The organism is Actinomadura physcomitrii (assembly GCF_008923205.2).
Taxonomy (GTDB): domain Bacteria; phylum Actinomycetota; class Actinomycetes; order Streptosporangiales; family Streptosporangiaceae; genus Spirillospora; species Spirillospora physcomitrii.
Genome location: NZ_WBMS02000006.1, coordinates 1 through 57671 on the forward strand (window position 1 = coordinate 1; position 57671 = coordinate 57671).

The 57671-nt window shown below is 73.7% G+C and carries 50 protein-coding genes and 1 riboswitch (1 of these 51 running past the window's edge); of the genes, 28 read left to right on the forward strand and 22 right to left on the reverse strand.

What is annotated here, in order from left to right:
* Positions 1-112 precede the first annotated feature (112 nt).
* From F8568_RS09180 to F8568_RS09195, 4 genes are all read right to left on the reverse strand, one after another.
* On the reverse strand, positions 113-1513 hold the full coding sequence (locus F8568_RS09180) for a class II fumarate hydratase (protein ID WP_151593091.1): 1401 nt from the start codon (positions 1511-1513) through the stop codon (positions 113-115).
* A gap of 186 nt (positions 1514-1699) precedes the next feature.
* Positions 1700-2974, reverse strand: coding sequence for a serine/threonine-protein kinase (locus F8568_RS09185; RefSeq protein WP_151593092.1), 1275 nt, complete (start codon positions 2972-2974; stop codon positions 1700-1702).
* 140 nt (positions 2975-3114) lie between these two features.
* A complete protein-coding gene (locus tag F8568_RS09190; protein ID WP_151593093.1) occupies positions 3115-4755 on the reverse strand; it encodes a fumarate hydratase in 1641 nt (546 codons plus the stop codon).
* A gap of 1 nt (position 4756) precedes the next feature.
* Complete coding sequence (locus F8568_RS09195; protein ID WP_151593094.1) at positions 4757-5680, reverse strand: DMT family transporter; 924 nt, start codon at positions 5678-5680, stop codon at positions 4757-4759.
* A gap of 113 nt (positions 5681-5793) precedes the next feature.
* On the opposite strand from F8568_RS09195, the gene pdxR reads away from it, so the two are divergent.
* Both pdxR and F8568_RS09205 read left to right on the forward strand, forming a co-directional pair.
* Positions 5794-7227, forward strand: coding sequence for a MocR-like pyridoxine biosynthesis transcription factor PdxR (pdxR, locus tag F8568_RS09200; RefSeq protein ID WP_151593095.1), 1434 nt, complete (start codon positions 5794-5796; stop codon positions 7225-7227).
* A gap of 29 nt (positions 7228-7256) precedes the next feature.
* Entirely contained in the window at positions 7257-7487 is a 231-nt protein-coding gene (locus F8568_RS09205) for a hypothetical protein (protein WP_151593096.1), read from the forward strand.
* 50 nt (positions 7488-7537) lie between these two features.
* Here the strand turns inward: F8568_RS09205 and F8568_RS09210 are convergent, their stop codons facing one another.
* The 3 genes from F8568_RS09210 to F8568_RS09220 all read right to left on the reverse strand — a co-directional run bounded on the left by F8568_RS09210 (position 7538) and on the right by F8568_RS09220 (position 10612).
* Positions 7538-8767: an MFS transporter gene (locus F8568_RS09210; protein WP_202124727.1), complete on the reverse strand. Its 1230-nt coding sequence runs from the start codon at positions 8765-8767 to the stop codon at positions 7538-7540.
* 97 nt (positions 8768-8864) lie between these two features.
* Entirely contained in the window at positions 8865-9662 is a 798-nt protein-coding gene (locus F8568_RS09215; protein ID WP_151593097.1) for an ABC transporter permease, read from the reverse strand.
* Positions 9659-10612 carry an ABC transporter ATP-binding protein gene (locus F8568_RS09220; protein WP_202124728.1) on the reverse strand — a complete coding sequence of 318 codons (954 nt, stop codon included), beginning with the start codon at positions 10610-10612 and terminating at the stop codon, positions 9659-9661. The genes F8568_RS09215 and F8568_RS09220 overlap by 4 nt, the downstream gene beginning before the upstream one ends.
* Positions 10613-10695: 83 nt before the next feature.
* Here F8568_RS09220 and F8568_RS09225 point away from each other — a divergent pair, with 83 nt between their 5' ends.
* Positions 10696-11295 carry a DUF1707 SHOCT-like domain-containing protein gene (locus F8568_RS09225; protein WP_328600791.1) on the forward strand — a complete coding sequence of 200 codons (600 nt, stop codon included), beginning with the start codon at positions 10696-10698 and terminating at the stop codon, positions 11293-11295.
* 35 nt (positions 11296-11330) lie between these two features.
* On the opposite strand, the gene glpX is transcribed toward F8568_RS09225, so the two are convergent.
* Entirely contained in the window at positions 11331-12365 is a 1035-nt protein-coding gene (glpX, locus tag F8568_RS09230; protein ID WP_151593098.1) for a class II fructose-bisphosphatase, read from the reverse strand.
* 179 nt (positions 12366-12544) lie between these two features.
* Here glpX and F8568_RS09235 point away from each other — a divergent pair, with 179 nt between their 5' ends.
* Both F8568_RS09235 and F8568_RS47910 read left to right on the forward strand, forming a co-directional pair.
* A complete protein-coding gene (locus tag F8568_RS09235) occupies positions 12545-13210 on the forward strand; it encodes a TetR/AcrR family transcriptional regulator (protein WP_151593099.1) in 666 nt (221 codons plus the stop codon).
* Between the two features lie 20 nt (positions 13211-13230).
* Positions 13231-14064, forward strand: a complete 834-nt coding sequence (locus F8568_RS47910) for a DUF4245 domain-containing protein (RefSeq protein WP_151593100.1) — start codon at positions 13231-13233, stop codon at positions 14062-14064.
* A 41-nt stretch (positions 14065-14105) separates the two neighbouring features.
* On the opposite strand, the gene F8568_RS49440 is transcribed toward F8568_RS47910, so the two are convergent.
* The gene (locus F8568_RS49440; protein ID WP_328600792.1) at positions 14106-14342 is read right to left on the reverse strand and encodes an exodeoxyribonuclease VII small subunit; all 237 of its coding nucleotides are present in this window, start codon (positions 14340-14342) and stop codon (positions 14106-14108) included.
* 10 nt (positions 14343-14352) lie between these two features.
* A complete protein-coding gene (xseA, locus tag F8568_RS09250) occupies positions 14353-15567 on the reverse strand; it encodes an exodeoxyribonuclease VII large subunit (RefSeq protein ID WP_151593102.1) in 1215 nt (404 codons plus the stop codon).
* A gap of 118 nt (positions 15568-15685) precedes the next feature.
* Here xseA and F8568_RS09255 point away from each other — a divergent pair, with 118 nt between their 5' ends.
* Positions 15686-16111, forward strand: a complete 426-nt coding sequence (locus tag F8568_RS09255; protein ID WP_328600793.1) for a MarR family winged helix-turn-helix transcriptional regulator — start codon at positions 15686-15688, stop codon at positions 16109-16111.
* Positions 16112-16570: 459 nt separating this feature from the next.
* Here F8568_RS09255 and F8568_RS09260 read toward each other — a convergent pair whose 3' ends face one another.
* The gene (locus F8568_RS09260) at positions 16571-17374 is read right to left on the reverse strand and encodes a hypothetical protein (protein WP_160573553.1); all 804 of its coding nucleotides are present in this window, start codon (positions 17372-17374) and stop codon (positions 16571-16573) included.
* 244 nt (positions 17375-17618) lie between these two features.
* Here F8568_RS09260 and F8568_RS09265 point away from each other — a divergent pair, with 244 nt between their 5' ends.
* Complete coding sequence (locus tag F8568_RS09265) at positions 17619-18584, forward strand: 4-hydroxy-3-methylbut-2-enyl diphosphate reductase (RefSeq protein ID WP_151593104.1); 966 nt, start codon at positions 17619-17621, stop codon at positions 18582-18584.
* A 123-nt stretch (positions 18585-18707) separates the two neighbouring features.
* On the opposite strand, the gene F8568_RS09270 is transcribed toward F8568_RS09265, so the two are convergent.
* Both F8568_RS09270 and F8568_RS09275 read right to left on the reverse strand, forming a co-directional pair.
* Positions 18708-19256 (reverse strand): DUF6542 domain-containing protein, encoded by a 549-nt coding sequence (locus tag F8568_RS09270; protein ID WP_328600794.1) that lies wholly within the window; start codon positions 19254-19256, stop codon positions 18708-18710.
* Between the two features lie 56 nt (positions 19257-19312).
* A complete protein-coding gene (locus tag F8568_RS09275) occupies positions 19313-20662 on the reverse strand; it encodes a DNA recombination protein RmuC (RefSeq protein ID WP_151593105.1) in 1350 nt (449 codons plus the stop codon).
* A 187-nt stretch (positions 20663-20849) separates the two neighbouring features.
* Here F8568_RS09275 and ychF point away from each other — a divergent pair, with 187 nt between their 5' ends.
* From ychF to F8568_RS09315, 8 genes are all read left to right on the forward strand, one after another.
* Positions 20850-21941, forward strand: coding sequence for a redox-regulated ATPase YchF (gene ychF, locus F8568_RS09280; protein WP_151593106.1), 1092 nt, complete (start codon positions 20850-20852; stop codon positions 21939-21941).
* A gap of 484 nt (positions 21942-22425) precedes the next feature.
* Positions 22426-23469: a conjugal transfer protein gene (locus F8568_RS09285; protein ID WP_151593107.1), complete on the forward strand. Its 1044-nt coding sequence runs from the start codon at positions 22426-22428 to the stop codon at positions 23467-23469.
* Between the two features lie 45 nt (positions 23470-23514).
* A complete protein-coding gene (locus F8568_RS09290) occupies positions 23515-23805 on the forward strand; it encodes a hypothetical protein (RefSeq protein WP_151593108.1) in 291 nt (96 codons plus the stop codon).
* A gap of 54 nt (positions 23806-23859) precedes the next feature.
* A complete protein-coding gene (locus F8568_RS09295) occupies positions 23860-26952 on the forward strand; it encodes a TcpE family conjugal transfer membrane protein (protein ID WP_151593109.1) in 3093 nt (1030 codons plus the stop codon).
* Positions 26953-27112: 160 nt separating this feature from the next.
* Positions 27113-29602: an ATP-binding protein gene (locus F8568_RS09300; protein ID WP_151593110.1), complete on the forward strand. Its 2490-nt coding sequence runs from the start codon at positions 27113-27115 to the stop codon at positions 29600-29602.
* Positions 29599-32103: a type IV secretion system protein gene (locus F8568_RS09305; RefSeq protein ID WP_151593111.1), complete on the forward strand. Its 2505-nt coding sequence runs from the start codon at positions 29599-29601 to the stop codon at positions 32101-32103. Before F8568_RS09300 ends, F8568_RS09305 begins: the two co-directional genes overlap by 4 nt.
* The gene (locus F8568_RS09310; protein WP_151593112.1) at positions 32103-32741 is read left to right on the forward strand and encodes a hypothetical protein; all 639 of its coding nucleotides are present in this window, start codon (positions 32103-32105) and stop codon (positions 32739-32741) included. Before F8568_RS09305 ends, F8568_RS09310 begins: the two co-directional genes overlap by 1 nt.
* The gene (locus F8568_RS09315) at positions 32738-33802 is read left to right on the forward strand and encodes a bifunctional lytic transglycosylase/C40 family peptidase (protein WP_151593113.1); all 1065 of its coding nucleotides are present in this window, start codon (positions 32738-32740) and stop codon (positions 33800-33802) included. Before F8568_RS09310 ends, F8568_RS09315 begins: the two co-directional genes overlap by 4 nt.
* Before the next feature lie 64 nt (positions 33803-33866).
* Here the strand turns inward: F8568_RS09315 and F8568_RS09320 are convergent, their stop codons facing one another.
* Together F8568_RS09320 and F8568_RS09325 are read right to left on the reverse strand one after the other, a co-directional pair.
* Positions 33867-34292 carry a ribonuclease domain-containing protein gene (locus F8568_RS09320; RefSeq protein ID WP_151593114.1) on the reverse strand — a complete coding sequence of 142 codons (426 nt, stop codon included), beginning with the start codon at positions 34290-34292 and terminating at the stop codon, positions 33867-33869.
* A 106-nt stretch (positions 34293-34398) separates the two neighbouring features.
* Positions 34399-34923, reverse strand: coding sequence for a MarR family winged helix-turn-helix transcriptional regulator (locus F8568_RS09325; RefSeq protein ID WP_151593115.1), 525 nt, complete (start codon positions 34921-34923; stop codon positions 34399-34401).
* 60 nt (positions 34924-34983) lie between these two features.
* On the opposite strand from F8568_RS09325, the gene F8568_RS09330 reads away from it, so the two are divergent.
* From F8568_RS09330 to F8568_RS09340, 3 genes are read left to right on the forward strand one after another with little or no spacing between them, the layout of a single operon-like run.
* Entirely contained in the window at positions 34984-36270 is a 1287-nt protein-coding gene (locus F8568_RS09330) for an amidohydrolase family protein (RefSeq protein WP_151593116.1), read from the forward strand.
* Positions 36271-36310: 40 nt separating this feature from the next.
* Positions 36311-37087 carry a Mut7-C RNAse domain-containing protein gene (locus tag F8568_RS09335; protein ID WP_328600795.1) on the forward strand — a complete coding sequence of 259 codons (777 nt, stop codon included), beginning with the start codon at positions 36311-36313 and terminating at the stop codon, positions 37085-37087.
* Between the two features lie 34 nt (positions 37088-37121).
* Positions 37122-37490, forward strand: a complete 369-nt coding sequence (locus F8568_RS09340; protein WP_328600796.1) for a (deoxy)nucleoside triphosphate pyrophosphohydrolase — start codon at positions 37122-37124, stop codon at positions 37488-37490.
* Positions 37491-37499: 9 nt separating this feature from the next.
* On the opposite strand, the gene F8568_RS09345 is transcribed toward F8568_RS09340, so the two are convergent.
* Positions 37500-38528 carry a C40 family peptidase gene (locus tag F8568_RS09345; RefSeq protein WP_151593117.1) on the reverse strand — a complete coding sequence of 343 codons (1029 nt, stop codon included), beginning with the start codon at positions 38526-38528 and terminating at the stop codon, positions 37500-37502.
* Between the two features lie 7 nt (positions 38529-38535).
* A riboswitch (cyclic di-AMP (ydaO/yuaA leader) is annotated at positions 38536-38679 on the reverse strand.
* A gap of 190 nt (positions 38680-38869) precedes the next feature.
* Here F8568_RS09345 and typA point away from each other — a divergent pair.
* Positions 38870-40723 (forward strand): translational GTPase TypA, encoded by a 1854-nt coding sequence (gene typA, locus F8568_RS09350; protein WP_151593118.1) that lies wholly within the window; start codon positions 38870-38872, stop codon positions 40721-40723.
* 76 nt (positions 40724-40799) lie between these two features.
* Here typA and F8568_RS09355 read toward each other — a convergent pair whose 3' ends face one another.
* The 6 genes from F8568_RS09355 to F8568_RS46650 form a co-directional block, all read right to left on the reverse strand.
* Complete coding sequence (locus F8568_RS09355; RefSeq protein ID WP_151593119.1) at positions 40800-41969, reverse strand: FHA domain-containing protein; 1170 nt, start codon at positions 41967-41969, stop codon at positions 40800-40802.
* Complete coding sequence (locus F8568_RS09360) at positions 41957-42715, reverse strand: 4Fe-4S single cluster domain-containing protein (RefSeq protein ID WP_328600797.1); 759 nt, start codon at positions 42713-42715, stop codon at positions 41957-41959. Before F8568_RS09360 ends, F8568_RS09355 begins: the two co-directional genes overlap by 13 nt.
* A complete protein-coding gene (locus F8568_RS09365; protein WP_151593120.1) occupies positions 42712-44625 on the reverse strand; it encodes an AAA family ATPase in 1914 nt (637 codons plus the stop codon). Before F8568_RS09365 ends, F8568_RS09360 begins: the two co-directional genes overlap by 4 nt.
* A gap of 94 nt (positions 44626-44719) precedes the next feature.
* Complete coding sequence (locus tag F8568_RS09370) at positions 44720-45844, reverse strand: response regulator receiver protein (protein WP_151593121.1); 1125 nt, start codon at positions 45842-45844, stop codon at positions 44720-44722.
* Positions 45841-48240, reverse strand: a complete 2400-nt coding sequence (locus tag F8568_RS09375) for a protein kinase domain-containing protein (protein ID WP_151593122.1) — start codon at positions 48238-48240, stop codon at positions 45841-45843. Before F8568_RS09375 ends, F8568_RS09370 begins: the two co-directional genes overlap by 4 nt.
* Positions 48241-48251: 11 nt before the next feature.
* Positions 48252-48749 (reverse strand): DUF4282 domain-containing protein, encoded by a 498-nt coding sequence (locus tag F8568_RS46650; RefSeq protein ID WP_202124730.1) that lies wholly within the window; start codon positions 48747-48749, stop codon positions 48252-48254.
* 542 nt (positions 48750-49291) lie between these two features.
* Here F8568_RS46650 and F8568_RS09385 point away from each other — a divergent pair.
* The 9 genes in view from F8568_RS09385 to F8568_RS09425 are tightly spaced (at most 53 nt apart) and all read left to right on the forward strand, a layout consistent with a single transcriptional unit that may run on beyond the window.
* Complete coding sequence (locus F8568_RS09385; protein ID WP_151593123.1) at positions 49292-50239, forward strand: hypothetical protein; 948 nt, start codon at positions 49292-49294, stop codon at positions 50237-50239.
* A 53-nt stretch (positions 50240-50292) separates the two neighbouring features.
* On the forward strand, positions 50293-51009 hold the full coding sequence (gene cpaB, locus F8568_RS09390; protein WP_151593124.1) for a Flp pilus assembly protein CpaB: 717 nt from the start codon (positions 50293-50295) through the stop codon (positions 51007-51009).
* A gap of 8 nt (positions 51010-51017) precedes the next feature.
* Positions 51018-52571, forward strand: a complete 1554-nt coding sequence (locus F8568_RS09395; RefSeq protein ID WP_328600798.1) for an AAA family ATPase — start codon at positions 51018-51020, stop codon at positions 52569-52571.
* A 4-nt stretch (positions 52572-52575) separates the two neighbouring features.
* On the forward strand, positions 52576-52959 hold the full coding sequence (locus tag F8568_RS09400) for a TadE/TadG family type IV pilus assembly protein (protein ID WP_151593125.1): 384 nt from the start codon (positions 52576-52578) through the stop codon (positions 52957-52959).
* 4 nt (positions 52960-52963) lie between these two features.
* Positions 52964-54283 carry a CpaF family protein gene (locus tag F8568_RS09405; RefSeq protein ID WP_151593126.1) on the forward strand — a complete coding sequence of 440 codons (1320 nt, stop codon included), beginning with the start codon at positions 52964-52966 and terminating at the stop codon, positions 54281-54283.
* A complete protein-coding gene (locus tag F8568_RS09410) occupies positions 54280-55203 on the forward strand; it encodes a type II secretion system F family protein (RefSeq protein WP_151593127.1) in 924 nt (307 codons plus the stop codon). The genes F8568_RS09405 and F8568_RS09410 overlap by 4 nt, the downstream gene beginning before the upstream one ends.
* A gap of 9 nt (positions 55204-55212) precedes the next feature.
* Positions 55213-56112, forward strand: a complete 900-nt coding sequence (locus F8568_RS09415) for a type II secretion system F family protein (protein ID WP_151593128.1) — start codon at positions 55213-55215, stop codon at positions 56110-56112.
* Positions 56093-57328: a sensor histidine kinase gene (locus tag F8568_RS50250; RefSeq protein ID WP_151593129.1), complete on the forward strand. Its 1236-nt coding sequence runs from the start codon at positions 56093-56095 to the stop codon at positions 57326-57328. The genes F8568_RS09415 and F8568_RS50250 overlap by 20 nt, the downstream gene beginning before the upstream one ends.
* A protein-coding gene (locus F8568_RS09425; RefSeq protein ID WP_151593130.1) for a response regulator crosses the window boundary here: on the forward strand, positions 57329-57671 show its beginning. It continues 347 nt past the right edge of the window; only the first 343 of its 690 coding nucleotides appear in the window; the start codon lies at positions 57329-57331; the stop codon falls past the right edge of the window.

The following is a 57671-nucleotide window of genomic DNA, read 5'->3' on the forward strand; positions in this document are numbered from 1 at the left end:
CCCCCTCTCTCCGTCTCCGCGCGGCCACGGCGCCCTCTCGCGGGCGAACCCGCCGCACCCCTCCCCGCGCCGCCGCGCGGAACCGCGGCGGCTCCAGGGGCCGCTGAAGCGCTCAGCCGCGGTTCGCGTTCGTCATGCCGAGGACGTCGAGCGCCGCGTCGAGCTGCTCCTCGGTGAGCCTGCCGTCCTTCACATAACCGCGCTCGATGACGACCTCCCGGATCGTCCTGCGCTCCGCGAGGGCCTGCTTGGCGACCTTCGCCGCCTCCTCATAGCCGATGTAGCGGTTCAGCGGCGTCACGATCGACGGGGACGACTCGGCGTACTCGCGCATCCGGTCCGCGTCGGCCTCGATACCGTCCACGCAGCGGTCCGCCAGCAGCCGCGACACGTTCGCCAGCAGGGTGATCGACTCCAGCACGTTGCGCGCCAGCATCGGCAGCATCACGTTCAGCTCGAAGCTGCCCGCCGCGCCGCCGAACGCGATCGCCGCGTCGTTCCCGATCACCTGCGCGGCCACCTGCGTCACCGCCTCGGGGATCACCGGGTTCACCTTGCCCGGCATGATCGACGACCCGGGCTGCAGGTCCGGCAGCCGGATCTCGGCGAGCCCCGCCCGCGGCCCCGACCCCATCCAGCGCAGATCGTTGGCGATCTTGTTGAGGCTCACCGCGACCGTGCGCAGCGCGCCGCTCGCCTCGACCAGGCCGTCCCGCGCGCCCTGCGCCTCGAAGTGGTCGCGGGCCTCGGTCAGCGGCAGCCCGGTCGCCCGCGCGATCTCCGCGATGACGCGCGGCGCGAACCCCTCCGGCGTGTTGATCCCGGTGCCGACCGCGGTGCCGCCGAGCGGCAGCTCCGCCAGCCGCGGCAGCACCGCCTCCAGCCGCTCCACACCGTGCCCGACCTGTGCGGCGAACCCGCCGAACTCCTGGCCCAGCGTCACCGGCGTCGCGTCCATCAGGTGCGTGCGGCCCGACTTCACGACCGTCGCGAACTCCTCGGCCTTGCGGGCCAGCGCGTCCCGCAGGTGCCGCAGCGCGGGGATCAGCTCGTTCACGACCGCGCCCGTCGCCGCGATGTGGATCGACGACGGGAACACGTCGTTGGACGACTGGGAGGCGTTCACATGGTCGTTCGGGTGCACGGGCCGGCCGAGCCGCTCCTGCGCGAGCGTCGCCACGACCTCGTTGGCGTTCATGTTCGACGACGTCCCGGACCCGGTCTGGAACACATCGATCGGGAACTGGTCGTTCCACCGGCCGTCCGCCACCTCGCGGGCCGCCTCGGCGATCGCCTCCGCGACGTCCTCGTCCAGCACGCCCAGTTCGGCGTTGACCACCGCGGCCGCCGCCTTGATCCGGCCCAGCGCGGCGATGTGCGCGGCCTCCAGGCCCCGCCCCGAGATCGGGAAGTTCTCCACGGCCCGCTGCGTCTGGGCCCGCCACTTCGCCGCCGCCGGCACCCGGACCTCGCCCATGGAATCGTGCTCGACCCGGAATTCCTGCTCCGCCATGAAGCCCGCCTCTCTGCGGGGGCGACCCCTCACGCACCCCCGTAAGAACGCCGCACGCCCTGGCTCCGCTCGGTCATGCGGCCTCCGTGGGGGACGTCCCCAGGGAGCCCCCCGCGCAACCGTCACCCTTGACCTTCATGGCAGCGGCGCGGGGCGCCCGCGCATTCCCGCGCGGGCGCGGCCCGATCAGCCTCCGGAGCCCTTCGTCACCGTGTAGCTGACGCGCTCACCGGGCTTGCCCAGCGGTTTCTCCCGCCCGTTCACCCACACGTCGCAGGCGGACGCGTCGTAGATCACGGCGTTGATGTGCTCCTCGCCGTACTGGCGCGCCTCGCCCTTGCCGAGCGTCTCGTCGCTCAGCACCCGCATCGCGGTGCCGGGCACCGACACGAAGATCTTGCAGGAGCCGTTGCGGGCCCGCACGACCAGCGTGCTGCTCGCGACGCCGGCCGGCGGGGCGGCCTCGCCGGGCCGTCCGGTGGGGATGGCGGCGTGCGCGGTCGGGGACGGCCCCGGGCTCTCCCGCATCATCCCGACGATCAGTGCGGTCGCGCCGATCCCGCAGGACGCCACCGTAGCGCCGATCAGCGCGATCACCGCCATCAGCCGGTAGCGGGGCGTGGCCTGCCGGCGCCCGGCGCGCGGCCCGGCCATGGCGCGCTCCAGCCGGTCCACCGCGCGGGCGTGGCTGAGCCGCCGGGTCGGGTTCTTCTCCAGCAGCCCGGTGATCACCGGGGCGAGCGCGCCGGCGTTCTGCGGCGCCGGCGTCGACTCGTTCGCCAGCGCGCTCAGCGTCGCCATCACGTTGTCGCGCTCGAACGGCGGGCGGCCCTCCAGCGCGGCGTACAGCGTCGCGCCGAGCGACCACAGGTCCGAGCGGGGGGTGGCCTTCTCGCCGGCGGCGACCTCCGGGGCGACGTACGCGGGGGAGCCCATGAAATGCCCGGTCTTGGTCAGGCTCGCCGACCCCGACGAGAACGCCAGCCCGAAGTCGGTGAGCACGACCCGGTCGCCGTCCAGCAGCACGTTGCTCGGCTTGAGGTCGCGGTGCACGATCCCGGCCTTGTGCGCGGTGTTGAGCGCGTCCAGCAGCCGCCGGCCGATGTGCGCGACGCGCTCGGGCGGCAGCGGGCCGTCGCGCTCGATGAGCTGCTCGAGGTTCGGCGCCTCGATCAGCTCCATCACGATCCACGGCCGGCCCTGCTCGGTGACGACGTCGTAGACCTCGACGATGGAGTGGGTGCGCAGCTGCGCGGGCGCGCGCGCCTCGCGGAGGGTACGGCGGAAGAAGACCACCCGGTCGTCCTGGGAAAGGTCCTCGGGGAGCCTCAGCTCCTTGATCGCCACCGCGCGATCGAGGAGCTCGTCATGGCCTCGCCACACGGTGCCGTTGGCACCCTGACCTATTTCCGAGACCAGCCGGTAGCGCGTCGCAAGCACGAGGCGCTCTGACTGTGACATGGCGGAAAAGATACCGGAGTGGCCGCGCGGTCACCGGGGAGACGTCTGCACCAAGTTGGATTTAGCCCCAATATGTGACCTGCCGCCCCGAAACGCCCCGGATTCGGGCCCCCGGGACCCGAATCCGAGGCGTCCGAGGCTCAGCGACGACCGATCGTAAGGACGGGGCCGGTGCTGTCGGCGAAGAAGTCGCCGCCCTTGTCGTCCACGACGATGAAGGCCGGGAAGTCCTCGACCTCGATCTTCCAGACGGCCTCCATGCCGAGCTCCGGGTACTCCAGGACCTCGACCTTCTTGATGCAGTCCTGCGCGAGCCGCGCCGCCGGGCCGCCGATCGAGCCGAGGTAGAACCCGCCGTGCTCCTTGCACGCGTCGGTGACCTGCTTGGACCGGTTGCCCTTCGCCAGCATCACCAGGGAGCCGCCCGCCGCCTGGAACTGCTCGACGTAGGAGTCCATGCGGCCGGCGGTCGTCGGGCCGAACGAGCCCGACGCGTAGCCCTCCGGCGTCTTCGCCGGGCCCGCGTAGTAGACCGCGTGGTCGCGCAGGTACGCCGGCATCGGCTCGCCCGCGTCCAGCCGCTCCTTGATCTTGGCGTGCGCGATGTCGCGCGCCACGACGAGCGGGCCGGTCAGCGACAGCCGCGTCTTCACCGGGTACCTGGTCAGCTCGGCCCGGATCTCGTCCATCGGACGGTTCAGGTCGATCTTCACGACCTCGTCGTCCAAATGCTCGTCGGTGGTGTCGGGCAGGTACTGCGCCGGGTCGGTCTCCAGCCGCTCCAGGAACACGCCCTCCGCGGTGATCTTGGCGAGGGCCTGCCGGTCCGCGCTGCACGACACCGCGATCGCCACCGGGCAGGACGCGCCGTGCCGCGGCAGCCGGATCACCCGCACGTCGTGGCAGAAGTACTTGCCGCCGAACTGCGCGCCGATGCCGAGCTTCTGCGTCAGCTCGAACACCTGCAGCTCCAGCTCCAGGTCGCGGAAGCCGTTGCCGAGCGGCGAGCCCTGCGTCGGCATCGTGTCCAGGTAGTGCGCCGACGCGTACTTGGCGGTCTTCAGCGCGTACTCGGCGGACGTGCCGCCGACCACGATCGCCAGGTGGTACGGCGGGCAGGCCGCGGTCCCCAGCGAGCGGATCTTCTCCTCTAGGAAGGACATCATCCGCTTCGGGTTAAGGACGGCCTTGGTCTCCTGGTACAGGAACGACTTGTTCGCGCTGCCGCCGCCCTTGGCCATGAACAGGAACTTGTAGGCATCGCCCGGCGCCGCGTACAGCTCGACCTGCGCGGGCAGGTTGCTGCCGGTGTTCTTCTCGTCCCACATCGTCAGCGGCGCCATCTGCGAGTAGCGCAGGTTCAGCTTCGTGTACGCGTCGTACACGCCGCGCGAGATGTGCTCCTCGTCGTCGCCGTCGGTCAGGACGTGCTGGCCGCGCTTGCCCATGACGATCGCGGTGCCGGTGTCCTGGCACATCGGCAGCACCCCGCCGGACGCGATGCCCGCGTTCTTCAGCAGGTCCAGCGCCACGAACCGGTCGTTGGGGGACGCCTCCGGGTCGTCGAGGATCCGGCGCAGCTGCGCCAGGTGCGCGGGCCGCAGCAGGTGCGCGATGTCGCGCATCGCGGTCTCGGTGAGCAGCCGGAGCGCCTCCGGCTCGACCTGCAGGAACGTCCGGCCGTTCGCCTCGAACGTGGAGACCCCGTCGGAGGTCAGCAGCCGGTAGTCGGTCTCGTCGGGGCCGAGCGGCAGCAGGTCGGTGTAGGAGAACTCAGGCATCTCAGGCAGATCCTCGCGCGATTCCGATGGGGGCCGCCTCACAGGGTACGACCCGGCGCCGCAGCCCGAGGACGACCCCCGCCGCCACCAGCGCCGCCCCCGCGAGGTCCGCCGGGCCGGGCCGTCCGAGCCCGAGCACCACCGTCGTGACCACCGCGCTGACCGGGATCATCCCGGCGAACAGCCCCGCCCGGTCCGCGCCGAGCCGGCCGAGCGCCCCGTACCAGAGCAGGAACGCGACCACGGTGACGACCACCGACAGGTACGCCAGCCCCGCGAACTCGGCGGCGGTCGGCGCCCGCAGCACGGCCGTCCCGCCGGTGACCAGCCCGACCGCCAGCAGCATCGGCGCGGCGATCGCCGCCGAGTACGCCGACACCCGCACCGGCCCGAGCACCGGCAGCAGCGGGACGGCCAGCAGCGAGAAGCACACCTCCCCGGCGAGCGCGCCCAGCGACAGCAGCAGCCCCCGCACGCTGCCCCCGCCGAGCCCGCTGGCCAGCGCCGCCCCGGCGGCGACCACGCACGCCGAGGCGACCACCGCCGGCGCGGGCCGGCGGCCCTCCAGCAGCGGCCCGACCACCGCCAGCACGATCGGCACCGTCGCGATCACCGTGCCGATCGTCGCCGGGCTCGTGTCCCGGGTCGCCGCGACGATGCAGACGTTGAACGCGACGAGGCCCGTCCCCGCCAGCGCCGCCAGCAGCGCCCACTCCCGCGCCCGCGGTTGCCGGGCCGGTCCGCCGCGCCACCGCGCCACCGCCAGCAGGATCACCGCGGCCACCGCGTACCGGACGGCCTGGCCGCCGAAGACCGGGTAGTCCGCGATCGTCGCGGAGACCGCGGTCAGCGTGCCGACGAGGAACATCGCGGTCCCGGCGGCGGCGCTGCCGCGCCCGCCGGGGAACGAGGAGATCAGCTTCATGGCTCGAACGCTACGAGCCCGTTGGACCTGAACACAGCGCCAATCCGGACCATCGATCTTGGACCAATACGGGACAAGTGACGGATGAACGCCCGGTCGACGCTGAGTGTCATGTGACCGACCTCCATCTCCCACTCGACCGCGGGGCCGGACGGCTGGCCGCGCAGATCGCCGCGGGCTTCCGCGCGGCGGTGCGGGCCGGGCGGCTGACCGCGGGCACCCGGCTCCCCTCCAGCCGCGACCTCGCCCGCGACCTCGAGGTGTCCCGCGGCGTCGTCGTGGCCGCCTACGAGCAGCTGACCGCCGAAGGGTTCCTCATCGCCCGCCGCGGCGACGGCACCCGCATCGCCCCCCTCGCCCGCCCCGACGAACCCGCCGCCACGTCCCCCGCCGCCGACCCCGCCCGCCCCGCGCTCCCCTCCTGCGACCTCCCGCCCGACCCCGGACTCCCCTACGACCTGTGGCCCGGCCGGCCGGACCTTTCGGCCTTCCCCCGCGAACGCTGGGTCGCCGCCACCCGCGCCGCGCTGCGCACGCTCCCCAGCGACGAGCTCACCTACCCCGACCCCGGCGGCGTCCGCCCGCTGCGCACCGAACTGGCCGGCTACCTCGGCCGCGTCCGCGCCGCCGTCGCCGACCCCGGCCGCGTCGTGATCATGAACGGGGTGGCGCACGGGCTGTCGGCCCTGATCCGGGTGCTGCAGGCCGACGGCCACCGGGTCCTCGCCGTCGAGGACCCGACCAGCAGCCGGCAGCTGCCGATGCTGGAGACGTCCGGAATCCGGCTCGCCCGCGTCCCCGTGGACGCCGACGGCGTGGACGTCGCCGCCCTCGCCCGGAGCAACGCCCGCGCCGTCCTCGTCACGCCCGCCCACCAGTACCCGACCGGCGTCGTGCTCTCCCCGTCCCGCCGCGCCGAACTGATCGCGTGGGCGCGCGATGTCGGCGGCGTGATCCTCGAGGACGACTACGACGCCGAGTTCCGCTACGACCGCGAACCCGTCGGCTGCCTCCAGGGCGTCGACCCCGACCGCGTCGTGCTGCTCGGCTCGGTCAGCAAGTCCCTCGCGCCCGCGCTGCGCCTCGGCTGGGCCGTCGCGCCCGCCGCCATCGCGACGCGGCTCCGCGAGCACCGCGGCCACACCGACCTCGGCGCGCCCGTCATCGAGCAGTACGCCCTCGCCGAGTTCCTCCGCACCGGCGGCTACGACCGGCATCTGCGCACGATGCGGCGCCGCTACCGGTCCCGCCGCGACGTCCTCGCCGACGCGCTCGCCACCTACCTGCCCGGCGCGACGGTTCGCGGCGTCTCAGCGGGCATCCACCTCTTTGTGGAACTCCCGCCCGGAACCGACGAGACCGCGGTCCTCGACCGCGCCGCACGCTCCGGGGTGTCGGCCGCCGGCGCCCGCGAGATGTGGTCCGCCGAACGCGCCGCCGACGCACCCCCCGCCCTCGTCCTGGGATATGCCCGAATTGCCGAAAGTCGCCTGGTCAAGGCGGCCCAACTGCTCGGCAAAGCGATTACCGAGGAGACGGACGGGTAGGACCCACGTCCCCGGTGTAGGAGGTACGGATGAGTCTGGAAGAGGCCGCACGGCAGCTCAAGATGGCCGGTCACGATGCGCAGGTCGCCTTCGACTGCATCGGCCTGGGCGACCTCGAACGCGCACAGGAGCACGCCGTCACCCTGCGCGCCGCCGCCGACGCCGCCGAGGTGGCACTGAGCCGGGCGCTGGAGGACCTGACACCGGAACAAGCCCAAGCCGCAGGCGAGAAGGCCGTAACGGCCTTGGAAAACGTCTAGAGATCCCCCGAGACCCGGGCCCCGCCGTGAGGTTGGGGCCCGGGTTCGGGTTAGGCGAGGGGGCGTTCCATGGCGGGGGTGGTGGGGTCGGCGGACTTGGCCGGTTTCGGGTCGAAGCCCTTGGCGGTCGCGAAGACGACCAGGATCAGCGCGGTCGGGACGATGAACGCCAGCCGCAGCCCGTGGTCGTGGCTGACCGGCGCGATCGCGCCGACGACGGCGGCGCCGAGGACGAAGCCGACGTAGTTGAAGATGTTCACGCGGGCGACCGCGACGCCGAGGCCGGTCGGGTCGACGCGTCCGGCGGCGGAGAAGGAGACCGGCGCGATCACGCTGAGGCCGAGGCCCGCGACCGCGAACGCGGCGATCGCCACGGCCGCGTTCGGTGCCGCGACCACGCCGACCATGCCGATGATGCCGACCAGCCCGCCGAGCCGCACCACCTGGACGGGGCCCGAGCGGCGGACGCCGAGGTCGGCGACCGCGCGGCTGATCACCATCGTGATCTGGTAGGCGACGTAGCCGAGCGGCGCGACCCAGTCGCTGGCGGACAGCTCGTCGTCCAGGTACTTGGCGCCGTAGCTGGAGATGGCCGAGTCGGCCAGGTAGGCGACCGCCATCGCCGCGCCGACGATGAGGATAGGGCGCCACGGGACGCTGCGCTCGGCGGCCTTCAGCTCCTCGGCGGACGGCCCGTCGCCCTCCTCTTCGCGCCGGTACAGCCGCGGCCCGGTGGCGAGGGACGCCACGACGCCGACGGCGGCGGCGATGCCGAAGCCGCTGAGGAGCGAGAGGTCCATCTTGTTGCTCGCCGACGCCCACAGGCCGCCGAGGATCCCGGCGACGGACCACACCGCGTAGAAGCCGGTGATCAGGCTGACGCCGTACCGGCGTTCCACCGCGATGGCCTGCGCGTTCATCGAGGCGTCCACCGCGCCGACGAACAGGCCGAACAGCGCGACGGCGCCGTACAGGGCGAGGTCGTCGTCGCCGGTGGCGCCGATCAGCACGATGGTGACGGCCACGGCGGGCTGGGCGGCGCGCAGCACGAGGCCGCTGCCGAACCGCTTGAACAGCGCGCCCGAGATGACGCTGCCGACGCCGGCGATCAGCGGCACCATCAGCAGGACGAGGGAGAGCGTCCCGTCGCTGAGGTGGTGGGCCTTCTGCATCTTCGGGACCTGCGTCACCAGGGAGGCGAAGCACAGTCCCTGGACGGCGAAAGCGGCGTAGGCGGAGACGCGCGCGCGGCGGTCCCGCTCGGTGATGCCCTCGCTCATGCGGTCCGACCTCTCTGCCCGACGCAATGTGAAGAAAGTTCGCGTCAGCGTAGAGACAGGGTACGCGCCGGGTCAATCGTCCAGGAAGACGCCGGAATCAGTCGATCAGCCGCCTGCGCATGCCCCGGACCGCCAGTATCCACATCAGGCCCGCGAACGCCACCAGCGCTCCGAGATGCCCGAGGTCGGTGAGCGGCCGCAGCCCGAACACCGCGTGCCGCACCAGCTCCACGCAGTGGTACAGCGGGTTCACCCGCGCCGCGTACCCGGCCCAGTCCGGCAGCGCGTCCACCGGGAAGAACGTCCCCGCCACCAGGAACAGCGGCGTCACCACCCCGGTGATCACGTAGTCGAACGAGTTGATCGACGGCACCACCGACGACGTCCACATCCCGAACAGCCCGAACCCGAGCGCCAGGAAGAACACCATGAACGGCACCAGCAGCATCCCGAACGACGGGTCCAGCCCGAAGAACAGCGCCACGACGATCGGCGTGCACGAGTACACCGACGACTTCGCCGCGATCCACAGCGCCTCCGCCGTCACCAGCTCGTGCACGTCCACCGGCGCCGCCAGGATCGCGTCGTAGGTGTGCTGGAACGCCCGCCGGATGTAGGAGTTGAACATCCCCGGGAACACCGACGTGAACAGCGCCGCCGTCCCCACCACGCCCGTCGCGACGAAGTCCAGGTACCGGTAGTGGCCGACCGCCGCGACCATCGACCCGAACCCGTAGCCGAACGCCAGCAGGTAGAACGTCGGCTCCACCATCGACGCGAACGACTGCGTCATCCAGTACCGCTTGTACAGCGCCAGCTCGTGCCGCCAGATCCCGCGCAGCGGCGCCGCCTCGAACCGGCGCAGCCGCGGCGCCCGCCCCGCCCGCACGGTCATTCCACGCGCTCCCCGGTCAGCACCACGAACACGTCCTCCAGGTTGGCGGCCCGGCGCACCCCGTCCGGCCCCAGCTCCTCCTCCAGCGACGGCGGGATCGTCTCCGCCTTCAGCACCGACACCGACGGCCCGGTCCGGCGCGTCGGCAGGCCCGCCGCCCGCGCGAACCGCTCGACCTCCGCCAGCCGGCCGGGCGGCCCGTAGTGCTCGACGACCCGCTCGCCCGCGTGCTCGGCGACCAGTTCCGTGGGCGACCCGCGCGCGATGACCTTCCCGTGCGACATCAGCGCGCACTCGTCCGCGAGCCGCTCGGCCTCCTCGATGTAGTGCGTCGACATCAGCACCGTCGTCCCGCCCGACCGCAGCCCGTCGATCAGCCCCCACAGCTCCGCCCGGACCTGCGGGTCCAGGCCCACCGTCGGCTCGTCCAGCAGCACCAGCGCCGGACGGTGCACCAGGCCCCGCGCGATCAGCAGCCGCCGCCGCATCCCGCCGGACAGGTCGTCCACCTTCGTGCCCTGCCGCTCGGTCAGGTGCGCGATCGCCAGCGCGTCGTCGACGGCCCTGCGGCGGTCCCGCCGCGGCACCCGGTACAGGTGCGCGAACACCTCCAGGTTCTCCCTGGCGGTCAGCTCCTCGTCCAGGTTGTCCTGCTGCGGGACGACCCCCATCGCCGCCCGCGCCTGCTTCGACTGCGCGGGCACCTCGAACCCCAGCACCCGGATGCGGCCCTCGTCCGCGACGGCCTGCGCGGTCAGCATCCGCATGGTCGTCGATTTCCCGGCGCCGTTCGGCCCGAGCAGCCCCAGGCAGCTGCCGGCGGGGACGTCCAGGTCCAGCCCGTCGACCGCGGTGAACGTCCCGAACCGCTTGACCACGCCGCGCAGGCTGATCGCCGCCGCCCCGGCCTCCCCCTCCTCGGCCGCGAGCTGCGCGCGTTGCACCGTCATGCCGTCACCCTAGGTACGGAGACCCGGCGAAACCCATCCATTTTTCTCGGAGTCCCCCGCCGCGCGCTCGGTAACCTCGTGGTGTGGACATCCCCCGCCGCCCAGGACAGGCGACCCGCGTGAGCGACCTGCGCGCCTCCGACGCCGACCGGGAGCGCGTCGCGGCCGTGCTCGGCGAGGCGCTCGCCGACGGCCGGCTCACCATGGAGGAGCACGCCGACCGCACCGCCCGCGTCTACGCCGCCCGCACCCTCGGCGAGCTCACCGGCCTCACCCTCGACCTCAGCCCCGAGGAAGCCCAGCCCATCCTCGTGGACGACCGCCCGGTCACGGTGTTCTTCGGGCGCGTCCGCCGCGACGGACGGTGGGTCGTCCCGGTCAAGCTGCCGCTGCTCGCGCTCTTCGGCACCGTCGAGCTCGACCTGCGCGAGGCCGTCCTGCAGCGCCGCCACATCGTGCTCGACTCGATGGTCCTCGCGGGCCGCGTCCGCCTGCTCGTCCCCGAGGGCGTCCGGGTGGACGTGACCGGACGCACCGTCCTCAGCACCCGCGAGGTGCGCACCCGTCCCGCCGACGAGGGCCCCACGATCGAGGTCGCCGGCACCCTCATCTTCGGCTCGGTGAAGGCCCGGGCCCCCAAGCGCACCCTCCGCCAGCGCGTCAGAGGCCGCCTGCGACGCTAGGCCGCACGGACGGCCTCCGGCGCTTCGACGAACCGCTAGACCGCGCTGTCGAAGTTGATCGCGCTGTAGGCGCGGAGCTTGGCGAGCTTGTGCTCGCTGGAGATGGTGCGGATCGTGCCGCTGCGCGAGCGCATGACGAGCGAGTGGGTGACCGCGGTGCCCTTGCTGTACCGGACGCCGTCGACCAGCTCCCCGTCGGTGATCCCGGTGGCGGCGAAGAAGACGTCGTCGGAGGTGACGAGGTCGTCGGTGGTCAGGACGCGCCCGAGGTCGTGGCCCGCGTCGATCGCCTTCCGCTTCTCCGCGTCGTCCTGCGGCCACAGCCGGCCCTGGATGACGCCGCCGAGCGCCTTGATCGCGCAGGCCGCGATGATGCCCTCCGGGGTGCCGCCGATGCCGAGCAGCAGGTCGACGCCGGTGCCGGGACGGGACGCCATGATCGCGCCGGCGACGTCGCCGTCCAGGATGAACTTGATGCGGGCGCCGGTCTCGCGGACCTCCTTGACGATGCCCTCGTGCCGGGGCCGGTCCAGGATGCAGACGGTGACGTCGTGCGTGGAGGAGCCCTTCGCGCGGGCGATGGCGCGGATGTTGTCGGCGATCGGACGCTCGATGTCGACGGCCTCGGCGGCCTCCGGGCCGGTGACGAGCTTCTCCATGTAGAACACGGCGGACGGGTCGAACATCGACCCGCGCGGCGCCACCGACAGCACGGCGATGGCGTTGCTCATGCCGAGGGCGGTCAGCCGGGTGCCGTCCACCGGGTCGACGGCGACGTCGCACTCGGCGCCGGAGCCGTCGCCGACCTCCTCGCCGTTGTAGAGCATGGGGGCGTTGTCCTTCTCGCCCTCGCCGATCACGACGACGCCGCGCATCGAGACGGTGTTGATGAGCTGGCGCATCGCGTTGACGGCGGCTCCGTCGGCGCCGTTCTTGTCCCCGCGGCCGACCCAGCGGGCCGCGGCCATCGCGGCGGCCTCGGTCACCCGGACCAGCTCCATCGCCAGGTTGCGGTCCGGCGCGGCCGGCTCGGTGGTCAGCGGGGAGGAAACGGTGGTCTCTTCGGACATGACGGGGCGGCCCCTTCGGTCGATGGTGACTCGGATTCTCCGTGGACCGGACGGCGGGTCACAAATTGGACCAGACCAGCCGGTGCGCCGGGGAGTTCCGCCCGCGCGCGGGGGTCGTTTCGACCGTCGCGCGGGCAAGGGATCGTTCCCCGTGGGAAGAGGGCGTAATCTCTGGGCTCATGAGCAGCGACATCGACGTCTCGTCCGACGGGGCGGCACAGGACGGGGGCGCGGGAGTCGCCGAGGCGCCCGCGCGCACCTCCGACCGCGGGGCCGCCACGCGCAGCGCCCTGCTGTCCGCCGCCCGCGACGTCTTCTGCGAGGCGGGCTTCGCGCAGGCCGCGGTGACCGACATCGTCGCCAAGGCGGGTGCCAGCGTCGGCAGCCTGTACCACCACTTCAACGGAAAGGCCGACCTGTACCTGACGCTGTTCGAGGAGTTCCAGGGCCGCCAGCAGGAGCGCACCCGCAAGGCCATCAGCGAGGTGCGGGACGCCGGTGAGAGCGACCCGATGCGGCAGTTCGTCGCGGGTGCCGGCGCGTACCTGGACGGGTGCCTGCGGGAGCGGGACGTCTCGCGGCTGTTCATCTCCGGCGACGGCCCGCCCGGCTTCGACCGGGCCATGCGCCAGCGCCTCAACAAGTGGGCCCGCCGGAACGCCGCGCTGTTCCACACCGCCGACGGCGGCGTGGACGAGGCGCTGGTCGTGGTGCTGACGGGCGCGATGGCGGGCGCGGTGTCGGAGATCTCCCTGATGGACGACGAGGACGCGGCGCGCACCCTCGCCGCCGAGATCATGGGCATCCTCGGGACGATCAGGAACCCCGGTACCGAGCAGCGCTGACCGTGCGGGATCCTGGAGGGGTGACCGAGAAGAGTCCCGCATCCGCTCCGGAGGCCGCCGAGACCGTCTCCGGGCCCGAGCAGCCCGCCGCCGGTGAGCGCCCGTCCGCCGCGGAGCCGTCTACCGCGGAGCCGTCCGCGGCGCAGGCGTCGCAGCCGGGCGCCGAGGCGGAGGACGGCGCGTCCGGCGAGGGGACCCCGGCCGAGGGCGAGCCTGCGGCGGCGCGGGGCGCGGGGCGTCCGGTGGTCCAGGTCAGCCCGGCCGTGTACAAGCGGCTGACGACCGGGCTCGGCGGGTTCACGATGGCGATGGGCGCGTGCCTGCTGCTCGTGCTGGCGATCTTCGTGATCACGCCGCGCGACAACAAGGAAGTGCTCCGCACCGTCGACTACTCCTCGCAGCTGTGGGCGCTGCGCAGCGACGCGCCGTACACCCCGTACGCGCCGGAGGGCCTGCCGCCCACCTGGCGGCCGACGAGCTCCCGCCTGACCGGGCTGGAGGCCGGCGGCAAGCAGCCGGTGGCGTGGCACCTCGGGTTCGTGACGCCGAAGGGCGAGTACGCGGCGCTGGAGCAGAGCAACGAGAAGCCGGAAGCGTACGTCCCGCGGATGACCAACAGCAGCAAGCCGATCGGCACGATGCAGGTCGCGGGCGAGTCGTGGGCGAAGTACCACCGCAATGACAAGAAGGCGAACTCGCTGGCGCGGCCGGGGCTCGGCGGGTCGAGCGTCGTCGTGACGGGCACCGCGTCCTACGCGGAGCTGGCGGTGCTCGCCGCCTCGCTGAAGCCGCAGGCCAAGCAGGGTGCGGGCCCGGCGCCGGCGGCGTCGGCGCACGCCACCCCGGGGTCCTGACCGGGCTCGCGGGCCCGCCCCGGATCGGTGTCCCCCTACGGTCAGAACGGGGCGGGGGCCTCGCCGTCCTCCGGTCCCTGCATGGCGGCGGCGAGCCTGGCGCGCGCTCCCTCGAGCCACTCCTCGCAGACGGCGGCGAGCTTCTCGCCGCGCTCCCACAGGGCGAGGGACTCCTCCAGCGTCAGCCCGCCGGCCTCCAGGCGCTTGACGACGTCGGTCAGCTCGTCGCGGGCCTGCTCGTACGAGGGCTTGCGCCCGGTCGCGTTCTCTTCTGCCACTTTCCCTACCCTAGGGCTCTTCGCGGCCGGAGACGGTGGCGGTGAGGCGGCCGCCGGACAGCCGGACATGCAGGCGCTCGCCGTCCTCGACGTCCGCCGGGGCGCGCACGACCGACTCGTCCTCGCGCTGGACGATCGCGTAGCCGCGGTCGAGCGTCGCGGCGGGGGAGAGGGCGAGCAGGCGGGCGCGGGTGTGCGACAGCTCGTCCCCGGCCCGGTCCAGGGCGGACGACACGCACCGGCGGGCCCGCTCGCGCAGCGCCAGGACCTGCTCGGACTGCCGTTCGATCTCCCGGACGGGGTCGGCGAGGGCGGGCCGCGACCGGACGTTCTTCAGCCAGTGCAGCTCGCGTTCGACCGCGCCCGCGAGGCAGCGCCGGCCGCGGTCGCGCAGCTGCCGGACGAGCTGGAGCTGCTCGCGGACGTCCGGGACGGTCTTCTTCGCCGCGTCGGTCGGGGTGGAGGCGCGGACGTCGGCGACGAGGTCGAGGATCGGGCTGTCCTGCTCGTGCCCGATCGCGCTGACGACGGGGGTGCGGGCGGCGGCGACCGCGCGGACGAGCGCCTCGTCGGAGAACGGCAGCAGGTCCTCCATGGCGCCGCCGCCGCGCGCGATGACGATGACCTCGATCTCGGGATCGGCGTCCAGCTTCCGCAGCGCCTCCATGACCTCGCCGACCGCGTAGGAGCCCTGGACGGCGGTGTTCTCGACGCGGAACGCGACGGCGGGCCAGCGGCGGCGCGCGTTCTGCAGGACGTCGTGCTCGGCGTCGGAGTCGCGGCCGCAGATCAGGCCGATCTTGCCGGGCAGGAACGGCAGCGGCCGCTTGCGCTCGGGCCGGAACAGGCCCTCGGCGGCGAGCACCTGCTTGAGCCGCTCCAGCCGGGCGAGCAGCTCGCCGACGCCGACCGGGCGGACCTCGATGGCGCTGAGCGAGAACGTCCCGCGGTTGATCCAGAAGTCGGGCTTGGCGTGCACGACGACGCGGGCGCCGTCGGTGACGGCGGGCCCGGCGGCCTCGAACACCCCGCGCGGCCCGACGACCCGGACGGACATGTTCGCGACGGGGTCGCGCAGCGTCATGTAGACGGTGCCGCCGCGCGCGTTGAGGTCGGTGATCTGGCCCTCGACCCAGATCCGGCCGAGGCGGCCGATCCAGCCGCCGACCGCCTGCAGGACGGTCCGCACCGGCACGGGGGACTCGGCCGTGGTCTCCATCGCCATGCCCGAAGCCTACGGGCGCCGAAGGGGCGGACGGCGTGTGACGGACGAGACATGCCGGGCCGCGCCAATGCTCAGCCACACAACTTAGACTGACTAAGTAATCCCGAGGAGAGCAACCGTGACCGTTCCCGAGAGCGCGCTGGCCGAGCAGCTCAACAGCAGCCTGCGGCACATCGTCCTGATGCTGCGCCGGGTCAGTGCCGACCAGGCGATCACCAGCCAGCAGCTGTCGGTGCTCGGCTCGCTCGAGCACGGTCCGTGCCGCATGACCGAACTGGCCGCCGAGCACGGCGTCCGGCTCCCCACCATGACCGCGCAGATCAACCGGCTGGAACGGGACGGCCTGGTGGAGCGCGGCCGGGACGGCTCGGACGCCCGCGTCGTCACCGCCGCCCTCACCGCGGCCGGCCGCGAGCGGCTGGCCGCCGGGCGCGCGCAGCGCATCGGCTTCCTGACCGAGCGGTTCGCGGCGCTGACGGACGAGGAGCGCGCGGCGGTCGCCGCCGCGCTGCCCGCCCTCGACAAGCTCTTCACCGCTCCCTGACAGCCCTCGCGGCATCGGTGATTCTGCGGCGGCGCTCCTCCGGGAGTGCCGCCGCACCGGTGTCAGCGCCCCGGTTCCGGCGCCGCGAACGGGCGGTTGGCGGCCGCCCAGCGCGTCGCCGGGGCGAGCGCGACCGCCGCCGCCAGGAACACCGCGCCGAAGACGACCCAGCCGGCCATGCCGTGGCGCAGCGCCGTCTGCGTGACCGCGAGCGGGCGTGGACGACCGGATCACCTGGACGCCGGGGCTCGTCCGGCTCGCCGTCCCCTCCGGGCTCGCGCCCGAACGCGCCGTCGACGTCGCCGGGCGCGGGCTCGTCCTCGTCCCGTACCCGCGCGGGGCGGTCCGTCCTCTACATGCGCAGCCCGCTGGGCGACCGGCTCCGCTGAACCCGTCCGGACACGCGACGAGGCCCGCCCGGCACGCGGCCGGACGGGCCTCGGCACACGCGCCACCGGCTCAGTTGAGCCCGTTGAGCTTGGCGATCCGGTTCTCGTACATCCTGATCACTTCGGGGCGGGCGGCGTGCTTGCGCTCGTACTCGCGCAGCAGCTTCACCTGGTCCGCCGACAGCCCGCGCAGCCGCGCGCGCAGCTGCGGCAGCGTGGCCTCGTCGTAGTTCGGCACCGGCAGGCCCTCCGCCGCCCGCTCGGCCTCCGCCGGCGCGGCCGGCCTCAGCTCGGGCTTCGCGTCGAACGGGCCCTCCTCCGCGGCCCTGTCCGCGCGGGACGCGGGGGTCGGGTCCGCCTCCGGGACCGGGTTCGGAGCGGGCTCCGCCTGCGGCTCCGGCTCCGGACGCGGCTCGGCGGCCTTCGGCTCCGGCGCCGGCTTCGCCACCGGCGCGTCGTCCCGGACGGGCTCCGGCGCGGGCTTCGCGGCCGGCTTGCCGACGGAGATCTCCCCGTCGGCGGCGCGGCGCTGCGCCGTGCGGACCGTCCCGCGCTCCGCCGCCGGCCGGGCCGGCCGGGTGCGGGTCCGCGGCCGCGGCTCCGGCTCCTCTTCCCCGCCGCGGACCGTCTCCACGACCTTCCCGACGACCTTCTCCGCGGTGTGCCGGACGTCGTCGCGCAGCCGGCCGATCACCGGGCCGACCCCGTCGCCCTCGGTGATCTCCTTGTAGTCGCGGCTCACCCGGTCGCCGAGCAGCAGCGCCCGGCCCACACCGAACATGGCCAGCCGGACGGCGTGCAGCGGGAGATCGCGGACCTGCTCGCCCACCGCGTCCTGGACCTGCTGCTTGAGGCGGCGCGGCGATCTCGTCATGGTCATCCTCTTCCTGCCGTCCTGATCACGCGCATGCGGCAATGGTCTCCTTCTGTCTCACTCTGCCCCATGGGTGCGAGCAGGGTCACCCCGGGTTCATCGAAACCTCTCCAAAAGCCGCGTGGAGTGGGTCACACAGCGGGCTTCACCAGAGCTTTACCGCTTCCCGCGCCGGTCTCCCGCCGCCCGGCGCGCCGTGTCCCGCCCTGCGCGACGCCCGCGGGGCGGCTCGTACGATGGAGGCATGACCGCCAACAGCCAGCGCCGTGTCCTGCTCGCCAAGCCGCGTGGTTACTGCGCGGGCGTCGACCGCGCCGTCCAGACGGTCGAGATCGCCCTGGAGAAGTACGGAGCGCCGATCTACGTCCGCAAGCAGATCGTGCACAACGTCCACGTCGTCAAGACGCTGGAGGAGCGCGGCGCGATCTTCGTGGACGAGACCGAGGAGGTCCCCGAGGGCGCCATCGTGGTGTTCTCCGCGCACGGCGTCGCGCCCGCCGTCCACGACGAGGCCCGCGGGCTGAACCTGCGCACCATCGACGCCACGTGCCCGCTGGTCACCAAGGTCCACAAGGAGGCCGTCCGGTTCGCCGCGCAGGACTACGACATCCTGCTGATCGGCCACGAGGGCCACGAGGAGGTCATCGGCACCACCGGCGAGGCGCCCGACCACGTCCACCTCGTCGACGGCCCCGACGACGTCGCGAACATCACCGTCCGCGACCCGGAGAAGGTCGCCTGGCTGTCGCAGACCACCCTGTCGGTGGACGAGACGATCGCCACCGTCGAGAAGCTCCGCGAGCGGTTCCCCAAGCTCACCGACCCGCCGTCCGACGACATCTGCTACGCCACCCAGAACCGGCAGACCGCCGTCAAGGAGATGGCCGCGCAGGCGCAGCTCGTCATCGTGGTCGGCTCCACGAACTCCTCCAACTCCGTCCGGCTCGTCGAGGTCGCCAAGGAGCACGGCGCCGACGACGCCTACCTCGTCGACTACGCCGAGCAGATCGACCCGGCCTGGCTGGAGGGCGTCGACGTCGTCGGCGTCACCAGCGGCGCGTCCGTCCCGGACGAGCTCGTCCAGGGCGTCCTCGCGTGGCTGGCCGAGCGCGGCTACGGCGATGCCGAGGAGATCGAGTCGGTGCAGGAGAAGATGCGCTTCGCGCTGCCGAAGGAACTCCGCAAGGACCTGCGCGTCACGCCCGTCTAACCCGGCCCTCCGCTGCGCTCCGGGCGTCGCTCAGTCGAGTCATTGTGGGGAGGTCCCCACGCCCCCGAGAGGGTCGACTGAGCGCCGCCCTCCACTCCGCTGGCGCTCCGCTCCGGGCGACCTTCAGTCGACTTCGCCGTGGTGCAGGCGGCGCTCGGCGGTCGTGGTGGGGGACTCGTCCCAGCGGACGGGGTTCTCGTTGTCCTCCTTCTCGAACAACCGCACCCCGACCAGCTTGCCGCGCAGCTCCCGCACGTTCGCCGGCAGCCCGCGGACCATCGTGATCACCAGCACCAGCAGCGTGCCGAAGAACAGCCACGGCGCCGTCGCCGCCAGCGAGGTCAGCAGCCCGACCGTGAGCGCGCGCACCAGCGAGCCGTGGCCCAGCGCGTCCGCGATCTCCGCGAGGACGGTCGCGAAGAAGAACACCAGCGGCGGGCTCACCGCGATCGTCAGCAGGTCGGCCTGGCGGGTGGCGAACGCGGCGAGCGCGCAGGCGATCGCGAAGCCCGCCCCGGCGAGCAGCCCGACGCCGAGCCACCGCGACAGCAGCGCGCACACCAGGGCCGCGCCGAACATGACCACGACGCCGCCGCGGCCGGTCAGGGTGACGGCGCCCGACCCGGGCGCGGAGTGCGACCGCGGCGAGGAGCCGGCGCGCCGACGTCCCACTGGACCCCCTGAGGGCGGCGAGGCGCCGCCCGGCGCGTCGCGTGCCGTCGATGAGCTCATGGCCACCTCTCTCGCCGATCATCCTGATCAGGGATGGCCCGTCCGCCGAAACCTACCGGTTCCGACGCGGCATCAGGCCGGGGCCGCTCGTCGTCGCCGGAGGCACCGCGACCGGAGAGCCCCCGGTCGTTGGGACGGTCCTCGTGCGCCGTGAGTTCGGCCGCGGACAGAGCGCGCGGGCTCTCCTCCACCGGCTGAGGCCCGTCCAGGGACTCGTCCATGACGCCCAGCTCGTTCAGCTTGCGGGCCGTGACCAGCACCCGCGTCTCCAGGGATCCCACCGTCCGGTTGTAGGACTTGATGGCGCCGGTGAGGGCGCGGCCCAGCTCGTCCACGTGCTGGCCCATGGTGCCGAGCCGCTCGTACAGCTCCTTGCCCAGCTCGAACACGGCCCGGGCGTTGCGCGACAGCGCGGCCTGCTGCCACGCGTACGACGCCGTCCGCAGCATCGTGATCAGCGTGGTGGGCGTCGCGATGTGGACGCGGCGCCGCATCGCGTACTCCAGCAGGCCGGGGTCGCGGTCCAGCGCGGGCGCGAGGAACGCCTCGCCGGGGATGAACAGCACGACGAACTCCGGCGCCGGGCTGAACGCCTGCCAGTACGCCTTCGCGGCGAGCCGGTCGACGTGGTCGCGCAGGTGCCGGGCGTGCGCGTCCAGCCGGACGGGGTCGCCGGTCTCGGCGGCCTGCAGGTACGCGGCGAGCGACACCTTCGAGTCGACCACGATGCTCTTGCCGCCGGCCAGCCGAACGACCATGTCCGGCCGGACCGTCCCGTTCACGGTGGCCGAGCTCGCCTGCTCGTCGAAGTCGCAGTGGTGCGCCATCCCGGCCAGCTCCACGACCCGCCGCAGCTGCAGCTCGCCCCACCGGCCGCGCGCCTCCGGCCGCTGCAGCGCCCGGACGAGCCCCTGCGTCTCCCGGCGCAGCTGGTCGGAGCTCTGCCGGACGAAGTCGACCTGCTTGGCGAGCATCGCGTGCGACTCGCGGCGGCCCGTCTCGACCTCGCGGAGCTGCTCCTCGACCTTCGCGAGGGTGTCCTTCAAGGGCGCGACCAGGTGCTCGACGGCCTGCTGGCGGCGCTGCAGCTCGCCCGCCGCCTCGACCCCCGCCGCCTTCAGCCGGGCGTCCGCGAGGTCGAGGAACCGCTGGTTGCTGGCGTCCAGCGCCTTGGCGGACAGGTTCTCGAAGTGCTCGGCCATCCGCTCCTCGGCGTAGGCGAGCTTCTCCTCCGCCGCCTTCGCCCGCGCGATCAGCGTGCCCTGCCGGCCCGTCGCCAGCGCGTACCCCGCGACGGCGCCGAAGACGGCGCCGACGAGCAGTCCGGCGAACAGCGCGAGGTCCATCGTTTCATCGTGACAGCGGACTCGCGAAGCGCGACCGCGACGCGCCGGAATGCCCGCCGGAACGGACAATCGGTTCGCTATTCCCCACTGCCGGGTTCGCCGCCGGACGGGGGGCGGCGGCGCGCCGGGGCCGCGCGGGCCGTCCGGGCAGCCCGGGGGGTCCGCGGGGTCCGTAAACTTGACGGCCGTGAGCCTCTCCATCGGAATCGTCGGGCTGCCCAACGTCGGCAAGTCCACCCTCTTCAACGCGCTGACCAAGAACGACGCGCTCGCCGCCAACTACCCGTTCGCGACCATCGAGCCCAACGTCGGCGTCGTCGGGGTGCCCGACCCCCGGCTCGGCGTGCTGGCCGAGCTGTTCGGCTCCCAGAAGACCATCCCGGCGACGATGGAGTTCGTCGACATCGCGGGCATCGTCAAGGGCGCCTCCGAGGGGCAGGGCCTCGGCAACAAGTTCCTCGCCAACATCCGCGAGACCAACGCGATCTGCCAGGTCATCCGCGCGTTCGAGGACCCCGACGTCACGCACGTGGACGGCGACGTCGCGCCGTCCCGCGACATCGAGACGATCAACACCGAGCTGATCCTCGCCGACCTGCAGACGATCGAGCGGGCGCTGCCGCGGCTCGACAAGGAGGCGCGGACGAAGAAGGACAAGGACAAGCTCGCCGTCGTCGACGCCGTCAACGCCGCGCAGAAGCTCCTCGACGACGGCATGACGCTGTTCGCGGGCGCCGAGAAGGCCGGCGTCGACCTCGCCCTGCTGCGCGAGCTGCACCTGCTCACCGCGAAGCCGTTCCTGTACGTGTTCAACCTCGACGAGGGCGAGCTGACCGACGAGGGGGTGCGCGGCCGGCTCCGCGACCTGGTGGCGCCCGCCGAGGCGATCTTCCTGGACGCCAAGATCGAGGCGGAGCTGATCGAGCTGCCCGACGAGGAGGCCCTGGAGCTGCTGCAGGGGATGGGCCAGGAGGAGTCGGGCCTGTCGCAGCTGGTGCGGATCGGGTTCGCGACGCTCGGCCTGCAGACGTACCTGACCGCCGGCCCCAAGGAGTCGCGCGCCTGGACGATCCGCAAGGGCGCGACCGCGCCGGAGGCCGCCGGGGTCATCCACACCGACTTCCAGCGCGGCTTCATCAAGGCCGAGATCGTCTCCTTCGACGACCTCACCGCGGCCGGTTCGATGGCCGCCGCCCGCACCGCGGGCAAGGTGCGGATGGAGGGCAAGGACTACGTGATGCAGGACGGCGACGTCGTCGAGTTCCGGTTCAACGTCTGAGCCGTCCGAAGGCTCTGGTGCCGGGCCCCACCCGTCGGGTGGGGCCCGGTGTGCGCCCGGGGCTTGTGTGATTTGCGATACAGGTGTTGCATGTGGGGCCATGCTCCGACAGCCCCGCCTGTTCTGTGTCGATATGTCGCATAGTCGACACTTTGCCGGATTCTTTCGGGAACAGATTGCGGTCGGAACGGTCACCCGGTAACCAACCAACTGCCGAGTCGCGCCGCTTGCCGGAAACCTGGTCAGGCGCACCGTTCGGAGCCTTGGATAGGGGATCGTCACCGTTTGGCAATCTTCCCCGTTCCTGTTGAGCTGGATTGCATTATCCGCAACCGCGTGCCGGGGGTGTGCTTCGCCGCGATGCGCTGGAACAATTGACGCTCGTGGTTACGCTGGGCCCGGGGTGGGGTTCGGAAAGGACCACCGCGACAGGACCCAGGCAACAGAGCGCGCCGACCGGGGGCGAGGCGCGAGCGGAGGCAGGATGGCTCGCAGGTCGGCCGTAGGACGCGGCCGTGACACGGCCGTGGTCGAGGAGACGGCGGCGCCCGCGGCGCTCGCCGCGTCCGCCGACCCGTGGGACGCGCCCGCGCCCGAGCGGCGCCGCGGCCGCTCCGGCGGATCCGGCGGCGGCTCCCGCGGCGGCGGCCGCTGGGGCGGCTCCGGCGGCCGCTGGTGGGTGTGGGTCGGCCGCGCCGTGCTGTGGGCCCTCATCCTCGTCATCCTCGTCAATGGCATCCGCGCCCCGTTCGAACGCTTCACCGCCGACGACGGCGACTCCGCCGGCACCGGCGCCACCGCGAAACCCGAAAAGGGCGCCGGATTCCCCAGCAGCGCCGCCGGCGCCTTCGCGCTCCAGTTCGCCAACGTCTACCTGAACTACGACCAGAAGAACGCGCCGGGCCGCGAGGCCCAATTGCGCACCTTCCTGCCCGACGGCGCCGACGCGCAATTCGGCTGGAACGGCGTCGGCACATTGCAGGTCCAGTCCGTCCAGGTCGCCGGAGTCGACGCCCGCGACGCGCACAACGGCACCGTCACCGTGCTCGCTCGCACCGCCGACAAGTGGCTCCGCCTTTCCGTCCCGGTCTACGCCGCCAACGGCGGCGCGCTCGTCGTCTCCGGACGGCCCGCGCTGCTCCCCCCGCCCACCAAGGCCGCGCTTCCCCAGGGCGGCGTCCAGGACCGCGACACCGCCCTGGAGAACGAGCTCCAGCCGTTCCTCGGTACGTTCTTCCAGGCGTACGCGTCCGGCGACCAGGCCGCCCTGTCGCGCTTCAGCGACGGGACGCCCATCGCCGGTCTCGCCGGCTCCGTCAGCTACGTGCAGGTCAAGGAGGTCGTCGCGGCGAAGGGCGCCGCCGACGAGCGCACCGTCACCGCGACCGTCGGCTGGCAGCTGCCCGGCGGCGCGGGCGCCGGCGGCGGCGGCGAACTCGACCAGGCCTACGAGCTCACCGTGGTGAAGAAGGGGACGACCTGGTACGTCAGAGACATCCGCGGCACCACGGAGCCGAACGCATCATGACCGCAACCCCCACGACATCCGCCGTCCCAGAGAGGTGATCAGTCGATGCTGCACCACATCATGGCGTCGATTCCGCACGAGGTCTGGGCGGAACCGCAAAAGAGCGACGAACTCGACACCGGCAATCTCGCCGACTGGCTGCGCAACATCTTCGGCCCGCTGTTCCTCGTCATCGTCTCCATCGTGGCGATCTTCTTTCTGTTCACCCGGGAGATCACGCGTTTCGTCCAATTCATCGTGCTGGCGATAGGCATCGGAGTGGTCTTCTACGTGCCGAACATCATCGAGACGACGGCCCGCGCGATCGCCAAGGCCCTCGGGGTGGACGCCACCTGACCACGCGGAGATCGGCAGGCGGCACCGTGCTCGCGCAGTTAGGGGAGTAGGGGCGTGGATCTACCCACGTACACGAACATATGGCGCATCGAGAAGCGGCTGTACAAGCTGTACGACCTGCGGCTTCCGATGCCGCTGCCGCTGGTCCAGATCGGTGTGTTCCTCGGCGTGTTCGTGCCCTGGATCCTGCTGCTGAGGTTCGCGGGGATCCCGTTCAAGTCGCCCTGGCACGTCCTGTACATCGTCCCGCCCGGCGTGCTGACCTGGCTCGCGACCCGGCCCGTCATCGAGGGCAAGCGGCTCACCGAGCTGCTCCTCTCCCAGACCCGCTACCTGGCCGAACCCCGCACGTGGTGCCGCCTCACCCCGATCCGCGAGCCCCGCGAGGTCGTCGTCGTCGCCCGCGTCTGGCGCCGTGCCGAGGCCCCCGCCCCGGTCGCCGCGCCCGAGCGCGCCGCGATCAAGTCCCGCCGCCGCGCCCGCAAGGCCGCCGCCGAACCCGCGCCCGCCGCGGCCGCCGCCGCTCCGGTCGTTCCCGCGGCCGTCCCCGCGGCGGCGTCCGTGCTTTCGGGCCCGGCCCTCGCCGACCAGCCCGTCCCGCTCGCGGACTACGCCGCCCAGTACGACGTCCCGGCTCCGGCGGCCCCCGCCGACGCCGTCCCCGTCGCCCCCGCGGGCCCCGCGCCCAAGCCCTGGCGGCGCACCGACCGCGACATCTCCCACGAGGACGACGTCCAGCCGGAGCCGCACATCGACGAGCTCGAACATGCTCCGGCGACGCCCCGCCTGGAGGTCCCCGCGGCCGGTTCCGGCAAGCGCGGCCTCGCGTCCGGCGTCCGCCGCCCCGGAGCGTCCGCCGAGATGTGGCCCGCCGTCCCCCCGGCGACCCGCCCGGACATCCCCCAGCAGGCCCCCGCCGCCCCCGCCTCCTTCGGCAGGCCTGCCCCCTTCACCAAGGCCGAGACCCCCGCCCCGCCCCCGGCACCCGCCCAGACGTCCGGCCCCCGCCTCGTGCCCCTGCCCTTCGGCGCCGACGCTCCGACCCCCCACGACGCACAGGACTCGGGGCGCGCGGAGGAGACCCCGGGGCCCGCCGAACGCCCGGCCGCAGCGCAGCAGGCCCGGCCCGCCGACGAGGCCGAGACGGCAAACCCCGCACCGGAGACCGCCGGCGACGCTCCGGCGGAACGCGACGGCGCTGCCGAGCGCCAGGCCGAGGCCGCCGCGCAGGAGGTCTCTCCCGAGACCGAGGCTGAAACGGTCGGTTCGTCCGCCGACCGTCCCGCGCCCGAGACCGCCGTGCGGCCCGCCGAGCCTTCGGCGCCCGCACCGGAGCCGGTCGCCCCGGCAGGCGGCGACGGTTCCGGCGAGCGTCCGGCCGAGGCCGCTGAGCAGGAGGCGCGGCGCGACGGCGAAGCGGAGACCGCCGCGAACGCGCCCGGACGTGACGACCCCGCCGAGCCCCGGACCGAGGTGCCCGCCGCCGAGCCGGTGCGCGGGCGCCGCCGCAAGGGCGCCGAGACGTTCGGCGGCGAGCCCGGCGACAAGAAGGTCGCCGGGTGGAGGTCGGCGCCGCGGAGGCCCGCCGCGCCGCCGACGCCACGGCCCGCTCCTCAGCGGCCGGCTCCGCAGCAGCCCGCGCCTCGGCCGCAGGTTCCGCAGCAGCCCGCGGCTCAGCAGCAGATTCCCCAGCAGCCCGCGGCGCAGGCACCGACGCAGCCGGACCTGCCGCGGCAGATCCCGCAGCGCGACGGGCCCGCCCAGCCGCCAGTGCAGCAGCCGCCGGCGCAGCCGCCGGTGGTGCGGCCGCCGGCGCCGACCCGGCCGGACATCCCGATGCAGGGCCGCCCGGCCGCGCCCGCGGCGTTCGGCGGCCCGCGGACCGGGCCCGGCGAGGAGAACGAGTGGCGGCCCGCCAGGCAGGAGCGGGACGCCGCGCCGCCGCGCCTGGAGGCGCCGCGGCCGTGGTCGAAGGGGCTGTCGAAGCCGCTGCGTCCGGCGACCACCGACAACGTGCAGTGGCCGCCCGTCCCGGAGCCGGGACGGGCGGCGGAGGCGTACTCGGAACTGCCGCCGCAGGGCGTCCCGATCCAGCCGCCCCCTCAGCCGCCGCAGCCGCAGCCGCAGCAGGTGCCGGAGCCGGCGGAGGAGGCGCCGCCGCGGGAGGTGCGCTCCCAGCCGCAGTCGCCGGTCCGGCCGAGGCCGCTGCCGCCGCCCCCGGCGCCGCCCGCGCACGGGCCCGCGATCACGCCGCCGGGCCCGGAGCACGAGGTCACGACCGGCGGGCTGCGCCGGCTCATCCAGGCCGTCGGCGGCGGGCACGGCGAGGTCGACGCCGAGTACCAGCAGCGGCTGCAGCAGCCGTTCCACGGGACCCGGCACGTCGTCGTGCTCGGCTGCACCGGCGGCGCTGGGCAGACCGTCACCGCGCTGATGCTCGGGCACACGTTCGCGCAGCACAACGGCGAACCCGTCGTCGCGATCGACGTCAACCCGGGCCCGGGCGCGCTCGCGCGGCGGACGCGCAGCGAGACCAACGAGACGCTGACCTCGCTCATCACGCGCGCCGACCAGGTCGGCAGCCTCACCGCGATGCGCCGCTACACCTCGCAGGCCAAGTCGGGGCTCGACGTCATCGCGGCCGGGAAGAACCCGCTGCAGGCGCTCGACGACCGCGACTACGCGCTCGCGATCCGCACGATCGACAAGTTCTACTCGGTGACGCTGCTGGACACCGCGGCGGCGATCGTCGCGCGCGTCCTGCCGTACGCCGACCAGATCGTGCTGGTCGCGCCCGCCAGCGCCGACGCGCCGCGCGCGGTGGCGATGACGTTCGAGTGGCTGGACGGGCACGGGTACGAGGAGTTGCGGTCCCGCGCCGTCACCGTCATCAACGGGGTGTCCCGCCGCAGCATGGACGACGTCGAGCAGGCGGAGGCGGTCGCCCGGGGGCGTTGCCGTGCCCTCGTGCGGATCCCGTGGGACGATCACCTCAGCATGGACCGCGCGCCCCGCAACGAGCTCAAGTCGTTGCGCGCGCCGACGCGCCGTGCCTATCTTGCCCTCGCCGGTGTGGTCGCCGGCGGGTTCACCGTCGTGCCCGAGCGTTACCAGGAGCTTCAGCAGGAGCAGGAGGCCACCCGATGAGCGCCCCTCGCGGGCACCGAGCCGGCCGGACGGGCGTGAGCGTGGCGGGCGCGCCTGTCGCCCGTGTCCGCCCGGACCGTGAACACTCTCCCCGCCAGCCCTTCGCAGCCGCACGCCGATCGGGAGAATCATTGGTCAGGACCAGGGTCGGGAGGACGGCATGAGCAAGGCCAGCCGGCTGGCCGTGCGGTACTTCGACGACCGCGTGCTGCTCACCGACGGCGCCGCCTGGGCGTACTTCCGGCTGCCCACGGTGTCCTACGAGTTCACCACCGGCGAGGAGCGGGAGGCGCTCGCCACCAACATCACGATCGCGCTCGCCGGGATCCGGATGCAGGACGCCGAGGTGCACCTGCGGATCGCGCACCGGACGTACCCGGCGGCCGAGTGGGCGCTCGCGCTGGACAGGACGTCCGACGGCGGCGCCGGGTGGCGGGAGTACCTCGAGGAGACCTACGCGCACGTGTGGGCGAAGGACTTCTGGACCAAGGAGGTCTACCTCGGGGTGCGGCTCGGCCCGCGCGGGATGGGCGCGCAACTGTCCGGCGGGGTGGTGTCGCAGCTCCTCGGGTTCTACAAGCGCAGCGAGAAGGTCCTCGGCGTCAACGACGACGCGATCGACAAGCGCGAGATCGGCCGCTGGACGGACCAGGCCGAACGGATCGGCCGGGCCCTCGGCGGCTCCGCCCTGTACGCGCGGCACGCGACGGCCACCGAGGTGGCGTGGCTGTTCCAGCACGCGGTGACGGGGTCGCTCGCCGATCCGCCGCCGTCGGCGGTGCCGCGCCGGACCTGGGGCAAGGGCGAGATCGAGTCGCTGGTGGAGGGCGCCATCCACAACGGCCGCTCCTACCTGCGGATCGAGCAGCCGAACTTCACCGGCGCGGGCGGCGGCGCGACGGCCGCCTCGTACGTCGCGTACCTGTCGTTCGCCCGGTTCCCCGACATGATGCCGTTCCCCGACGGCGAGCCGTGGTTCCACTACGCCGACGCGCTGCCGTTCCCCGTCGAGATCAGCGCGCGGATGAAGCTGATCCCGCCGGCGAAGGCGTCCAAGGACGTCTCGCGCAAGCTCGCGCACGCCCGCGACATGGACCAGCACATCCGGGAGGCGGGCGCGGAGGCGCCGATCGCGCTCGCCGAGCAGATCGACGCCGCGCGGATGCTGGAGCACGGCATCACCAAGGAGCGCCTCCCGTTCGTGTACGGGTGGCACCGGCTGATCGTGTCCGCGCCCACCGAGGACCTGCTCGCCCAGCGGGTCGACGCGGTCGTCGAGCACTACCGCGACATCGGCATCGACGTCGTCAACTCCACCGGCGACCAGTTCTCGCTGTTCCTGGAGTCGCTGCCCGGCGACCAGATCCGGCTGAACGCCTACGCGCAGCGGCAGCCGCTGCGCACCATCGCCGGCGGGATGCCCGTCGCGACCGTCGACCTCGGCGACCGCACCGACGAGAACGACGAGGGCTGGATCGGCCCCTACATCGGCGAGACGCTCGGCCGGGCCCGGTCGATCGTCCACTTCGACCCGCTCGTCGCCGCCGCCCGCAACCGGCCGACCGCCGTCGCGATCACCGGCGAGCCCGGCGGTGGCAAGACCACGCTCGCGCTGCTGCTCATCTACCAGATGGCGCTGCGCGGCGTCACGATCGCGGCGATCGACCCGAAGGGCGACGCCGAGTCGCTGGTCGAACTGCTCAAGGCGCGCGGACGCAAGGCGCGGATCCTGCCGCTCGGGTCCGCCGCGCCCGGCCTGCTCGACCCGTTCTCGTTCGGCGACGACCTCGCCACCAAGAAGACCATGGCGACCGAGACGCTCCGGCTGCTGCTGCCGCGGATGTCGGAGGAGCGCGAGTCGGCGATGATCCAGGCGGTCGGCGCCGTCGCGAACGCCGAGCAGCCGTCCCTCGGCCGCGTCGTCGACCACCTGGAGCAGGCCTCCGACCCCGCGTCCAAGAACCTCGGCGCGGTGCTGCGGTCGATGTCGGAGATGCACCTCGCCCGGCTGTGCTTCGACCCGTCCGGCGGCGAGCGCATCGACACCGCCGGCTGGACGACCGTGTTCACCCTCGGCGGCCTCACCCTCCCCGACGTCGCGATCTCCCGCGAGGACTACTCCTACGAGCAGCGCCTGTCCGTCGCGCTGATGTACCTGGTGTCGCAGTTCGCGCGGCGGCTGATGCACGGCATCGACCGGCGGCTGCCGAAGGCGATCTTCCTGGACGAGGCGTGGGCGATCACGTCCACGCCCGAGGGCGCCAAGCTGGTGCCCGAGGTGTCGAGGATGGGGCGGTCCCGCAACACCGCGCTGATCCTCGTCTCCCAGAACGCGGGCGACCTGCTGAACGAGCAGGTCACCAACTGCCTGTCGTCGGTGTTCTCCTTCCGGTCGACCGAACGGGTCGAGGTGGGCAACGTGATGTCGCTGCTCGGTGTCGAATCGTCCGACGAGCACAAGGCCGTGCTGCGCAACCTCGGCAACGGCGAGTGCATCTTCCGCGACCTCGACGGGCGGGCCGGCCGGATCGGCGTCGACCTCATCTCCGAGGAGCTGCGGAGATGGCTGGACACCAACCCCACCCGGTCCCATCCGGGCCGTTCCGAACTCACCGCAGCGGGGGCCGAGGTCGAGGAGGTCATCCGATGAGGGGTCCCCGCGTCCGGACCGAGCGCCTGCAGCGCTCGCCCGGCGAACGCCTCGACCTGCGCCGCCCCCGCCCCCGCCGGCGGCAGGGACGCCGCGCGGCGCTGCTGGTCGCGCTACTGGCCGCGATCTTCATGGTCGGGCTGTCGCCGATGGCCAGCGCCGGCCCGTTCGGGTCCGATCCGTGCAAGCCGGCCGACAATCCGGCGCCGGAGGCGTACGGGTCGGGGACGGACGACCTGATCAAGCCGCCCGGGTACCCGGACGCGAAGCTGCGCAAGACGCCGGGCGACCAGCTGACCTACTACGACCGGTACGGCACGGCGGGGCAGACCTGGTACGCGGTCGACATGGGCTGCTCGGACGCGATGGCGATGATGGGCAACGCGATCGCGAACACGACGTTCACGCTGGTCCGGGCCATCGACCGGACGACGATCAGCATCTACCAGGCGGCGGCGTCGGAGTCGCTGCTCGGCTGGCTGAAGAGCACCGTCGACGGCGTGATCAGCGGCATGGGCAAGACGTTCAACGCGCGCTACTGGTCGTGGGTGGTCATCCTCGGTGCGATGTGGCTGGCCTGGTGGGGGCTGGTCCGGCGGCGGGCGAGCAAGGTCACCGAGGGCGTGGTGTGGATGGTCGCCGCGATGGTGGCGCTGATCTGGCTGATCGCTCGGCCCGCGGACTTCACCACGCTGGGCACGAAGGTGTCGTCGGCGACGAGCGCGGCGTTCAACGCGGCGCTGCCGCAGAGCGACACGAAGGGCGGCAGATGCATCCCGCCGCCGGACGGCAAGCCGGACCCGATGGCGTCGGCGAACCTGGACGCGACGACCCGCAACGCGAACGGGCTGTGGGTGGCGCTGGTCTGCAAGCCGTGGCTGCAGGGCGAGTTCGGCACCACCGACCCGAACGCGAAGATCGTCAAGCAGAACGCGGACAAGCTGCTGTCGTCGCAGGCGGTGGACCTGCCGGAGACGTACGGCACCGAGAAGCCCGATCTCGGGCAGAAGGCGGACGACTACAAGAGCGTCGCCAAGACGATCAAGGACGACTATCCCGGGACGTACTCGCTGTTCCAGGGCAAGAGCTGGCAGAACCGGCTGGCGGTGGCGTTCGGCGGGCTGTTCGCGGCGCTGGTCGCCGGGCTGCTGATCATGGTGATCGCGATCGCGCTGATCGTGGTGAAGATCGCGTTCCTGCTGCTGCTGGTGGCGGGGCCGATCTTCCTCGGGATCGGGATCCATCCGGGGATCGGCCGGGTGATCGCGGTCCGCTGGCTGGAGCTGCTGCTGTCGATGCTGCTGAAGCAGGCGGCGCTGATCGGCGTGCTGGCGCTGCTGCTGTGGGCCTACGGGCTGATCCTCGGCGAGACGCTGCCGTGGGGCCTGCAGATCCTGCTGATCGCGCTGGTGACGTTCGCGGCGTTCATCTACCGCAAGCCGTTCCAGCACCTGTTCTCGGCGGTCGGCTACTCGGCGGTCGGGTCGCGGGAGAAGAGCGAGGCGCACCTGGACAAGTCGGTCGCGGAGGCGCGCAAGAACACGGCGGCCCTGGCGGGCGCCGTGGTGCCGGGCGCGGCCGGGTACCGGCTGGGTCGCTGGGCGGGCAAGCGGGACGCGGCGGCGGACGCGGCCGGGGCGGGCGCCCTGGCGGACGCGGCGGCCGGCGCGGGCGCCGCGGCGGCCGACCGGCGGGCGGGGATCACCACGGCCGGGGCCGGGGACGGTCCGTCGCCCGAGGAGGCGCCGGTGCTCGCCGCGAAGCCGCGGACCGGCGGCGTCACCGCGGGGCCGGGACGGTCCCGGCGCGGCGCGCCCCCGCTGAACCTGCCGTCGCGGACGGCGAAGGTCGTCGACGCGCAGGCCGCCAAGGGCGGTTCGGCGGGCGGCGGTGCGGGGGCCGGTGCGGGCGCGGTCGCCGCGCGGCCGGGCGGGGTCTCGGGCGGGCGCGCGGGCGGCGGAGGCGCGGTGTCCGGCGGCGCGAAGCCGTCCGGTGGTGCCGGCTCCGGGACCGGTACGCCGCGTCCGACGTCCTGGGCCGGACGCGGTGGAGGCGGCGGAGTGACCGGCGGCGGTAGCGGCGGCTCCGGCGGGTCGTCCGGTGGCGGCTCCAACGGTGGCTCCAACGGCGGCTCGGGAGGCAACGGGTCCGGCGGCGGAGGCGGCGGCTGGTTCTCCGGCGGCGGGCGTTCGTCCGGCTCCACCGAGCGCGGCCGCGGCCGTGCGGGCGGCGGTTCCGGTGGCTCCGGGGGCGGCGCTCCGGCACGCGGTTCCGGCGGCTCCGGCGGTTCCCGTGGGGCGGGCGGCGGCCCGGCGTCGAACGTCCCCAGGCCACGGGCCGGCGCGGGCGGCGGCGACGCCGCGCCGTCGAACGGCGCTCCGGGCGGGCGGCAGTCGCCGCCGCCGCTGTGGGGCCGCCGCGGCTCGGAGGAGGGCCCGCCGATCCCGTTCTGGCTGCGTCCGGTCGAGCCCCGCCAGGGCGAGTCCGACCGGGACGAGTGATGAACCTGAACGACCGCCAGCGCAAGCTCCTGTTCGCGGGGCTCGTGGTGGTGCTCGCCGCCGTCGGCGTCTACCTGACGCTGGCGGCGCCGGAGCACGACCAGGACAAGGCGGACGCGCGCCCGAGCGCGACGGTGACGGCGGGCCCGAGCGCCCCGGCGTCGCCGCCGCCGGGGATCCACAGCACCGTCGACCCGAAGAACTTCGACATCTACCGGCTGCTGCCGTTCTCGCAGCAGGACTTCGCGACGGCCGCCGACCTCGCGCAGCGGTTCGTCGCGGCGTACGGGACGTACCGCTACGACGAGGACCCGACCGCCTACATCGGCCGGATGTCCGGCCTGGTCACCGATGACCTGCACGGCCGGCTGGAGGCGGACGCGTCGGCGCCGGGGATCCAGGACCAGCGCCGCAAGGAGCAGGTCGTCGCGCAGAGCACCGCGTCGCTCGACCAGGTCCGCACCGTCGAGAACAACTCGATCATCTTCCTCGTGACCGGCAAGCAGCAGCTCACCAAGAACGGGACGGCGAGCAGCGACAGCAAGCAGTACGCGGTGACCGTGTCCCGCGACGGCGGCTCGCTGAAGGTGTACGCGTTCGCGGCCGCCGACGCGGGCCAGTCGGGGGACACCGGATGACCCCGAAACGGGTGCTGGCGGCGTGCGCGCTCGCCGCCGCGGCCGCGCTGTTCGTCGCGCTGATCTTCGTGCCGATCCTGTTCGGCGCGAGCCAGTTCATGTTCGGCGGCAGCGTGAACGGCGGCTGCGTCGACACCTCCGGGGCGGGCGCGCAGCCGGCGGAGGCGGGCGATGCGCGGTCGATCCCGGCGAACTACCTCGACCTGTACAAGAAGGCCGGCAAGGACTACGGCATCCCGTGGAACGTCCTCGCGGGCATCGGCGAGGTCGAGACGGGGCACGGCACGTCCAACGCGCAGGGCGTGCACAGCGGCGAGAACTACGCGGGCGCGGGCGGGCCGATGCAGTTCCTCGCCGCGACGTTCAAGTCGTTCGCGGTGGACGGGAACAAGGACGGCAAGAAGGACCGCTACGACCCGGCCGACGCGATCCCGACCGCCGCCGCCTACCTCAAGCACAACGGCGCCCCGCAGCGGATGAAGACCGCGATCTTCCAGTACAACCACTCGTGGGACTACGTGGACATGGTCCTGCAGTGGGCGAAGCGCTACGCCGGCGGCGACTTCGAGGTCGTGCAGTCCAACGGCGTCGACTGCCAGGACAACGAGCTGCCGGCGAACGCGAGCGAGCTGGTCCAGAAGATCATCGCGTTCGCGCTGGCGCAGCGCGGCAAGCCGTACGTGTTCGGCGCGACCGGCCCGGACGCATGGGACTGCTCCAGCCTGGTGCAGGCGGCGTACCGGGCGGCGGGGCTCGGCATCCCGCGCACCACGTTCGAGCAGTGGCCGTTCGGGCTGAAGATCGCCAAGGGCAAGGAGCAGCCCGGCGACCTGGTGTTCTTCAACTCCGGTCCGGGCACGTCACCGGACAATCCCGGCCATGTCGGGATGGTCATCGGCAAGGGCAAGATGATCGTGGCGAGCTGCTCGTCGTGCGTGCCCGCGATCGGTGTGAAGACCTACAAGCGGCCCGACTGGGTGGGCGTGACGCGCCCGCTGGCCAGCCCGAAGCTCAAGGACAAGGTCGCGCAGCTGGCCGCGCAGCAGCAGCCGGGCGGCTGACCCCGCCGACCGCACTGGACGCCCCGGCGGCCGGCCGGGGCGTCCAGTGCGGGACTGGCGGGGGTCAGCAGCCGAAGTCGATGTCGTAGAACGTGCTGTAGTGGTCGGGCGTCCAGTACATCCCGTCGTGGCCGAGGTCGTCGGACGTGATGATGCGGCGGGCGCCGCGCGTCGAGCTGCCCGGCGTCTTCACGGTGTACTCGTGGTAGTAGCCCTGCGGTTCCTGCGGCAGGAGGCCCTCGCGGTTCTGGAAGACGGTGCCGTCCTGCGGGTACGGGAACGGGCCGCCCTGGTCGATGAGGGCGATGGTGTCGTCGGCCTGCGAGGGGAGCGTCGATTCGCAGATGTCCGAGATGGCGGCGGTGGACGGGGCGAGAGCGGTGACGGTGGACGGAGCGGTGGCGGCGTGCGCCGCGGGCCCGGTGAGCCCTGCGACGAGCAGGGCGGCCGGGAGGAGCGCGCGGCGGAGCCGGTGGCGGGGGGGCGTCATGGAGCGAGTGTCGCCCGGACGGTTCGCCGCGTCACGGTCGATGCCGTCAATTCAGGGGAAGTTGCCGAGCGCGTCACCGGTGATTCGGCACCGATCGGGGGATTGGTCACCGGAAGCGCCGCTTGCCGATCACCAGCAGGACGTCCCGCAGCGCGTCGGCGGCGCCGCGGACCGCCTCGGCCGGAACCCCGGCCATCACCTCCCTGTGCGCGCGCCCCGAGGCCTCCAATCCCAGCGCCGTGACCCGTAGGCCCTCCGCCGTGAGCTGGACGAACCTGCTGCGGGCGTCGCCGGTGTTGGCCTCCCGCTCGACGTAGCCGGCCTTCTGCAGCCGCTGCAGCACGTTGCTCGTGCCGCCGGAGGTCAGGAACGCCGACCGGGTCAGCTCGCTCGGCCGCAGCCGGTACGGCTCGCCGGCCCGGTTCAGGGCCGTCAGCACCTCGAACTCGGCGTAGGTGAGCCCGAGCTCGGCCAGCTCCCCGCGCAGCGCCTGCTGGACGAGCGCCCCGATCCGCGCGGCGCGCTTGCTGACCTCCAGCATCGCCATGACGTCCTCGTCGAGGCCGTCCCGCCGCCAGGCCGCGGCCAGCTCGTCCACCTCGTCACGGCGTCCGCCGTCGTCATCGCCCACAAGCCGAGGATACCGTTCGCCGTATTGCTTTCTTAAAAGCTTCTCTTTAAGCTTTGCGGCATGACATCGCTTCTCCTCCGCAACGGCACGGTCATCGACACGGCGCCCGCGCCCACCGTCCTCGGGCGCGCCGACGTCCTCGTCGAGGACGGCCGCATCGCCGCCGTCGGCCCCGACCTCGCCCCGCCCGCGAACGCCGAAATCCTGGACGCGGCGGGCCGCATCGTGCTGCCCGGCTTCGTCGACACTCACCGGCACACCTGGCAGACCGCGATCCGCGCGACCCTGCCCGACAGCACGCTGCCCGCCTACCTGCAGCGCGTCCTCGGCGAGCTGGCGCCCCGCCACCAGCCCGACGACGTGTACACCGCGACCCTCGCCGGCGCGCTGGAATGCCTCGACTCCGGCATCACGACCGTCGTCGACTGGACGCACATCATGTTCAGCCCCGACCACACCGACGCCGACATCGCCGCGCTCCGCGCGTCCGGGATCCGCGCCGTGTTCGGCTACTGCTACGGCGGCGGCGACGACCTCGCCGCCCTCGCCGCCGAGACGGCCCGCGTCCGCCGCGCGTACTTCGACGCGCCGCCCGAGGCGATCTCGATGTGGATGGCCGCGCTCGGCCCGGAGATCGCCGGCGAGGAGCGCGCGCTCGCCGAATGGCGGCTCGCCCGCGACCTCGACCTGCCGGTCACCGTCCACGCGGGCGGCCACGGCGCCGGGAACGCCGCGCGCGGCCTGGCGTTCCTCGAGGACAACGGCCTGATCGGCCATCCCGCCATGTACGTGCACGCCAACTTCTACACCGGCGAGGACTTCAAGAAGATCGCCGCCAACGGCGGCACCGTCTCCGCCACCCCGGCGGTCGAGGCGGCGCTCGGCATCGGCGACCCGGCCACCGGCCGCTCGCACGCCGCCGGCGTCCCCACCGGCCTCGGCTCCGACGCCGTCACCAGCGGGCCCGGCGACATGTTCGGCGTCATGCGCGCCGCGTACTTCCTCGAACGCGCCCGCCCGGACGGCGCCGGCACCTGGTTCACCACCGCCGAGGCCCTGCGCGCCGCGACCCTCGGCGGCGCCGAGACGGCCGGGCTCGCCGGCGTCACCGGGTCCCTCACGCCCGGCAAGCAGGCCGACCTGATCGTCCTGCGGACGGACACCCTCGGCATGGCGGCCGCGCACGACCCGATCGCGGCCGTGGTCCTGTCCGCCGAGACCCGGCACGTCGACACCGTCCTCGTCGGCGGGCGCGTGCTGAAGCGCGGCGGAGTGCTGCAAGGCCACGACGTCCCGGCCCTGCTCGGCACGCTGGACGCGGCGGCGGCCCGCATCACCGCCGAATAATCGGGAGGGGATCGTCGGGGGCGCGTGGCATGCTGGCGGCGTGGAGCCCGAGATACGCGTTCGCATCGCCGAGGACCTGCTGATGTTCCTGCCCGCCGCCCGCCGCGGACCGGTGAGCCGGGCGCCGTGGGACGGCACGTCCACGCTCGGCCACATCGTCGAGTCGCTCGGAGTCCCGCTCCCCGAGGTCGGCCGGATGACCGTCCGCGGCGAGCCCGCCGAACCGTCCGCCCGCCCCGCGGCCGGCGACGAGGTGCGGGTGGAGCCCGTGACGCGGCCCCAGCCCGTCCCGCTGGACCCGGGCCAGGACGCGCCCCGCTTCCTCCTCGACGTCCACCTGGGCACGCTCGCGCGCCGGATGCGGCTGCTCGGCCTCGACACCGCCTACCACAACGACATGGACGACCCGGCGCTGGTCGTCCAGGCGAACGCCGAGCGCCGCGTCCTGCTCACCCAGGACCGCGGCCTGCTGCGCCGCCGCGCGCTCTGGTTCGGCGCCTACGTCCGCGGCTCCCGGCCCGACGGCCAGCTCCGCGACCTGCTGGACCGCTTCGCGCCCGTGCTCAGCCCGTGGACGCGCTGCACCGCCTGCAACGGCCTCCTCGTGCCGGTCGGCAAGGAGGAGGTCGAGCGGGACCTCGAGGCGGGCACCCGCCGCAGCTACGACGTCTACGGCCGGTGCGCGGGCTGCGGTCAGGTGTACTGGCGCGGCGCGCACGGCGACCACCTTGAGAGGATCGTCGAGGAAGCGACCCGTCAGGTCGAGACGGCCCGCGCCGGAACCGCCCGGTCCCGGGCGGCCGTCTCAGACGGGTAGGAAGGGGCTGGTCACCATCGCCGATCTCGTCGTCGTGGGCGCCGCGATCATCAGGGAGGGGCGGCTGCTCGCCGCGCAGCGTGCCGAGCCGCCGCACATGGCGGGCGGCTGGGAGCTGCCCGGCGGCAAGGTGGACCCGGGCGAGTCCGACGAGGACGCCGTGGTCCGCGAGTGCCACGAGGAGCTCGCCGTCAAGATCCGCCCGCTCCGCCGCGTCGGCGGCGACTGGCGGCTGAGCGAGCGCGCCGTGCTGCGGGTCTGGACCGCCGAGATCGTCGAGGGCGAGCCGCAGGCCCTGGAGCACCTGGCCCTGCGCTGGCTGGCCCGCGACGACCTGTACGACGTCGGCTGGCTCCCCGGCGACCGTCCCGTGATCGCCGAACTGGAAGCCGACCTGCGCTGACGCCCCGCGCTAGGAGATCCGGTTCGCGCCGGCGTAGTCGGAACGGGTGGAGAGCTTGGAGATCTTCACCACGTCGCCGGTCTGGGGGGCCTGCAGGAACTTGCCGTCGCCGACGTAGATGCCCATGTGGTGCAGGTTGCTGCCGAAGTAGACCAGGTCGCCGGCGCGCAGCGAGGAGCGCGAGACCTTGGTGCCGAGCTGGTAGAGGTCGCCGGTGTAGTGCGGCAGGCCCGGCTTGCCGACCTGGGCGTAGGCCCAGACGACGAGGCCGGAGCAGTCGAACGAGCTCGGGCCGGCGGCCCCCCACACGTAGGGGCTGCCGAGCTTGGTGAGGGCCTTGCGGGCCATCTTCGCGGGCAGGTCCGAGCCCTTGATCGTGGCGGTGAGGCCCGACTTGGGGTCGGTGGTGTGGGTGGTGGTGAGCTTGTCGAGGCGCTTCATGACCTCGGTCACCTTGGCCTTGGCCGCCTTGCGGGCGGTCTGCACCTTGGCCTGCGCCTGCTTGACCTGCTCGGTGCGCTCCTGCGCGGCGCGCTGCGCGGCCTCGGCCTGGTCGACCTGCTTCTGCAGGGCGAGGACGGTGGTGGCCTGGTTCTGCTGGAGGTAGGCCGAGTCGGACAGGCTGTCGGCGCTGCCGCCGGAGCTGAAGATCGCGTCGGGCCCGCCGCTCATGTAGTTGGCGGCGGCGAGCTGCGCCAGCCGCTGGCGGGCGGGCTCGGTCTGCTGCAGCAGCCGCTGCGCGTACGCGGCGGCCGTTTTCTCGGCCTTCATGGCGTGGCCGAGGTCGACGCGGGTCTTGTTGTACTGCTCCGTGAGCGTCTCGGCCTCGTCGTTCAGCTCCTTCAGGCTCTGCTTCAGCCCCTTCTCCGTGGTGGGGAGGGGGCTGGGCGAGCCGGTGGCCGCGGGGGCGGCGGCGGGGCCGAAGGGGGTCGCGGCGTGCGCGGCGACGGGCGCGGTGGTGCCGAGGCCGATGATCAGCACTGCGGCGGTGGTCGCGGTCGGCGCGACGCGCCGCCGGGATCGGGGGTCCGGTGCCAAGCCGGTGTTCTCCTCTCCTCGCTCGCCTACCGGGTTAGCTGACGGGTTCGGGCCAGGAGTCGCCCTACGACGTGCGTCGATTCACCCCAGGGGGATGGGTCCCCGGTTCGCCCGCGGATGGGTGCCGCGGGGGATTCGGCGGTCCGGTCGCAGCCCCGGGGGGTGGGGCTCCGGACGACCGGATCTCGGGAAGGTTACAAAGGATGCGCAAAGATGGCCAATCGGGGCCCGTGTGAGGCATGGGACCGGCGGCTCTGAGCGGGCGGTGCCGAGCGCCAAGTAGAATGGTGGCAGCCGCGCGTCTGCGGCGACTCCCGAACTCTCACGCAAGGCGAGCCCGCATGCCCATCTCCACGCGCGACGACCTCCGGAACGTCGCGATCGTCGCCCATGTCGACCACGGCAAGACGACGCTGGTCGACGCCATGCTCTGGCAGTCCGGTGCCTTCCGCGAGAACCAGGACGTCGACGACCGCGTCATGGACTCCAACGACCTGGAGCGCGAGAAGGGCATCACCATTCTCGCCAAGAACACGGCCGTCCGGCACAACGGCCTGACGATCAACATCATCGACACGCCCGGCCACGCCGACTTCGGCGGCGAGGTCGAGCGCGGCCTGTCCATGGTGGACGGCGTCGTCCTGCTGGTGGACGCCAGCGAGGGCCCGCTGCCGCAGACCCGGTTCGTGCTGCGCAAGGCGCTCGAGGCGAAGCTGCCGGTGATCCTGGTCGTGAACAAGACCGACCGGCCCGACGCCCGCATCGACGAGGTCGTCGACGAGACCTACGAGCTGTTCATGGACCTCGACGCCGCCGAGGACCAGATCGACTTCCCGATCGTGTACGCCTCGGGCCGCGCCGGCCGCGCGTCGCTGGACAAGCCCGCCGACGGCGGCATGCCCGACAGCGCGGACCTGGAGCCGCTGTTCAAGGTCATCACCGAGACGATCCCGGCGCCGGCGTTCGACCCGGACGCGCCGCTGCAGGCGCACGTGACGAACCTGGACGCCTCCAGCTACCTCGGCCGGATCGCGCTGTGCCGGGTGCACGCGGGCACGATCAAGAAGGGCCAGCAGGTCGCGTGGTGCCGGCACGACGGCAGCATCGAGAAGGTGAAGATCACCGAGCTGCTGATGACCGAGGCGCTGACCCGCAGGCCCGCCGACGAGGCGGGGCCGGGCGACATCATCGCGATCGCCGGCATCCCGGAGATCATGATCGGCGACACCATCGCCGACCCCGACGACCCGCGCCCGCTGCCGCTGATCACGGTGGACGAGCCGGCCATCTCCATGACGATCGGCACCAACACCGGCCCGATGGCGGGCCGCGAGAAGGGCACCAAGGTCACCGCCCGGATGGTGAAGGACCGGCTCGACCGGGAGCTGGTCGGCAACGTGTCGATCAAGGTGCTGCCGACCGAGCGCCCGGACGCCTGGGAGGTGCAGGGCCGCGGCGAGCTGGCGCTGGCGATCCTGGTCGAGAACATGCGCCGGGAGGGCTACGAGCTGACCGTCGGCAAGCCGCAGGTGGTCGCCAAGGAGATCGACGGGAAGAAGCACGAGCCGGTCGAGCGGCTCACCGTCGACATCCCCGAAGAGCACCTCGGCGCGGTCACGCAGCTCATGGCGGTCCGCAAGGGCCGCATGGAGCACATGACCAACCACGGCACCGGCTGGATCCGGATGGAGTTCCTGGTCCCGGCGCGCGGCCTGATCGGGTTCCGCACCGAGTTCATGACCGAGACCCGCGGCACCGGCATGGCGCACCACGTGTTCGAGGGCTACGAGCCCTGGTTCGGCGAGCTGCGCACCCGGCCGTCCGGCTCGCTGGTCGCCGACCGCTCCGGTGCCGCGACCGCCTACGCGATCACGAACCTCCAGGAGCGCGGCACGTTCTTCGTGGGGCCGACCACCGAGGTGTACGAGGGCATGATCGTCGGGGAGAACTCCCGCTCCGACGACATGGACGTCAACATCACCAAGGAGAAGAAGCTCACGAACATGCGCTCGTCCACCGGTGACGAGCTGGAGCGCCTCACCCCGCCGCGGATCCTGTCGCTGGAGGAGGCCCTCGAGTTCTGCCGCGAGGACGAGTGCGTCGAGGTGACCCCGGCGAACGTCCGCATCCGCAAGGTCGTGCTGGACGCCAAGGAGCGCGAGCGCCAGCGCGCGCGCACCAAGCGCGCCGGCTGACCTGGCGAGGAGCACGCAAGGAAACGGCCCCGCGGTTCTGAGAACCGCGGGGCCGCTTTTGTGCGCGGCTTCGCGCCTAGTTCAGCTGGACGGTGCCGGTGACGTCGGCGGCGAGGCGGAGCTGGTCGCCGTCGCGCAGCGGGGCCTCCACGCCGCGGGGGAGCCGCTCGCCGTTGACGAACGTCCCGTTGGTGGAGCCCTCGTCGCGGACCCAGGCCGTCCCGGACGGGTCGAGCCAGACCGTCGAGTGCCGCCGCGACACGTTGTCGTACTGGGTGAACGTGGCGGCCACCGGCGACTGGCCGGCGTCCCGGCCGAGCACCAGGTGCTGGCCGACGGACACCTTCAGCTCGCCGGTCGGGAACTGGACCCGCAGGACGGGCGTGCCCTTCTGGGGCAGCGGCCGCCCGCACGAGTTGCACTGCGCGGCGCCCGGGTTGGTCAGCACCGCCTCGCAGTACGGGCACATGAACGCGGTGCTGTCGGGCTGCTGCGGGTGCCCGTGCTGGGGGGCGCCGTGCTGCTGGTCGGGCGGCAGCAGGGTCGCCTCCCGCCCGTGCGGCGGCGGCATCGGCGGCTGCTGCGGCGGCGGGCCGTACTGGTGGTCCGGCGGCCCGGGCTGCGGCATGTACTGGTCCGGCGGCTGCTGGTACTGCGGCTCCGGCTGCCGGTACTGGTCGGGCGCCGGCGGCTGGTGCTGCGGCGGCGGCCCCCACTGGTCCTGCTGCGGCGGCGGCATGGACCACGGGTCGGCCGGCTGCTGCTGGCCCTGCTGGGGAGCACCGTGCTGAGGGGCACCGTGCTGGGGAGCACCATGCTGCGGAGCGCCGTGCTGCGGAGCGCCGTGCTGCGGCGGCGGGCCCCACTGGTCCTGCTGCGGCTGCGGCGGTGGCCCCCACTGGTCCTGCTGCTGCGGGGGCGGGCCCCACTGGTCCTGCTGCGGCTGGCCGTGCTGGGGGGCACCGTGCTGGGGAGCGCCGTGCTGCGGGGGCTGCTGGTAGTCGTGCTGGGGCGGCTGCTGGTACGGCTGGCCTTGCTGCGGCGGGTAGCCGCCGTGCTGCGGAGCACCGTGCTGGGGCGGACCGCCGTGCTGGGGGGCGCCGTGCTGCGGCGGACCCTGGTCGTACCCGCCCGGACCGGCCCGGTGGCCGCCCCCCGGGCGCGCCAGGTTGGCCCCGCAGCTCAGGCAGAGCAGATCGCCCTGCTGGTACGGCTCGTCACAGACAGGACAGTTCAAGGTCGCCATGACACATCCCCCGAGCGCACGCCGGCGCGTTCGAGCCTCGACGTGAGGTGCTCCATGTCACCCCTTCGCGGGATCCCGATGTAGTACACCCGCCTTCCCTCCGGCCCTTCGTCCACGGACACCTGCACTCGGGGCCCTGCGTGTTCCCTAGTCTTACCGATACCGGCCGATGCCCCGTACCGCTCCTCCCCGAGCGGGGTGAGCGGGACGGCGCGCTGGTTCGCCGACCCCCTCCAGAGTAGAGAGCCACCTTCCGGGTGTCGCCCCCTCGGGTTGAGCCGGTCGACGTACGGCCCCGCCATCACGGCATCGCACAGGCCCAGGATCTCGCGCGACCCCCGGACCCGCGAAAGCCGTGAGTAGACATATCCGCTGTACACCAATATGTCCAATGGCATCGTCTCACGCCGGGCGTTCCGCCACGCGCGGATCCCGCGCAGCAGGGCGGCCAGCGCCTCGGGCTGCTGGAACGGCTCGCCGCCGGAGATCGTGACCCCGTCCAGCGGGCCCGGAAGGGACTCCAGCCAGCCGAGGACGGCCTCGACCGGCACGGCCTTGGCCGGGTCCGCCTCCCAGGTGTCGCGCGACAGGCAGCCGTGGCAGTGCAGCGTGCAGCCCTGCGTCCAGATGCCCGCGCGCGTACCGGGGCCGAGTGTGGTCACCGGGTAGTGCGCCTTGGCGAGCAGCAGCGCGGGCGGCTCCTGCGGGGCCGCTGCGGTCGGCTCGGGGGCGGGTTCGGCGGTCACTGGATGTCCAGGTGGACGATGCCGCCCTCGCGCCGGATCCCGGCCACGGTGATCTGCTCGTCGGCGCCGAGCTCGCGGTCGAACAGCGCGCGCGCCAGCGGGTTGACGAAGTGCGACTCCAGCGCCATGCCTATGCCGCGGCCGCCCTTGTCCAGCTCGTCGGTGCACCAGGAGCGGAGCGTCTGCAGCGCGTCGTCCTGGACCGTCAGCATCAGCCGGTGCTCGTCGGCGACCCGCTTGCAGATGTTGGCGAACTGCAGGTCGAAGATCTTGTGCGCGGCGTCGCCGGAGATGAAGTCGAACACCACGATGTTGTCGCCGAACCGGTTGAGCAGCTCCGGCCGGTTCAGCACCTCGGTGAAGTGCGCGGCGACCGCGTCCTTGATCCGCTGCTCGACCTCGAAGTAGGACATCCCGGGTGTGATGTTGCGCACCCGGTCGCCCGCGAGCGCCGGGACGGCCTCCAGCATGCCCGGCTCGCGGCCCGGCACGAACATGCCGAGGTTCGAGGTGAAGATCAGGATCGACTCGGAGAAGTGCACGGTGTTGCCGCGCCCGTCGGTGAGCCGGCCGTCCTCGAGGATCTGCAGGAACTTGTCCAGGATCCGCGGGTGCGCCTTCTCGATCTCGTCGAACAGGATCACCCGGAACGGGTCCTCCCGGACGGCGTTGGTCAGCTCGCCGCCCGCCTCGTGCCCGACGTAGCCGGGCGGCGCCCCGATCAGCCGGTCCCCGGAGCCCTCGGCGGAGAACTCGCTCATGTCGAAGCGCAGGTAGGCCGACTCGTCCCCGAACACCAGCTCGGTGATCGCCTTGGCCAGCTCGGTCTTGCCGGTGCCGGTCGGCCCGGCGAAGAACAGCACGCCGCGCGGCCGGCTGCCGGACCGGGTCGCCTGCGCCCCCGACAGCCCGAGCACCGCCCGCTTGAGGATGTCGAGCGTCTTGGTGACGGCCTGCGGCTGCCCGATCACCCGCTCCGGGACGCGCTTCTCGCCCTCCAGCACGCGGCGCCGCAGGTGCCCGCGGCTCCACGGGTTGTCCAGGACGCCGAGCTTGTAGGTGCGGACCGCGTCCGGCAGGTCCGTGAGGTCGACGTTGCGCTCCTTCGCCAGCCGCGTCACCTCGATCATCGACTGGAGGGTGAGGCCGTCGGCCTGCTCGGCGAACGAGTCGCACGCCGCCGCGGCCGCCTCGTCCGCGCCGACGTCGCTCACCCCGAACGCGCGGGCCAGCAGCCGCGCCGTCTCCTGCCGGTCGCCGAGGTGCGGCCGCGGGATCGTGATCTCGCGGATCGTGTCGTTGTCGGCGGTCAGCCAGGACGGCAGGTCGCCCGGCCGCTCCACCAGCCAGATCACCGGGTTGTACAGCGGCTTCGGCCGGGCCCCGGCGCCGCGGACGGGCCGGGCCGTCCGCGACAGCTTGGCGCAGAACCGGAAGAAGTCCCGCTCGGCCGGCTCCATCTCGGTCGGGGTGCGGGCGATCCGCGACGCCGAGTCGATCACGAACGCGGCGCGCACGTTCTCCTGCGGCCGCGCCACCGCCGCCAGGTGCCGGGTCAGTGCCTCCAGCGACGGCCGCTCACCGGAGATCTTGCCGAGCAGCCGCTCGGCGGCGCGCTCCGCCTCGTCGCCCGCCTCGTCGCCCGGCGGCGGGAGGATCTCCAGCCCGTCCACCGGGTCGTACACGACGATGAACGACGCGCCGCTCGCGTGCAGCGTCTCCCACAGCAGGGACCGCAGCGGCAGCAGCCGCGCGGGCCCGCCGCCCTCCGCCGGCGGCGCCAGGAAGCTGTCGTACAGGTTGCCCGACAGGACGTACTGGGAGTGCACCGACAGCGTCGCGTCGAGTTCGCGGATGAACGGCGGCCAGCCCTGCAGCCGGCCGCCGAGGGTCGGCGAATCAATGCTCATCTGGCTCGCTCCACTCCGCGTCCTCCGCGAGGCGCCGGCCTTCCGCGCCCGGCACCCATTCTCCGATCATCGGCCGTCACCGGGAGACGGCACGTCAAGTGGGACGCTCCCGGCGGCGTTCGCGTTGGCCCGAACGCCCCCCAGTCTGCCGTGGCGCGGCGCTGACCGGCAGCTCCCGCACGCCCGGGTCCAGCCGCCAGGACACCTCGGAGCGGATCCCGCCGCCGGCCAGCCGCGCCCGCGCGGCCTCGAACGCCGCGCACCACTCGCGCTCCCGCTCGACGTCGACGCGCCGGTCGTCCTCGCTCTCGGCGGGCCGCTCGCGCACCATCGCCGCCTCGACGCGCGCGGCGCCGTCCACCCGCATCCGCACGCTGTGGTCGGGCCAGGCGCCCTTCGTCAGCACCACCGTGCCGTCCCCGGCGGTCAGCGTCTCGAAACCCCGCTGGACCTCGTAGCCCATGTCCTCGAACGCGGCGGTGATCGAGTCGAGGACGTACCGGCGCTCCGCCTCGGCCTGCTCGGCGGCGTCCCGCTCGGCCGCGCGGCGCCGCGCCCGCTCCCGGGCGTCCTCGGTGCGCCGGTTGGCCTCCCGGATCCGCAGCCGGACCTCGTGCAGGACGCCCTCGGCCTCCTCGGCGGTGCCGACGGCGGCGAGCAGCCGGGCCGCCTCGGCGACCGCGCGGCGCTCGTCCTCGCCGGCGTCGGGCAGCAGCCGCGCCATGATCCTCTCGAGGGTCCGCTGCGCGTCGTCGCCGCGGCGCGGCGGGGGCGTACGGCCGGTGTCGGCGCGCAGGCCCTCGGCGGGCGCGGTGAAGACCTGCGCGGTGACCTGCGCGGCGAGATGCTCCGACAGGCGGCGCTCCGCCTCGTCCAGGAGCGGGTCCGTCGCCGCGCACCACGCGGTCAGCTCCTGCGCGGACTCCTCGGCGGGCTGCAGCGGCGGCGGCAGCGCCACGTCCGCGCCGAGCTTGCCGCGGGTCTCGGCGAGCGCCGCGATGCGCGCGTTGCGCTCCACCACCTCCCGCAGCGCCCGCTCGTACGTACGGACCTCGGCGAGCGCGGCCTCCCGCGCCTCGGCGCGCCCCGCGGCGAGCGCCGCCAGCGCCTGCGCGCCGCGTCCCGCCGCGTCGCCGCCGCGCCCGAGCACCCGGTTCATGCCCAGGGTCAGCACGACCGCCGCGTCCAGCACGATGTCGGCCTCGACGCCGCTGCTCATGTGGGGGTCCCTCCGGGGTGGCTCGTGCGGGCCTGCTGCCAGCGGTGCATCCGGACACCGGCCGCCACGCCGTGCGCCACGGCACCGGCGACCATCACCAGCACCCACAGCACGCTCGCGATGGACGTCAGCGCCGCCGCCAGCAGAAGCAGGAGCAGCAGCGGCACCGTGCCGGCGAGCAGCAGGAACCCGCAGCCCCGCCGGTCGTTGCGCCGCGCGGCGCCCGACATCGTCCGCGAGGCCTTCGACAGTCCCCGGCCGCCCGCACCGAGCACCTTTGATATCAGCGACCACGGCCCATAGGGGAGGTAATCGCCTCCCTGCGCGCGCGCCAGCATCACCTCGGCGCCGCACTGCACGCCCCATGCGATGACCGCGAGGACGGCAAGCGCCGCGAACGGCACCCCGCCGCCCGACGACGCGTGCAGCCCCACCGACGTCGTCCCGTCGTCGTGCTTCCCGGCGCCGAACAGGCTCCCGACGACCCAACTGCCCGCCAGCCAGATCGCGAGGATCGGCAGCGACCACACGACCGCCCGCGTCACCGCCGCGCCGCGCCCGGCGAGCCGCTGCCGCTCCCGGTCCGTCCACTGCGCCTGCAACGCCTGCGAGCGTTGTGCCGCGGCGTACCGGTCGCGCGCCTTGGCCTCCGCCTCCACGACGGCCTCCGGCAGCGCGCGCGCGACCGCGAGCAGCCGCAGCGGATCGTCGCCCGCCCCGTCCGCCATCCACGTGAACCACGGCACCGGCTCCGGGACGGACTCCCGGGCCCGCGCCGCGCCCTCGGCCAGCGACCGGTGCGTCTCCGCCGGACGGGCCGCCAGCGCGAGCAGCGCCAGCAGGACGGCCGGCGGGTTCCCGGCCTCCGCGTCCGGCAGCCGCGCCGCCAGCCCGGGCGGCGTCGCGTCCTGGCCGCGCAGCCAGCGGGCGAGGTCGTTCCACGCCGCGACGTGGGCGCGCCACTGGCCGTCGATCCCGGCCAGGTCGCCGGCGCCCGCGGAACCGGCGAGCACCCGCAGCAGGCCGTGCTCCCACAGGTCCCGGCCCATCTGGCAGGCGAGGCGGTGGTCGGGATGGCGGGGATCGTCCGCGAGGGCGGCGAGCGCCGGGAGGTCCCCGGCGGACGTCCTGCGGCCGAGGTAGTGCGGCGGGAGGTCCGGATCCAGCCACAGCACGAGGTGCAGCAGCTTCACGTCCGGCGGCAGCGCCGAGGTGAGCGGGCCGTCGACCAGCGCGATGCGGCTGTCGTCCGGAACGTCCGCGAGCCAGTCCCGCAGGCTTCGCCACGCCTCACCGGACTCGCCGCGCCCGAAGAAGTACTGCGCGGCATGCTCCCAGTTCTCCACCAGCGCGCGCGCCAGCTCGTCACGACGCGCATAGCGCGCGCCGCGGAACGGCAGTCCGGCGCCCGGCTGCGCGGTCTCCTCCGCGACCTGGGGAGACCCGCCGTCCAGCCACTCGGCGACCTCCTCGCCGGCCCACCTGCGCCGCGGATCCCGCGTCAGCAGGCCCTGGCAGAGCAGCCGCAACCGGGCGTCCGGCACGTCGTCCGCGCTCACCGGACGCGTCGCCAGATGGTCGACCACCACGGTCTCGCTCAGCCCCCGGAACGGCGCCCGGCCCGTCGCGCACTCCCGCACGATCATCCCGAGCGACCACCAGTCCCGCGCCGGCGACACCTGCCCCGACAGCGACTCCGGCGCCGCGTACGCCAGCGTCCGCGACGACGACGCGAACACCACGCTCTCGTCGAGCACCTTGCTCAGCCCGAAGTCCGCGATCGCCAGCCGCAGCGGCTCCGCCTCGAGGACCAGCACGTTCTCCGGCTTCAGGTCCCGGTGGACGATGCCCGCACGGTGCAGCGCCACCAGCCCGTCCGCCAGCTGCGCCGCGATCTCCCGTACGGTTCCGTCCGGCAGGGGGCCGTCGATGAGGTTGCGCAGATTGCCGTCCGGCGCGTACGCGGTGACCTCGTAGTCGCGGCCGTCCGCGTGCCCCGTCTCCAGGATCCGCAGCACGTGCGGCGAGTCCAGCGCCGGCAGCTTCTCCCACACGTCCCGGTCGGCGTGGTACCCGCGGCGGAACACCTTCGCCACGAACCGCTCGCCCCGTGCGTCCCGCATCAGCAGCAGGTCCGACTCGGCGCCCTGCACCGGCAGTTCGGCGACCGCCTCGTACCGCTCCGCCAGCGCCACCGGAAGGCGCATCAGCGGATCGCCGGGCGCCTCCCCGTCCCGCCGCGTCGCCCCGGGCCCGGACGCCCCGGACGCCGCGGGCGGGCGCGGTGCGGGCACCCGCTCGTCCCGCCGCGTCGCCCCGGCGTCCCGCCGCGTGTCCCGCGGCCCGCTCCCGGCGGATCCGGCCTCGCCGGACCCGGTCGCGTCGAACTCGCCCACCGCAGCCCCGTCTAGTCCTTGTCCTTGATGATCCGGAGGTACTCGACCTCCTTGAAGCGGACGACCATCGCCTCCATGAAGATGCGCACGAGCAGCAGTTCGAAGAGCCAGACGAAGGGGGAGGCGCAGATCATGATGACGCCCCACGCCCAGAAGTCGTCCCAGCTCGCGATCCAGAGGCCGAGCCCCAGGAAGATCAGGCACTGAACGCTGATCAGCAGCAGCGACAGGATGTAGAAGAGCTTGATCAGCTTCGGCGTGACCAGATTGTTGAAGTTCGTGTCGAACAGCGCGCCGAGCAGGCCCTTCGACCGCGGGTCGCGGGCGGGCGGCTGCCGGTTCTGGGGCTGTTCGTAGGGGCCGGTGCCGAAGGGGCCGGACGGGCGGGGGCCGGGGACGGGGCCGTACTGCTGCGGCGGCGGGCCGTACGGTCCCGCGGGCGGGCCGGGGGGACCGGCCGGGGGGCCCGGCGGGCGCGGTGATTGGCCGGGGTCCGATGGGTGCGTCATCGCCGTCGTCTCCAGTCTGGGGCCGCCTATAGGAAGACTCTAGAGCCTGATCCGGGGCTGGGGCCCGAACGGGACGCGCGGCTCACCGGGTGTGCCGTGGTTCTCCCGGAGGCGGCCGCCGGGCACGCTGCGGAATTCCGGTGGCACGGGTGGTGACGGTAATGTCGCGAAAGCGGGTCGCGTCGAGCAGGCCATTGTATTCGAGTCCATTCTCCGGGGCATGGGCCCGGGGACCCTTTTTCGGTGGCGTGCCCTTGGGGCCAGGGGCTTAAGTCTCTCCTCTCACCTGCGGATTCTCCGTGCATTCGATCATTGGACAGGAGAAGTTCACCTTGCCGGTGCACCGTTCTCGGGATCGCTTCGACCGGGTTTCGGGTACCTTCTTCCACGTCCCTCGGATTTGCTGTATCAATTCTTGATCGTGGCGGATTTCGATGGTTATCGTGGCCCGCGACTCGGGGAATCCGGTGCGGCGCCGAGCCGGGCCGCCAGGACGGTCCGGTGGAGGGTGTGGTGAGGCACGTGACCTTTCGGGACCCCGCGTGACGCTGGTGATGCTCCTCGACGAGGTGCCCGGCCTGGGCGTCTTCCGCGGCGTGGCGGCCGAGCGGTTCCCGGCGGGGTTCCCGCCGCTGTCGGACGAGGGCCTGGAGTTCACCGCGCGGATCGGGAGCACGCTGGCCGAGCGTCCGGCGGTGCTCGCCCTCTACCCGTCGTGGCGGCCGGACGCGGCGGGCCGGCTGCTGCGGTTCGCGCGCGCGTCGCTGGGGACGCGCCGCCTGGCGATCGTCCCGCTCGACCTTCCGCCGCTCGCACTGTCGCTGGTGGCCGACCAGCTGGCCTTCCTCGCCCCGTACGTCGAGCCCGGGACGCTCGCGACCGTCGCGCCGCGGCTCGCCGGGCTGCTGGTCGCGGGGGCGCGGGTGAACAGCGTCACCCGGCTGGAGCACGTCCAGGCGGGCTTCGGCGACCACCTCGCCTCGTACCTGCCCGGCAGCGAGTTCCTGGTCACGGCGGCGCCGCGGCGGGCGGTCCGCCGGGCCGGGCCGGACGCCGCGCCGGCGGCCGGGGACGCGCCGCGGCCCCCGGTGGTCGTGCTGGCCGCCGAGCACGGCGGCGACGGCGGCTGGGTCCGCGACCGGCTGGGGCCGGCGCTCGGCGCGGTGTCGGTGTCGATGGTCGCCGACCAGCCGCTCGGCGCGCAGTACTGGCGCGCCAAGAGATACGTCGAGTACGTCGCGTTCAGCGGGGACAGCGGTGTGCTGCAGGCGGTGGTGCGGGAGGCGGTGTGCGAGCCGTGCCCGTGGTGCGGCACGGCGGTCGGCTCGCCGGTCTGCCCGTTCTGCGCGATGGTCCAGCCCGTGCGGACGCCGCCGCCCGCCGCGGCGCGGCCCCCGGACGGGCACGCCGCCGCTCCCGGACCGTCCCCCGCACGACCGCTCCCGGCGGAGCGGTCGCAGCAGGCGCGGCTCGTCAGCGCACCGCCGTGAACCGGTCCCGGCGCCCCTGAGAACCCGTCCCCGTCGTATGCGAACGGAGTCACATGAACCCCCGACAGCGCCGCGGCGTGCTGCTCATGATCCTCGCGGCGGTGGGCGCCGTGACGGTGTTCGTGTCGGTGCTCGGCTATGTCGGCTCGGTGCGGGCCGAGGTCGGCGAGAAACGGCAGGTGCTGCGGCTGAAGGTCGCCGTCCCCGCGTACGGCCGGCTGGACCCGGGCATGGTCGAGCGCGTCGAGATGCCGGCCAAGTGGTCACCCGGCACGATGCTGACCGATCCGGCGTCCGTCGCGGGCAAGGTCGCGCCGACCGCGCTGGTCGCGGGCGCGTACCTGCAGCAGGGCATGCTGATCGACGCGCCGCTGCTGCAGCCCGGCCAGCGCGAGATCGCCATCATGATCGACGCGGAGACGGGCGTGGCGGGCAAGGTCAAGCCCGGCATGGTCGTCGACATCTATGCGACGTTCCAGCAGCAGTCGCAGCGCGACCAGAAGTCCTGCGCGTCGCGGATCATCCGGCGCGCGCAGGTGATCCAGGTCGGCCGGACGACCCGGCAGCGGTCGGGGTCCAGCGCCCAGGACGTGAACACCGTCGTGCCGATCACGTTCGCGCTGGCGGCGGACGACAGCGTGAAGCTGACCTACGCCGAGGCGTTCGCGAGCCACGTCCGGCTCGCGCTGATCGGCGGCGACCAGACCGACGCGGCGAGCGACCCGGTGCGCAAGCTCGGCGCGATCTGCGACATGCCGGCGGCCCGGTGAACGGCCCCGTGACCGGACGGCCCGTCCGGGTGCTGCTGGCGACCGCCGACCGCGACCTGGCGGCGCTGCTGAACGCGCAGTTCCGCGAGCTGGGCGCGGTCGAGGTCGCCGGGGTGGAGACCAGCACCGGGGACGTGGTGGACGCGGCGGCGGGCGCTCCCGGCCTGGACGTGGTGCTGCTGCACCAGGCGCTCGGTCCGCTGCCGGCGCTCGACCTGATCCGCGAGCTCGGCGTCCGGCACCCGCACCTGCCGGTGGTGCTGATCGCGGAGGAGGCGACGGCGGAGACGTTCGGCGCGGCGATGGCGGCGGGCGCGCGCGGGGTGATCTCGACCGAGCCGACGCTGTCTGAGCTGCAGGGCCGGGTGGAGGCGGCGGCGGAGTGGGCCCGGACGATGCGCCGGCACTTCGACTCCTCCGAGGACGGTCCGCTGCCCGGCCGCGTCGGGACGGTGCTGGCGGTGTGCGGCGCCAAGGGCGGGACGGGCGCGACGACGATCGCGGTGCACCTGGCCGTGGCGGCGGCGACGGCGGGCCGCGGCGTGTGCCTGGTCGACCTGGACCTGCAGAAGGGCGACGCCGCCGGCTACCTGGACGTCGTGCACCGGCGCAGCATCGCCGACCTCGTCGGGGCGGCCGACGACCTGGACGGCCCGACGCTGGCCGAGGCGCTGTTCGTGCACCGCCTCGGCCCGCACCTGCTGCCGGCCCCGGCGGAGGGGGAGCGGGCCGAGGACGTCCCGGCCCGCGCGACCCGGCAGATCCTCGCCGCGCTGCGGGCCCGGTACCAGGTGGTGATCGTCGACTGCGGCGCGCAGCTGTCGGAGGCGAGCGCGATGGCGGTGGAGCTGGCCGACCGGGTGGTGATCGCGGCGACCCCGGACCTGCCGGCGCTGCGCGGCGCGAAGCGGCTGGTGAAGATGTGGGGGCGGCTGCGCATCCGCAAGGAGGAGGACACCGCCGTCCTGCTGAACCGGCACGACCGCCGCAACGAGATCCAGCCGGACCTGGCCGCGAAGATCGTCGGCGTGGGGCTGCTCGGGACGACGGTCCCGGCGGTGTACCGGGCGCTGGAGGACGCGTCGAACACCGGCTCGCCCGAGGCGGTGAAGAGCTCGGACTTCCGCAAGGCGATCAGCGGGCTGGTCCGCGAGACCGGCCTGCTGGACGAGCCGGGGGCGCGGGAGGACCCGCGCGACCGGGGCGCGGCGTCGGTGGACTTCGCGGCGACCGTCCCGCTGGTCGGGCTGGTGCTGCTGCTCTGCTGGCAGGCGCTGCTGACCGGGCTGACCTCGATGTACGCGAGCCACGCGGCGGATGAGGCGGCGCGGGCGGTGGCCGTGGCCGGCTATGACACGCCGGAGGCGAGGCAGGAGGTGCGGCGCCGCGCCGTGGCGAGGGTCCCGGGCCCGTGGGGCGGCGAGGACGTGCTGCACCTCGGCGTCGAGGACGGGTACGCGAAGGTGACGGTGGACGTCCCGGCGGTGCTGCCGGGCTGGTCGTCGACGTTCGGGCTGACCACCCGCGCGAAGATCGTCGACGAGGACGCGGGGGACGGGTGACGCCATGGCCGCCCCCGACGCCGCCCGTGCCTCGCGTCCCGCCGCAGACCGCGGGACCGCGTCCGTCGAGTTCGCCGCGCTGCTGCCGATCGTGCTGGGCGTCGTGCTGGTCTGCTTCGAGGCGCTGATGGCGTCCGTGACGGTGGAGCGGGTGGAGAACGCGGCGCGGACCGGCGCCCGCGTCGCGGCCATGCGGCAGGACGCGTCGGCCTGCGTCCCGGCGGCCGCCGCGGCGCTGCCGGGCTGGCTGAACGAGCGGGAACTGCGCGGCGGCGACGCCGGGGACGACGGCGTGTCCTGCACCGTCCGGGCGAAGGTGCCGCTGCTGTGGCGCGGCGTCCCGCTCGACTACACCGTGACCCGCACCGTCACGATGCCGGAGGGGTGAGCCGATGGGACTGAAGGACCGGCTGGAGGACGAGCGGCTGCACGGCACCGCCGCGAACCGCGCCGGGGTGTCGCACTGGCGCCGCCGGCTGCTGGAGGAGGTGAACCTCGACGAGCTGGCGCTGCTCGGGCTGGCGCAGCGGCGGGCCCGGCTGGAGAAGGTCACCGGGCACATCGTCGGCCGCGAGGGCCCGGTGCTGTCGCCGGGGGAGCGGGCCGCGCTGATCCGCCGGGTGGTGGACGAGGCGCTCGGCCTCGGCGTGCTCGAACCGCTGCTGGCCGACGAGACCGTCACCGAGATCATGGTGAACGGCCCCGACCACGTGTTCGTGGAGCGGGAGGGCCGGGTGCAGCGGGTCGACACCGCGTTCGCCAGCGAGGACCAGCTGTACCAGACGATCGACCGGATCGTCGCGCAGGTGAACCGCCGGGTCGACGAGTCGAGCCCGATGGTGGACGCGCGGCTGCCCGGCGGCGAGCGGGTCAACGTGATCATCCCGCCGCTGTCGCTGGTCGGGCCGGTGCTGACGATCCGCCGGTTCCCCCGCTCGTACACGATCGAGGAGCTGGCCGCGCGGGCCAGCCTGGACGCGCCGACGGGGCTGCTGCTGGCCGCGTTCGTCCGGGCCCGGCTGAACCTGGTCATCTCCGGCGGTACTGGGACGGGCAAGACGACGATGCTGAACGCGCTGTCGGCGTTCATCCCCGGCCACGAGCGGATCGTCACGATCGAGGACTCGGCGGAGCTGCGGCTGCGCCAGGAGCACGTGGTGCCGCTGGAGTCGCGCCCGCCGAACATCGAGGACAAGGGCCGGATCACGATCCGCGACCTGGTCCGCAACGCGCTGCGGATGCGCCCGGACCGGATCATCGTCGGCGAGGTCCGCGGCGGCGAGACCCTCGACATGCTCCAGGCGATGAACACCGGCCACGAGGGGTCGATGGTGACGGTGCACGCCAACTCCACCGAGGACGCGGTGTACCGGCTGCAGACGCTGGCCAGCATGAGCGACGTCAAGCTGCCGTTCGACACGATCCGCGACCAGATCGACAGCGCCGTCGACGTGATCGTGCACCTCGGCCGGGGCCCGGACGGCTCGCGCCGGATCGTGGAGGTCGCGGCGGTGAGCACACGGCGCGGGGAGCGGCTCCGGCTGGAACCGATCATGACGTTCGAGTCGCTGCCGATCGGGCCGGACCGGGTGGTGCGCGGCGAGTTCCGGCACCGCCCGCTGCCCGCGCCGCTGGCGACCCGGCTGTTCCACGCCGGCGAGGGCGTCCCGCCGGTGTTCGGCGTCCGAGCCGACGACGGGGAGGGGCGATGAGCCTGCCGGTCATCATGCTGCTGATGGCGGTCACCGGGGTCCTGGCCGTCTGGGGGGCGGGGGAGCTCGCCGCGGGCCGGGAGCTGCGCCGCGGCATCACCGTCCGGTCCCGGCTGGACGGGGAGGCGCCGCCCGACGGGCCGCTCGTCCGGCTGGACCGGCGGCTGCGCGGCACCGAGCTCGGCCGGCTGCTGGCCCGCCGGATCGCCGCGGCGGGCCTGGCGATGCGGGTGTCCACGTTCCTGCTCGCGATCGTCGCGGGCGGCCTGGCCGCCATCGCGCTGATCGGCCGGCTGCTCGGGCCGGTGTTCGGCGTCGCCGCCGCCGTCGCGGTCGGGTTCGTGTTCTTCGGCTACCTGCGGCGGCGCGAGGAGCGGCGCAAGGAGGAGTTCATCGCGCAGCTCCCGGAGCTGGCGCGGGTGCTGTCCAACGCCGCGCAGGCCGGGCTGTCGCTGCGCACCGCGATCGCGCTGGCCGCCGACGAGCTGGACGACCCGGCCCGCACAGAGCTGCGCCGCGCCGCCGACGGGCTGCGGCTCGGCGAGTCGCTGGAGGCGGTGCTCGGCGACCTCGCGGGCCGGCTGCCGTCCCGCGAGCTCGGCGTGCTGGTCAGCACGCTGCTGGTGGCGGCGCGGTCGGGCGGGTCGCTGGTCACCGCGCTGCGCAGCATCGCCGGGACGCTGGAGGACCGCAAGGAGATCCGCCGCGAGGTCCGCACGATCCTCGGCCAGGCGGTGGTGTCGAACTGGGCGGTCGGGATCCTCGGCGTGGCCGGCATCGCCATGATCAACCAGATCGAGCCGGGGGCGCTGCGCGAGATGAGCACCCATCTCACCGGGCAGCTGATGCTCGCGGCCGGCGCGGGGCTGTTCACGACCAGCCTGCTGGTCATCCGCCGGATCACCCGGATCGACGTGTGAGGTGACCAGATGATCTTCGTGCTGGCAGCCGGCGCCGGGCTCAGCGTGCTGCTGGGCGCCTGGGGCTTCGTCCTGCTCACCGGCGGCGAGCGGGTGGCCGGGTCGGCGCTCGCCGCGTCCGCCCCGCCGCCCGCCGCGCGGCCCGGCCGCGGCGAGGTGTTCGGGCTGAACCGGCTGGCCGGACGGATCGGCCGGCCCTTCGGCCGCCCCCTGATGACCGCGCTCGCCCCCTGGCACCGCCGGATCCGCGAGCGGATCGACGCGGCGGGCCGTCCGGGCGGCATGACGGTCGAGTCGTACGCGCGCATCACCGCCGGGTACGCGGTCCTGTTCGGGTCGCTGGGGGTGCTGCTGCTCAGCGCCGGGCAGGTCCCGATGGGGCTGATCTGCCTCGCCGGGATCTTCCAGAACGAGTTGTTCCTGCTCGGCCGCGCCCGCAGCCGCCGCGACGAGATGCAGCGCGGCATGCCCGACTTCCTCGACGTCCTCGCCGTGACGGTGTCGGCGGGCATGGGGTTCCGGCACTCGCTGGCCCGGGTCGTGGAGAGCATGCCGGGCCCGCTGGCGGACGAGTTCACGATCGCGCTGCGGCAGATGGAGCTCGGCACGTCGCGCCGCGAGGCGTTCGAGGACCTGCGGCGCCGCAACCGGTCGGAGATGCTGAGCCAGTTCGTCACGGCCGTCCTGCAGGCCGAGGAGCTGGGCGCGCCGCTCGCCACCGCGCTGATCGACATCGCCACCGACATGCGCCGCGAGTCCGCGCAGTGGGCGCGGCGCAAGGCGCAGCGGACGACGCCGCAGGTCACCGCCGTCACCACCGCCCTCACCCTGCCGGCGCTGATCCTCGTCGTGCTGGGCGCCCTCTTCTACAGCTCGGGAGCTGATCTCGGTGCCGTCCTCGGCCACTGACCCCGGGCCGGGCCCGGGGACGCGCGAGCCCGCGCGGGCCCGGTCGCGGATCGACGCCGCGTTCCGGCTGCTCATGCAGGTCCGGACGCTGATGGCGGCGATCACGCTGCTCGTCCTCGCGGTGCGCGGGCTGACGGTCTCGACGTTCGTCATGGTGGCGTGCGTCGGGCTGCTGTCCTGGCTGGTCTCCCGGCACGTGGACCGGATCGTCCCGCGGCTGCTCGACCACCCGCTGCTCGTCGCGCTCGACCTGTGCGTGGGGTTCGCGGTGCTGGCGGTGTGCGGGCCGTCCGGGCCGTTCTTCCTGTCGACGGTGGCGACCGCGGCGGCGGCGGGGCTGCTGTACCGGTGGCCGGGCATGCTGATCGTGTCCGTCGTGCAGATCGCCGGGTACTTCGTCACCTTCGCCGTCCCGCACGCCGACGTCGGCACGTTCCAGGCGCTGGCCGGCCAGCCCGCCTACTACCTGCTCGTCGGGTTCGCGGGCGTGGCGCTGCGGCGGCTGTTCGAGGAGCACGCGGCGGCGGAGGACGCGCGGGTCGTCGCCGAGGGCATGGCCGCCGCGGCCGAGGAGCGCGCCCGGCTGGCCCGGGAGATGCACGACTCGCTCGCCAAGACGCTGCGCGGCGTCGCGCTCGCCGCGTCCGCGCTGCCCGCCTGGATCCGCACCGCGCCCGAGCGCGCCGAGCGGGAGGCGGCCCGGCTGGCGGACGCGGCCGAGACCGCGTCCCGTGAGGCGCGCGGCCTGCTGACCGACCTGCGCGACGCCGCCGCCGCGGCGCCGCTGCCCGAGGCGGTCCGCGCCGCCTGCGCCGCCTGGTCGGCCCGGACGGGCGTGGCCGTCCAGGCCGACGTCGCCGGCGACGCGCGGCTCCCGCAGCGCTCGCACCACGAGGTGCTCGCCATCCTCGGCGAGGCCCTCGCCAACGTGGAGCGGCACGCGGCCGCCGCGAACGTGACCGTCCGGCTCGCGCGGGCGGCGGGCGACGTCGTCCTGACGGTCCGCGACGACGGGCGCGGGTTCCGCACGGCATCGCCGGACGACCACGCCCGCCGCGGCCGCTACGGCCTGGTCGGCGTCTACGAGCGCGCGGAACGGGCCGGCGGGACGGCGCTCGTCCGCTCGGAGCCGGGCGAGGGCACGACTCTGCTCGTCCGCGTCGCGGCGGAGCCGGCCGGCCTCGCCGCCGCGGACCGGCCCGCGGAGGTGAGCTGAATGGGCGCGACGCGGGTCCTCGTCGCCGACGACAACGTGGTGGTCCGCTCCGGTCTGGTGTCGCTGCTGGAGGCGCACGGGATCGAGGTCGCCGGCGAGGCGGGCGACGGGCGGCGCGCCGTGGAGCTCACCGCCCGGCTCCGCCCCGACCTGGTGCTGCTGGACGTGCGGATGCCGCTGCTGGACGGCGTCGCCGCCGTCGCGGAGATCAGCCCGCTGGCCCCGGTGCTCATGCTGACCTACACCGACGACCCCGGCACCGTGCGGGCGGCGCTCGGCAGGGGCGCGACCGGCTACCTCGTGCACGGCGCGTTCACCGCGGACGAGCTGATCACGGCCGTGC

Bases quoted from the DNA above. Each gene is read 5' to 3' on its own strand.
- F8568_RS09320 (WP_151593114.1), bottom strand. From the start codon at position 34,292: ATGACGCCCCCCCGCCACCGGCTCCGCCGCGCGCTCCTCCCGGCCGCC.
- F8568_RS09205 (WP_151593096.1), top strand. From the start codon at position 7,257: ATGAGTCTGGAAGAGGCCGCACGGCAGCTCAAGATGGCCGGTCACGAT.
- F8568_RS09195 (WP_151593094.1), bottom strand. From the start codon at position 5,680: ATGAAGCTGATCTCCTCGTTCCCCGGCGGGCGCGGCAGCGCCGCCGCC.
- F8568_RS09235 (WP_151593099.1), top strand. From the start codon at position 12,545: ATGAGCAGCGACATCGACGTCTCGTCCGACGGGGCGGCACAGGACGGG.
- glpX (WP_151593098.1), bottom strand. From the start codon at position 12,365: ATGTCCGAAGAGACCACCGTTTCCTCCCCGCTGACCACCGAGCCGGCC.
- F8568_RS09370 (WP_151593121.1), bottom strand. From the start codon at position 45,844: ATGAGCAGCGGCGTCGAGGCCGACATCGTGCTGGACGCGGCGGTCGTG.
- F8568_RS09310 (WP_151593112.1), top strand. From the start codon at position 32,103: ATGAACCTGAACGACCGCCAGCGCAAGCTCCTGTTCGCGGGGCTCGTG.
- cpaB (WP_151593124.1), top strand. From the start codon at position 50,293: ATGAACCCCCGACAGCGCCGCGGCGTGCTGCTCATGATCCTCGCGGCG.
- F8568_RS09405 (WP_151593126.1), top strand. From the start codon at position 52,964: ATGGGACTGAAGGACCGGCTGGAGGACGAGCGGCTGCACGGCACCGCC.
- F8568_RS09410 (WP_151593127.1), top strand. From the start codon at position 54,280: ATGAGCCTGCCGGTCATCATGCTGCTGATGGCGGTCACCGGGGTCCTG.
- F8568_RS09285 (WP_151593107.1), top strand. From the start codon at position 22,426: ATGGCTCGCAGGTCGGCCGTAGGACGCGGCCGTGACACGGCCGTGGTC.
- F8568_RS09305 (WP_151593111.1), top strand. From the start codon at position 29,599: ATGAGGGGTCCCCGCGTCCGGACCGAGCGCCTGCAGCGCTCGCCCGGC.
- F8568_RS46650 (WP_202124730.1), bottom strand. From the start codon at position 48,749: ATGACGCACCCATCGGACCCCGGCCAATCACCGCGCCCGCCGGGCCCC.
- F8568_RS09265 (WP_151593104.1), top strand. From the start codon at position 17,619: ATGACCGCCAACAGCCAGCGCCGTGTCCTGCTCGCCAAGCCGCGTGGT.
- typA (WP_151593118.1), top strand. From the start codon at position 38,870: ATGCCCATCTCCACGCGCGACGACCTCCGGAACGTCGCGATCGTCGCC.
- F8568_RS09415 (WP_151593128.1), top strand. From the start codon at position 55,213: ATGATCTTCGTGCTGGCAGCCGGCGCCGGGCTCAGCGTGCTGCTGGGC.
- F8568_RS09365 (WP_151593120.1), bottom strand. From the start codon at position 44,625: ATGAGCATTGATTCGCCGACCCTCGGCGGCCGGCTGCAGGGCTGGCCG.
- F8568_RS09290 (WP_151593108.1), top strand. From the start codon at position 23,515: ATGCTGCACCACATCATGGCGTCGATTCCGCACGAGGTCTGGGCGGAA.
- F8568_RS09190 (WP_151593093.1), bottom strand. From the start codon at position 4,755: ATGCCTGAGTTCTCCTACACCGACCTGCTGCCGCTCGGCCCCGACGAG.
- F8568_RS09400 (WP_151593125.1), top strand. From the start codon at position 52,576: ATGGCCGCCCCCGACGCCGCCCGTGCCTCGCGTCCCGCCGCAGACCGC.
- F8568_RS09355 (WP_151593119.1), bottom strand. From the start codon at position 41,969: ATGGCGACCTTGAACTGTCCTGTCTGTGACGAGCCGTACCAGCAGGGC.
- F8568_RS09185 (WP_151593092.1), bottom strand. From the start codon at position 2,974: ATGTCACAGTCAGAGCGCCTCGTGCTTGCGACGCGCTACCGGCTGGTC.
- F8568_RS09275 (WP_151593105.1), bottom strand. From the start codon at position 20,662: ATGGACCTCGCGCTGTTCGCCGGACTGCTCGTCGGCGCCGTCTTCGGC.
- F8568_RS09260 (WP_160573553.1), bottom strand. From the start codon at position 17,374: ATGACGAGATCGCCGCGCCGCCTCAAGCAGCAGGTCCAGGACGCGGTG.
- xseA (WP_151593102.1), bottom strand. From the start codon at position 15,567: ATGGCGATGGAGACCACGGCCGAGTCCCCCGTGCCGGTGCGGACCGTC.
- F8568_RS09220 (WP_202124728.1), bottom strand. From the start codon at position 10,612: ATGACGGTGCAACGCGCGCAGCTCGCGGCCGAGGAGGGGGAGGCCGGG.
- F8568_RS09210 (WP_202124727.1), bottom strand. From the start codon at position 8,767: ATGAGCGAGGGCATCACCGAGCGGGACCGCCGCGCGCGCGTCTCCGCC.
- F8568_RS09300 (WP_151593110.1), top strand. From the start codon at position 27,113: ATGAGCAAGGCCAGCCGGCTGGCCGTGCGGTACTTCGACGACCGCGTG.
- F8568_RS09330 (WP_151593116.1), top strand. From the start codon at position 34,984: ATGACATCGCTTCTCCTCCGCAACGGCACGGTCATCGACACGGCGCCC.
- F8568_RS09180 (WP_151593091.1), bottom strand. From the start codon at position 1,513: ATGGCGGAGCAGGAATTCCGGGTCGAGCACGATTCCATGGGCGAGGTC.
- F8568_RS09315 (WP_151593113.1), top strand. From the start codon at position 32,738: ATGACCCCGAAACGGGTGCTGGCGGCGTGCGCGCTCGCCGCCGCGGCC.
- F8568_RS09215 (WP_151593097.1), bottom strand. From the start codon at position 9,662: ATGACCGTGCGGGCGGGGCGGGCGCCGCGGCTGCGCCGGTTCGAGGCG.